The sequence below is a fragment of the Filomicrobium sp. genome (assembly GCF_025698805.1).
Taxonomy (GTDB): Bacteria; Pseudomonadota; Alphaproteobacteria; order Rhizobiales; family Hyphomicrobiaceae; genus Filomicrobium; species Filomicrobium insigne.
On sequence record NZ_JAILWT010000003.1, the window covers coordinates 342,995 to 399,373 of the forward strand.

General features: G+C 58.8%; 56 protein-coding genes and 2 riboswitches (2 of these 58 only partly in view). Of the genes, 19 read left to right on the forward strand and 37 right to left on the reverse strand.

Going from position 1 to position 56,379, the window contains the following annotated elements:
• The 4 genes from K5845_RS08960 to K5845_RS08975 form a co-directional block, all read left to right on the forward strand.
• Positions 1–1,208, forward strand: the 3' portion of a protein-coding gene (locus K5845_RS08960; protein WP_287958827.1) for a two-component system sensor histidine kinase NtrB. 265 nt of this gene lie to the left of the window's left edge; the window shows 1,208 of its 1,473 coding nt (coding positions 266–1,473); its start codon lies off the left edge, out of view; its stop codon occupies positions 1,206–1,208.
• Entirely contained in the window at positions 1,198–1,818 is a 621-nt protein-coding gene (gene fixJ / locus K5845_RS08965) for a response regulator FixJ (protein ID WP_090229057.1), read from the forward strand. The genes K5845_RS08960 and fixJ overlap by 11 nt, the downstream gene beginning before the upstream one ends.
• Positions 1,819–1,933: 115 nt before the next feature.
• The gene (locus tag K5845_RS08970) at positions 1,934–2,305 is read left to right on the forward strand and encodes a response regulator transcription factor (protein WP_046478977.1); all 372 of its coding nucleotides are present in this window, start codon (positions 1,934–1,936) and stop codon (positions 2,303–2,305) included.
• 81 nt (positions 2,306–2,386) lie between these two features.
• Positions 2,387–3,052 (forward strand): helix-turn-helix domain-containing protein, encoded by a 666-nt coding sequence (locus K5845_RS08975; RefSeq protein ID WP_046478978.1) that lies wholly within the window; start codon positions 2,387–2,389, stop codon positions 3,050–3,052.
• A 47-nt stretch (positions 3,053–3,099) separates the two neighbouring features.
• On the opposite strand, the gene ccoS is transcribed toward K5845_RS08975, so the two are convergent.
• From ccoS to K5845_RS09020, 9 genes are all read right to left on the reverse strand, one after another.
• A complete protein-coding gene (ccoS, locus tag K5845_RS08980) occupies positions 3,100–3,288 on the reverse strand; it encodes a cbb3-type cytochrome oxidase assembly protein CcoS (RefSeq protein WP_090229054.1) in 189 nt (62 codons plus the stop codon).
• Positions 3,289–5,562 (reverse strand): cation-translocating P-type ATPase, encoded by a 2,274-nt coding sequence (locus K5845_RS08985; protein WP_046478980.1) that lies wholly within the window; start codon positions 5,560–5,562, stop codon positions 3,289–3,291.
• The gene (locus K5845_RS08990) at positions 5,559–6,056 is read right to left on the reverse strand and encodes a FixH family protein (protein ID WP_046478983.1); all 498 of its coding nucleotides are present in this window, start codon (positions 6,054–6,056) and stop codon (positions 5,559–5,561) included. Before K5845_RS08990 ends, K5845_RS08985 begins: the two co-directional genes overlap by 4 nt.
• The gene (gene ccoG / locus K5845_RS08995; RefSeq protein WP_046478985.1) at positions 6,053–7,615 is read right to left on the reverse strand and encodes a cytochrome c oxidase accessory protein CcoG; all 1,563 of its coding nucleotides are present in this window, start codon (positions 7,613–7,615) and stop codon (positions 6,053–6,055) included. The genes K5845_RS08990 and ccoG overlap by 4 nt, the downstream gene beginning before the upstream one ends.
• A gap of 142 nt (positions 7,616–7,757) precedes the next feature.
• A complete protein-coding gene (gene ccoP, locus K5845_RS09000; protein WP_046478987.1) occupies positions 7,758–8,624 on the reverse strand; it encodes a cytochrome-c oxidase, cbb3-type subunit III in 867 nt (288 codons plus the stop codon).
• Between the two features lies 1 nt (position 8,625).
• Entirely contained in the window at positions 8,626–8,775 is a 150-nt protein-coding gene (locus K5845_RS09005; RefSeq protein ID WP_046478989.1) for a CcoQ/FixQ family Cbb3-type cytochrome c oxidase assembly chaperone, read from the reverse strand.
• An 11-nt stretch (positions 8,776–8,786) separates the two neighbouring features.
• Positions 8,787–9,518: a cytochrome-c oxidase, cbb3-type subunit II gene (gene ccoO / locus K5845_RS09010; RefSeq protein ID WP_287958828.1), complete on the reverse strand. Its 732-nt coding sequence runs from the start codon at positions 9,516–9,518 to the stop codon at positions 8,787–8,789.
• Between the two features lie 3 nt (positions 9,519–9,521).
• Positions 9,522–11,144: a cytochrome-c oxidase, cbb3-type subunit I gene (gene ccoN / locus K5845_RS09015; RefSeq protein WP_046480608.1), complete on the reverse strand. Its 1,623-nt coding sequence runs from the start codon at positions 11,142–11,144 to the stop codon at positions 9,522–9,524.
• A gap of 184 nt (positions 11,145–11,328) precedes the next feature.
• On the reverse strand, positions 11,329–11,568 hold the full coding sequence (locus K5845_RS09020; RefSeq protein WP_287958829.1) for a hypothetical protein: 240 nt from the start codon (positions 11,566–11,568) through the stop codon (positions 11,329–11,331).
• Between the two features lie 72 nt (positions 11,569–11,640).
• Between K5845_RS09020 and K5845_RS09025 the strand changes: the two genes are divergently transcribed.
• From K5845_RS09025 to modC, 4 genes are all read left to right on the forward strand, one after another.
• Entirely contained in the window at positions 11,641–12,135 is a 495-nt protein-coding gene (locus tag K5845_RS09025) for a DUF2165 family protein (RefSeq protein WP_090229033.1), read from the forward strand.
• A gap of 98 nt (positions 12,136–12,233) precedes the next feature.
• Entirely contained in the window at positions 12,234–13,031 is a 798-nt protein-coding gene (modA, locus tag K5845_RS09030; RefSeq protein ID WP_046478998.1) for a molybdate ABC transporter substrate-binding protein, read from the forward strand.
• A complete protein-coding gene (gene modB / locus K5845_RS09035) occupies positions 13,032–13,721 on the forward strand; it encodes a molybdate ABC transporter permease subunit (RefSeq protein ID WP_090229030.1) in 690 nt (229 codons plus the stop codon).
• Entirely contained in the window at positions 13,718–14,839 is a 1,122-nt protein-coding gene (gene modC, locus K5845_RS09040) for a molybdenum ABC transporter ATP-binding protein (RefSeq protein ID WP_287958830.1), read from the forward strand. The genes modB and modC overlap by 4 nt, the downstream gene beginning before the upstream one ends.
• Here modC and K5845_RS09045 read toward each other — a convergent pair.
• The 8 genes from K5845_RS09045 to K5845_RS09080 form a co-directional block, all read right to left on the reverse strand.
• Positions 14,799–15,200 carry a winged helix-turn-helix domain-containing protein gene (locus K5845_RS09045; RefSeq protein WP_046479002.1) on the reverse strand — a complete coding sequence of 134 codons (402 nt, stop codon included), beginning with the start codon at positions 15,198–15,200 and terminating at the stop codon, positions 14,799–14,801. The two genes, modC and K5845_RS09045, sit on opposite strands and share 41 nt — an antisense overlap.
• 120 nt (positions 15,201–15,320) lie before the next feature.
• Positions 15,321–15,545 carry a formate dehydrogenase subunit delta gene (locus K5845_RS09050; protein ID WP_287958831.1) on the reverse strand — a complete coding sequence of 75 codons (225 nt, stop codon included), beginning with the start codon at positions 15,543–15,545 and terminating at the stop codon, positions 15,321–15,323.
• A complete protein-coding gene (gene fdhD / locus K5845_RS09055) occupies positions 15,532–16,383 on the reverse strand; it encodes a formate dehydrogenase accessory sulfurtransferase FdhD (RefSeq protein ID WP_287958832.1) in 852 nt (283 codons plus the stop codon). The genes K5845_RS09050 and fdhD overlap by 14 nt, the downstream gene beginning before the upstream one ends.
• A 5-nt stretch (positions 16,384–16,388) precedes the next feature.
• Positions 16,389–19,265, reverse strand: coding sequence for a formate dehydrogenase subunit alpha (gene fdhF / locus K5845_RS09060; RefSeq protein ID WP_046480609.1), 2,877 nt, complete (start codon positions 19,263–19,265; stop codon positions 16,389–16,391).
• A gap of 5 nt (positions 19,266–19,270) precedes the next feature.
• Positions 19,271–20,842, reverse strand: a complete 1,572-nt coding sequence (locus K5845_RS09065) for a formate dehydrogenase beta subunit (protein ID WP_287958833.1) — start codon at positions 20,840–20,842, stop codon at positions 19,271–19,273.
• Positions 20,839–21,312: a formate dehydrogenase subunit gamma gene (locus K5845_RS09070; RefSeq protein WP_046479006.1), complete on the reverse strand. Its 474-nt coding sequence runs from the start codon at positions 21,310–21,312 to the stop codon at positions 20,839–20,841. The genes K5845_RS09065 and K5845_RS09070 overlap by 4 nt, the downstream gene beginning before the upstream one ends.
• Before the next feature lie 161 nt (positions 21,313–21,473).
• Positions 21,474–22,379, reverse strand: a complete 906-nt coding sequence (locus K5845_RS09075) for a LysR family transcriptional regulator (protein ID WP_046479007.1) — start codon at positions 22,377–22,379, stop codon at positions 21,474–21,476.
• Positions 22,380–22,691: 312 nt separating this feature from the next.
• Complete coding sequence (locus tag K5845_RS09080; RefSeq protein WP_052743919.1) at positions 22,692–23,351, reverse strand: nitroreductase family protein; 660 nt, start codon at positions 23,349–23,351, stop codon at positions 22,692–22,694.
• A 179-nt stretch (positions 23,352–23,530) separates the two neighbouring features.
• Here K5845_RS09080 and K5845_RS09085 point away from each other — a divergent pair, with 179 nt between their 5' ends.
• Positions 23,531–24,013, forward strand: coding sequence for a GNAT family N-acetyltransferase (locus K5845_RS09085; protein ID WP_046479008.1), 483 nt, complete (start codon positions 23,531–23,533; stop codon positions 24,011–24,013).
• A 35-nt stretch (positions 24,014–24,048) separates the two neighbouring features.
• Here the strand turns inward: K5845_RS09085 and K5845_RS09090 are convergent, their stop codons facing one another.
• Positions 24,049–24,873, reverse strand: a complete 825-nt coding sequence (locus K5845_RS09090) for an arylamine N-acetyltransferase family protein (RefSeq protein WP_287958834.1) — start codon at positions 24,871–24,873, stop codon at positions 24,049–24,051.
• 78 nt (positions 24,874–24,951) lie between these two features.
• Between K5845_RS09090 and soxR the strand changes: the two genes are divergently transcribed.
• The 5 genes from soxR (at position 24,952) to K5845_RS09115 (ending at position 29,399) form a co-directional block, all read left to right on the forward strand.
• Positions 24,952–25,407, forward strand: coding sequence for a redox-sensitive transcriptional activator SoxR (gene soxR, locus K5845_RS09095; RefSeq protein WP_046480611.1), 456 nt, complete (start codon positions 24,952–24,954; stop codon positions 25,405–25,407).
• A gap of 186 nt (positions 25,408–25,593) precedes the next feature.
• Positions 25,594–26,451, forward strand: coding sequence for a molybdate ABC transporter substrate-binding protein (locus tag K5845_RS09100; protein ID WP_287958835.1), 858 nt, complete (start codon positions 25,594–25,596; stop codon positions 26,449–26,451).
• Positions 26,452–26,524: 73 nt separating this feature from the next.
• Entirely contained in the window at positions 26,525–27,586 is a 1,062-nt protein-coding gene (locus K5845_RS09105; RefSeq protein WP_046479010.1) for an iron ABC transporter substrate-binding protein, read from the forward strand.
• Positions 27,544–28,590: a FecCD family ABC transporter permease gene (locus K5845_RS09110; RefSeq protein ID WP_090229010.1), complete on the forward strand. Its 1,047-nt coding sequence runs from the start codon at positions 27,544–27,546 to the stop codon at positions 28,588–28,590. The genes K5845_RS09105 and K5845_RS09110 overlap by 43 nt, the downstream gene beginning before the upstream one ends.
• Positions 28,587–29,399 (forward strand): ABC transporter ATP-binding protein, encoded by an 813-nt coding sequence (locus K5845_RS09115; RefSeq protein ID WP_090229439.1) that lies wholly within the window; start codon positions 28,587–28,589, stop codon positions 29,397–29,399. The genes K5845_RS09110 and K5845_RS09115 overlap by 4 nt, the downstream gene beginning before the upstream one ends.
• Positions 29,400–29,438: 39 nt before the next feature.
• On the opposite strand, the gene K5845_RS09120 is transcribed toward K5845_RS09115, so the two are convergent.
• From K5845_RS09120 to cbiE, 10 genes are all read right to left on the reverse strand, one after another.
• A complete protein-coding gene (locus K5845_RS09120) occupies positions 29,439–29,651 on the reverse strand; it encodes a TOBE domain-containing protein (RefSeq protein ID WP_046479012.1) in 213 nt (70 codons plus the stop codon).
• Positions 29,652–29,818: 167 nt separating this feature from the next.
• Complete coding sequence (locus K5845_RS09125; RefSeq protein WP_287958836.1) at positions 29,819–31,345, reverse strand: PepSY domain-containing protein; 1,527 nt, start codon at positions 31,343–31,345, stop codon at positions 29,819–29,821.
• A gap of 1 nt (position 31,346) precedes the next feature.
• Positions 31,347–33,611 carry a TonB-dependent receptor gene (locus K5845_RS09130; protein ID WP_287958837.1) on the reverse strand — a complete coding sequence of 755 codons (2,265 nt, stop codon included), beginning with the start codon at positions 33,609–33,611 and terminating at the stop codon, positions 31,347–31,349.
• Positions 33,612–33,852: 241 nt separating this feature from the next.
• Positions 33,853–34,076, reverse strand: a riboswitch (cobalamin riboswitch).
• Positions 34,077–34,156: 80 nt separating this feature from the next.
• Positions 34,157–34,924: a precorrin-6A synthase (deacetylating) gene (gene cobF, locus K5845_RS09135; RefSeq protein WP_046479014.1), complete on the reverse strand. Its 768-nt coding sequence runs from the start codon at positions 34,922–34,924 to the stop codon at positions 34,157–34,159.
• 60 nt (positions 34,925–34,984) lie between these two features.
• Entirely contained in the window at positions 34,985–35,662 is a 678-nt protein-coding gene (locus K5845_RS09140; protein ID WP_287958838.1) for an energy-coupling factor ABC transporter permease, read from the reverse strand.
• 120 nt (positions 35,663–35,782) lie between these two features.
• Entirely contained in the window at positions 35,783–36,541 is a 759-nt protein-coding gene (gene cobA, locus K5845_RS09145; RefSeq protein ID WP_090229004.1) for a uroporphyrinogen-III C-methyltransferase, read from the reverse strand.
• Positions 36,538–37,869: a cobyrinic acid a,c-diamide synthase CobB gene (locus K5845_RS09150; RefSeq protein WP_502814129.1), complete on the reverse strand. Its 1,332-nt coding sequence runs from the start codon at positions 37,867–37,869 to the stop codon at positions 36,538–36,540. The genes cobA and K5845_RS09150 overlap by 4 nt, the downstream gene beginning before the upstream one ends.
• Positions 37,869–38,651 carry a precorrin-4 C(11)-methyltransferase gene (gene cobM / locus K5845_RS09155; protein ID WP_046479018.1) on the reverse strand — a complete coding sequence of 261 codons (783 nt, stop codon included), beginning with the start codon at positions 38,649–38,651 and terminating at the stop codon, positions 37,869–37,871. The genes K5845_RS09150 and cobM overlap by 1 nt, the downstream gene beginning before the upstream one ends.
• Complete coding sequence (locus K5845_RS09160; RefSeq protein ID WP_287958839.1) at positions 38,648–39,025, reverse strand: cobalamin biosynthesis protein; 378 nt, start codon at positions 39,023–39,025, stop codon at positions 38,648–38,650. Before K5845_RS09160 ends, cobM begins: the two co-directional genes overlap by 4 nt.
• Positions 39,022–40,203, reverse strand: coding sequence for a precorrin-6y C5,15-methyltransferase (decarboxylating) subunit CbiE (cbiE, locus tag K5845_RS09165; protein WP_287958840.1), 1,182 nt, complete (start codon positions 40,201–40,203; stop codon positions 39,022–39,024). Before cbiE ends, K5845_RS09160 begins: the two co-directional genes overlap by 4 nt.
• On the opposite strand from cbiE, the gene K5845_RS09170 reads away from it, so the two are divergent.
• Positions 40,202–40,948: a cobalt-precorrin-6A reductase gene (locus tag K5845_RS09170; RefSeq protein WP_287958841.1), complete on the forward strand. Its 747-nt coding sequence runs from the start codon at positions 40,202–40,204 to the stop codon at positions 40,946–40,948. The genes cbiE and K5845_RS09170 overlap by 2 nt on opposite strands.
• Here K5845_RS09170 and cobJ read toward each other — a convergent pair.
• Genes cobJ through K5845_RS09205 form a run of 7 tightly spaced genes read right to left on the reverse strand, consistent with a single transcriptional unit; the run spans position 40,924 to position 48,825 of the window.
• A complete protein-coding gene (cobJ, locus tag K5845_RS09175) occupies positions 40,924–41,673 on the reverse strand; it encodes a precorrin-3B C(17)-methyltransferase (RefSeq protein WP_287958842.1) in 750 nt (249 codons plus the stop codon). The two genes, K5845_RS09170 and cobJ, sit on opposite strands and share 25 nt — an antisense overlap.
• Entirely contained in the window at positions 41,670–42,395 is a 726-nt protein-coding gene (gene cobI / locus K5845_RS09180; protein ID WP_287958843.1) for a precorrin-2 C(20)-methyltransferase, read from the reverse strand. The genes cobJ and cobI overlap by 4 nt, the downstream gene beginning before the upstream one ends.
• A gap of 5 nt (positions 42,396–42,400) precedes the next feature.
• Positions 42,401–43,030: a precorrin-8X methylmutase gene (locus tag K5845_RS09185; protein WP_046479024.1), complete on the reverse strand. Its 630-nt coding sequence runs from the start codon at positions 43,028–43,030 to the stop codon at positions 42,401–42,403.
• Entirely contained in the window at positions 43,030–44,196 is a 1,167-nt protein-coding gene (gene cobG / locus K5845_RS09190; protein WP_287958844.1) for a precorrin-3B synthase, read from the reverse strand. The genes K5845_RS09185 and cobG overlap by 1 nt, the downstream gene beginning before the upstream one ends.
• Positions 44,193–47,426: a cobaltochelatase subunit CobN gene (gene cobN, locus K5845_RS09195; RefSeq protein WP_287958845.1), complete on the reverse strand. Its 3,234-nt coding sequence runs from the start codon at positions 47,424–47,426 to the stop codon at positions 44,193–44,195. The genes cobG and cobN overlap by 4 nt, the downstream gene beginning before the upstream one ends.
• A 5-nt stretch (positions 47,427–47,431) precedes the next feature.
• Positions 47,432–48,466, reverse strand: coding sequence for a cobalamin biosynthesis protein CobW (cobW, locus tag K5845_RS09200; protein WP_046479027.1), 1,035 nt, complete (start codon positions 48,464–48,466; stop codon positions 47,432–47,434).
• The gene (locus K5845_RS09205) at positions 48,466–48,825 is read right to left on the reverse strand and encodes a DUF1636 family protein (protein WP_170832473.1); all 360 of its coding nucleotides are present in this window, start codon (positions 48,823–48,825) and stop codon (positions 48,466–48,468) included. The genes cobW and K5845_RS09205 overlap by 1 nt, the downstream gene beginning before the upstream one ends.
• Positions 48,826–48,921: 96 nt before the next feature.
• Positions 48,922–49,142, reverse strand: a riboswitch (cobalamin riboswitch).
• A gap of 42 nt (positions 49,143–49,184) precedes the next feature.
• On the opposite strand from K5845_RS09205, the gene cobO reads away from it, so the two are divergent.
• Entirely contained in the window at positions 49,185–49,799 is a 615-nt protein-coding gene (gene cobO, locus K5845_RS09210) for a cob(I)yrinic acid a,c-diamide adenosyltransferase (RefSeq protein ID WP_244464934.1), read from the forward strand.
• A 54-nt stretch (positions 49,800–49,853) separates the two neighbouring features.
• Positions 49,854–51,287 (forward strand): cobyric acid synthase, encoded by a 1,434-nt coding sequence (locus tag K5845_RS09215; RefSeq protein ID WP_287958984.1) that lies wholly within the window; start codon positions 49,854–49,856, stop codon positions 51,285–51,287.
• A gap of 16 nt (positions 51,288–51,303) precedes the next feature.
• Here K5845_RS09215 and K5845_RS09220 read toward each other — a convergent pair whose 3' ends face one another.
• Positions 51,304–53,949 carry an arylsulfatase gene (locus K5845_RS09220; RefSeq protein WP_287958846.1) on the reverse strand — a complete coding sequence of 882 codons (2,646 nt, stop codon included), beginning with the start codon at positions 53,947–53,949 and terminating at the stop codon, positions 51,304–51,306.
• A gap of 554 nt (positions 53,950–54,503) precedes the next feature.
• Here K5845_RS09220 and K5845_RS09225 point away from each other — a divergent pair.
• A complete protein-coding gene (locus K5845_RS09225) occupies positions 54,504–55,400 on the forward strand; it encodes a hypothetical protein (RefSeq protein WP_287958847.1) in 897 nt (298 codons plus the stop codon).
• 104 nt (positions 55,401–55,504) lie between these two features.
• Here the strand turns inward: K5845_RS09225 and K5845_RS09230 are convergent, their stop codons facing one another.
• On the reverse strand, positions 55,505–55,744 hold the full coding sequence (locus K5845_RS09230) for a DUF4145 domain-containing protein (protein WP_046479033.1): 240 nt from the start codon (positions 55,742–55,744) through the stop codon (positions 55,505–55,507).
• Between the two features lie 600 nt (positions 55,745–56,344).
• Between K5845_RS09230 and K5845_RS09235 the strand changes: the two genes are divergently transcribed.
• Positions 56,345–56,379 carry the 5' portion of an outer membrane protein gene (locus tag K5845_RS09235; RefSeq protein ID WP_287958848.1) on the forward strand. Its footprint extends 616 nt past the window's final position, so the window shows 35 of its 651 coding nt (coding positions 1–35); its start codon is at positions 56,345–56,347; its stop codon lies off the right edge, out of view.

Consider the following 56,379-nt stretch of genomic DNA (forward strand, 5'->3'; position numbering starts at 1 on the left):
CACTGGGTCTCACTGCAACATTGGCTTATGTCGGTTGTACGCACTGCAGCATACTGCTTGAGACACGCCGTTTGAGCGAGAACCTCAGCGCGCGCGAAGCACACCTTCGCTCCATTCTCGATACGGTCCCCGATGCTATGGTCGTTATTGAACGTGACGGAACCATCGTGGCCTTCAACCGCGCTGGCATACGGCAATTCGGCTACGAAGAAGAAGAAGCGGTGGGCCAAAACGTGCGCATTTTGATGCCCGAACCCTACCGCAGCGAACATGACAGCTACCTTCAACGGTATTTATCGACGGGCGAAAAGCGGATCATCGGAACCGATCGCGTTGTCGTTGGCCGACGCAAGGACGGTTCGACATTTCCGATGATGCTCGCCGTTGGTGAGATGAAGAGCGGTGACAATCTTTTTTTCACAGGCTTTGTACGCGACCTCACCGAGATCGCAGAATCGAAGTCGCGGCTGCGAGAAATACAAAACGAACTCGCGCGGTTAGCCCGGCTCAACGAACTGGGCGAAATGGCCTCAACCCTCGCTCACGAACTTAATCAGCCGTTGTCAGCGATAGCGAACTACGTCCAGGGCTGCATCCGGCTACTGAGGAATATGAAAGGTCCGGAAGCATCGCGCGTGCAGGATGCTCTAGAAGAAACCGTGCGGCAATCGCTTCGTGCCGGCCAGATTATTCGGCATTTGCGCGAGTTCGTGACAAGAGGCGAGACAGAAAAGCAACCTGAGCAAATTCACAAACTGGTTGAAGAAGCCGGTGCGCTAGCCTTGGTCGGATCACGTGAAATGGGGGTCCGTACCGTATTCGAGTTTGACTCAGGATCGAAGCTGGTCATGGCCGACCGGGTCCAGATCCAACAAGTCCTCATCAATCTGATGCGAAACGCAATGGAGGCAATGCGGGAAAGCGAGCGTAGAGAATTGCTGGTTAGGATTTCCTCGGAAGACATCGGGAAAATCATGATCGAGGTTGCCGACACGGGGCCAGGTGTCTCCCCCGAAATTGGTGCCCGCCTCTTCAAACCATTCACGACAAGTAAGCCAGGAGGTATGGGGGTCGGCCTCTCCATTTCCAAGCGCATCGTTGAAGCCCACGGAGGAGAGCTTTCGATGTACCGCAATAGCGAGGGGGGGGCCACGTTCCGTCTCGTGCTACCGGCTATTAAGGACCAGGAGCTGCATGATGGGATCTGACATCGTAGTCCATATCGTGGATGACGAAGAGGACGTGCGCACGTCCGTGGCTTTTCTGCTCACAACGTCTGGGCATACGGTTCGCGTTCACGAATCGGCCATGGAATTTCTGAATGCCGCACTAACAGGCAACCTTCAAAACGATTGCCTCATCACCGACCTGCGCATGCCCGACATAAGTGGCGTCGAATTGTTGAGGCGGTTGCGTGAGGCTGATGCCATGCTACCCGCCATCGTGATCACCGGACACGGCGATGTATCGATGGCTGTAGAGGCTATGAAGACCGGGGCGCTCGACTTCATCGAGAAGCCGTTTGAAGAACAGGTTTTGCTCAACGCAATTAAACACGCAGCTTCAGAACTGAAGAACCGGCCTCGGGATATCGATGACATCGCGTCGATCCGCGCTCGATTGGACTCACTCACGGATCGTGAACGACAAGTGATGGAAGGCGTCGTCGCCGGGCAGCCAAACAAAACGATCGCTTTCGAGCTGAATATCAGCCCTCGGACGGTAGAAGTGCATCGCGCGAACGTTATGGCCAAGATGCAGGTGAAAAGCCTGCCCGAACTTGTCAGACTTGTATTGGCGGCCAACGCGTCTGATTGAACTCGCTTAAATCAGGTCAGCGGCTTGATTTAGCGCAAAGCTAAATTGCCTGGGCTTCCGCTAACCTTCTTCATGCGGCGAAGCGCCGCTTGCGCAATTCATTCCAGGCCCCGCTGTGTCTCTCTCCGCCGCCATACTCGCCATTGCGCCTGATCCAGCATTTGGTGCGTCTCTAGGCTTCGTACTTGAAGCCGAAGGTTGTGAGGTTTTGTTACTCAAGGCTTTGCCCTCGACTCATGACTCTATGAATACTTTTGACTGCGTCATAGTCGATGACAATGCACTGATAAATAAAGAAAAAAACTTAAACCATCTGCGCGCGTTGGCGTCACCGATTATCCTACTTGTTGATCGCAGCGACGAGTTCTCAGTCGGCGAAAGCTTTTGGATAATCGAGAAACCGATACTCGGATTGAAGCTGATTGAAGCCGTCCGCTCTGCTCTTCGAGCAGCATATGAGCTGCGACCACAGATCTACGTTACGTAGTTTCCCTTAGGGATATCCCTAATTCAAACAGAGTAACAGTTGGTCCATTCATGACTCCGACGCGTTTGCCGGAGGCTTGATATGTATTCTCAAATCGCATTTCCGCCGTCTCACTATGCAGATCGCACCGCTCGCACGGACATTTCCAAGTCGTTTCCGCCGTCGATCATCGAAGACACTCAGCTTCATCAGCTCGTCGTGTTCGCACCCAACGCTGAAATTTACGCGCAAGGTGAACCCACGTCATCCCTGTACCAAGTCGAGTTTGGCACAGTGCGCATCTATCGGCTCCTCGCCGATGGCCGCCGCCAGATCACCGCCTTCCATGTTGCTGGGGAATTCTTTGGCTTCGAGGCGGACGATGCTCATCATTTCTTTGCTGAGGCTGTGGACCGTTGCGGCATCCGGATCTGTCAACGCCCGCTTGATAAGGGGCTAGCCTCAGAACTTCTGCCGATAGCTCTGGATGCTCTTGTGCGCGCACAAAAGCATTTGCTCGTCATCGGGCGCCAATGCGCTGGAGAACGGGTTGCGGCGTTTCTGATCGATATGATGGAACGGCAGGGCGACATGCGTCACGTTGAGCTCGCCATGTCTCGAACCGACATTGCAGATTACCTCGGTCTGACGATCGAAACAGTTTCGCGGGCGTTCACGAAGTTTAGAGAACGAGGCTACATCCGGCTGAAGAGCGCTCGCACCATCGACATAGTGGATGTTGATGCCTTACGCATCTTGTGTGCTTGATTATTCCTTTTCTCAAAAGTTGCGCGCGAAAGTAATTTGCGAAGGTTTCATTTTCGCGCGTGGTCCCTGCTCTCTTTATGAGGAGATTGATCATCCGCAGGTTGATCGAAGAGGATGCGCTCCGCCGCGCCATCTAGATCCTCGTACTGTCCGCTTTTCAGCGCCCAAAGAAAGGCCGCTAAACCAAGCCCTCCCAGGAATAAGGCGGCGGGAATGAGCAGGATGAGGTTCGTCATTTAACCCTCCACAAGTGCATTTGCCCGCAGTGGCGCCCGTGACTTGGCCTTTCCGGTATGCTTGGCTTCACGCATTGGGCGGCCTCGCAGTCGCATCGCGTTCCCAATGACGATGAGAGAAGATAACGACATCGCTACGGCAGCGACCAGCGGCGTAACGTAACCGGCGACCGCGATCGGAACCGCGACCGCATTGTAAGCGATCGCAATAGCGAAGTTCTGCCGGATCAACGCTCCGGACTTTTTAGAAACATCTAGTGCGAATGGAACGGCTGTCAGGCTTTCGCGCAAGAACACGAAATCTGCTGCGTTGCGGCCGATGTCTGCAGCCGTTGCGGGGGCCATAGCGACGTGGGCCATAGCCAGAGCCGGAGCATCGTTCAACCCGTCTCCGACCATCAGTGCTTTATGTCCGGCAGCAGTCAGTTCAGCAAGCCGTGTCGCTTTTTCGGATGGCAACGCCTCAGCATCCGCTCGCGCAATAGCCAGCTTATCGCCAACGGATTGGACTGCGTCACGACGATCTCCCGATAGCATTTCAACCGCAAGGCCGGCGTCCTTCAGTTCGGCGACCGCAACTTCAGCATCGCGCCGCAGGACATCCTCGAATTTGAACGTCGCGATTTCCTCACCGTTGCGGGACAGGACCGTACCGACAGAAGATGATATCCCGGCCGTTGCCCAATTTGCTCTGCCCAAGCGATAGACTACGTCCCCCGCTTTCGCTTCTAAGCCGCAGCCCGGAGATTCCTCAACGGATGTGAGAGGAATAGGGCTGAGATGATGCTTTGCCGCGATTTCACGGAGCGCTTGCGAAATGGGATGACGCGAGTGGTCGGCCATTGCAGCCGCAATTGCGAATGCTTTGCGGTTGATCTCTTCTGCGTTGATGAGGCGTGGACGGCCGAGTGTCAGCGTGCCGGTTTTGTCAAAGACAACGGTGTCGATTTCGGCCAAGCGTTCCATCGCCGAACCGTCCTTGACCATGATGCCATTCTCAAACAGACGTCGCGCTGCAACGACCTGAACGATGGGAACCGCAAGCCCCAGCGCACACGGGCATGTAATGATGAGCACGGCGATGGCGATTGTTACAGACTGATGCCAGTCGCCTGACACCGCCATCCAGCCTAAAAAGGTTAGAAACGCGGTGAGATGTACGAGGGGAGCGTAGAGTGCAGACGCCCTGTCGGCGATACGTCGGTATCGCGCGCGGCCACCTTCCGCGGCTTCCATTAGCCGGATCATTTCAGCCAGGAAGGATTGGTTGGCGGCAGCCGACACCTCGATGGTGATGGGCTGGGTGAGGTTAAGCGTGCCGGCGCGGACCATATTTCCGGCGGCTACAGTTTGTGGGTCACTTTCACCCGTCACAAGCGCGCAATCTAGTTCTGTGGTGCCTCGTCTCACGCATCCATCAACCGGGATGCGTTCGCCCGCCGCAACCAGAACTTTCATTCCCGGCCCGATTTCAGCCAGGGGCAGGTATTCGTGTCCGCCATCCTCTCGTACAACCATGGCGCCGAGAGGGGCCATACGTGCGAGCCCCATCACAGCCGTCCGAGCCCGTTCGCGCATCACATGATCAAGCGTTCGGCCGATCAGCAAGAAGAAGAGGAGCGAGACCGATGCATCGAAGTAAGCATGGGCCCCATGATTGATCGTCTCGTAGAGGCTCAGGGCATAGGCTAACGAAACGCCGATGACGATCGGGACATCCATATTTGTCCGGCCGTGCCGCAATGCGCTCCAGGCCGACCGGAAGAAAATGCGCCCGGAAAAAGCTAGCGCCGGCAGCGCGATCAAGGCGGAAACCCAATGGAAAAGGTCTCTGGTTGCCGCGTCCGCCCCGGACCATACCGATACGGACAACAGCATGATGTTCATGGCGGCGAAGCCAGCAATCGCCATACCGCGGATGAGTTCTGACAGCGTATCATCGTGCGCCTTCGCCGCAGCTTCAAAGAGGTGGGCCTCGTAGCCTAACCTCTCAAGGGTGGCGATGATCGGTGGCGGCGTTCTGCCATGCCAACGCACGCTCACGCGCTTCGTCGACAGGTTTACGCGTGCGCGTTCTACGTTATCGAGCCGCATCAAGGCCGTCTCGATGGCCTGGATGCACCCTCCACAGTGAATTCCGGGAACGGAAAGATCCGTCTGGTAAGTGCCGTCAGCAATTCTATGGCTTGCGAGCTGTAATTCTTCCATAGATGGCCCGGTTGCATTCGGACCAAGCTCGCTGGCTGTTGCGATGCCAACGGCACAGCATGTCATTGCAGCACCCCGTTGCGGATCATTATGCGTCGGACATACCGATAGGCGGCCGGCTTACCGACGTCGGCATGAGCTTCGACAATCCAAACACCATCTGCAATCGCGGCTTCCGCGGCGAATTGATGGCTCGCGCCATCGCGTGTCAGAACAACCGTCTTGTCTTCGGTGACCGTTGCCGGCCGCCGGAAAGTGACCGTCACGCTCTGCATATCGATAGGAAAGCCTTCGCGGTTTCTCAGCAGATAGTAGATGCGCCCCGCGTTGTAGCTAAACCGGCTGGTCCAGCCCAGCGCCGCTTGCGCTCGGCCTTCCGCTGCTTTGTCGTTGAATTGCTGGCTTGCTACGTAGGAATTCGCAACGACGAAACCCGTCCAGGTTCGGTTTGCCGCGATTGCCATTGTCAGATTCGCTACAATGATTGCCGCAAAGAAACAGACCATAACAATCAGCATGTGACGGCCAGTGAACTCCTTCGGCCCAGAACCGTAGCTCATTTATGTTCTCCGGGTGCGTTAAAGGTCGCTGTGTACGCGCTAGTCTCTTGGTTCACCTTATCCTCGACGACAAACCTAAACGTCTGTCGTTCGGGGTGAGCCTGATCCGCTGGTTGCCTGACAAAGACCTTGAGAGCCCGTAGCCGATCCGGCTCAACGGGCACGTTGACAGATCGTTCCTCTGGGCCCGTGTGAAGCCCGCTCACGCTCATCGACGCACCGGGTAACCCTTCGAGGCGCAAAGTGATGGTACGTGGTTGAGGGATCATGTTGAGAAGTTTGACGGTGTAGCCATTGCGTACGGACCCATCCGACAGAATGACATACTGCGGATTACGATCCCTCAAAACGTTCACCTCCAAACGGTCCCGCGTCAGCAACGCATAGAGCATGATCAAACCAATCAGCGTCCAGATCGTTACATAGATTAAGGTGCGAAGTCTCAATACGCTGCGCCAATTGAAGTCAGCTATTCCTGGCACAAACCGACCGTCGCTTCCGCGTACCCGAGCCGGATCAATCGGCGTGGTGCCCCCGACTGTGGCCAGCGCCATGTTGGCATCGTAATCGCGAAACGTAGCGTAGGAGATAAGCCCGCGCTCTTTGTGCAGCTTGTCCATCACGCCGTCGCAGGCGTCGATGCAGAGGGCACAGGTTATGCAAGCCAGCTGCTGACCGTCGCGGATATCAATGCCCATCGGGCACACAGCGACACAGGCGTTGCAGTCAACACAGTCGCCATTGCGTTCCCCCGCGGCGACGGCCTTCTTAGTGTGCCGCGAACGGGGCTCACCGCGCCAATCATTGTACGTGACGGTCAGCGAATTTTCGTCGAGCATCGCCGCCTGGATGCGTGGCCAGGGGCACATATAGATGCAGACCTGTTCACGCATGAGACCGCCAAAGGTGTAAGTTGTAGCGGTCAGAATGGCGACGGTGATGTAGGCCACAGGTGCTGCCTGGCCGGTGAAGAAGTCACGGAAAAGCGTGGGGGCATCGGCGAAATAGAAGATCCATGCACCGCCGGTTGCTACAGCGATCAATAGCCAAGACATATGCTTGGTCAGCCGTAATCCCAACTTGCGAAAACTCATGGGGGCTTGGTCAAGCTTAATGCGGGCGTTGCGGTCGCCTTCAATCGCGCGTTCTACGACAAGAAAGAGATCGACCCATACCGTTTGCGGACAGGTATAGCCACACCATGCGCGGCCGATGGTGGACGTTAGCAAAAAGAGTCCAATCCCGGCCATGACCAACAGGCCGGCGACATAGAATAATTCCTGCGGCCATATCTCGATAAAAAAGAAATAGAAGCGGCCGTGCGCAAGATCGACGAGTACAGCCTGATCCGGGGCATGCGGACCACGATCCCAGCGCAGCCACGGCGTCAAGTAGTAGATGCCCAGCGTGATCGCCATGACAATCCATTTGAGCTGCCGGAAATTTCCCGACGCGCGCTTGGGATGGATCTTACGGCGCGCAACATAAAGTGGCTGTCGGTTCGAAGCGGAATTCACCGCTTCGACATCCAGCTTTTCGATCTCTGCGGGATTAAGCATCGTAAAGCCCTTGCCAGCCCATATTCATATCTGATGTTGGACCGGACGTTTTAGGACGTTGATCCAGGTCAAGATGTGGGAACGTGCCGCAGTAAGGTTCCGGCACGTGGCGGCCGCCCCCCGGCCATTCCCACACGCTTCGCTACTCTTCGCCTCCTCCTAGCGAATGGACGTAGACTGCGAGTTCCTTGACAGTCGTTTCGCCAAGGCGCTCCAACCAAGCGGGCATCGCTCCATGCTTGGGTGCGCGTACCTGAGCGGCTATTTCAGCTTCGCTGGCGCCATAAAACCAGATTGCGTCCACGAGATTAGGTGCGCCCATATCACGGCCACCTTGACCACCATCGCCGTGACAGGCCGCACAGTTTTCCTCGTAAACGACCTTTCCGGGCTCGACCAATGCCGGATCAGAAGACGTGTTCGAGAGCGACGCAACATAAGCCGCGACCTCTTTAATTTGCTTGTCTTCGAGGACGCCTGCGAATGCCGGCATTTCGGATATGCGCGTATCAGGGTCGCCGTTGAATCGAATGCCGTGCGCGATACTCTGGTAGATGCTTTTGATGTCACCGCCCCAGAGCCAATCGTCATCATTGAGGTTGGGATAGCCCGGTGACCCCTGAGCACCGGAGCCATGACACTGCGAGCAGTTGACTTTAAATGCCGCGGAGCCGGCCGATATTGCAAAGCGCCGCAGCTCGTCATCCGCAAGAATTTCGTTCAGCGACTTCTCTTTTATTGCCGTGCGTCGGCTGGCCTGGGTGGCCGTGGCCTCGTCGAGCTCTGCTCTCAGCTCGGCGCGACTCGAATAACCAAGAACGCCCTTTGTTGCCGACTCGATCATCGGCCACGCAGGCATGGCGATTGTGTATGCGATACCCCAGATGATCGTGGCGTAAAACGTACGGACCCACCAGCGCGGCATCGGGTTGTTGAGTTCCTTGATGCCGTCCCACTCGTGTCCCGTCGTGGAAACGCCCGTTACCTCGTCAATCTCTTCCTTGCTCATCTCAATCGTCCTTAAGAGGAATGCGGGCGGCTTCATCGGCGGCCTTCTTGCTGCCGGGACGGAAGGCGAAAACAACGACGCCAAGGAAGAAAACGGTCAGGAACAACAGGCCCCAGCTGTCCGCGAATTCGCGTAATGAATGGTAATCCATGCGGTCCCTCCTCAGCGGTAACCAGCGGCTTCGTCGTAGGTCGAGAAGTCGACAAGCGTGCCCAGCATCTGCAGGTAAGCGACAAGCGCATCCATTTCGGTCAGCGCTTCCGGATTGCCGTCGAAATCGCCGATCGGAGCTTTAGGATAACGCGCAAGGAGGCCAGAGCTGTCCGCATTGAGGTCTGCTTGTGCCCTCAGATCAGCTTCCGCGTTTTCAATCATTTCGTCCGAGTACGGCACGCCAACACGTTGATTGGCGACCAGTTCAGCCGAGAAGTTTCCCACCTCGAGGGGCGTGTTCATAAGGAAGGAATAACTCGGCATTACAGATTCCGGCACAACCGAACGCGGATCGATCATGTGCTGGACGTGCCACTCGTTGGAGTAGCGCCCGCCCACGCGAGCTAAGTCCGGCCCCGTCCGCTTCGAGCCCCACTGGAAGGGGTGGTCGTACATCGACTCAGCCGCCAAGCTATAGTGGCCGAAGCGCTCGACCTCATCACGAAACGGGCGGATCATCTGCGAGTGACACGTGTAGCAGCCCTCCCGCACATAAATGTTGCGGCCAGCCAGTTCGAGCGGCGAATAGGGCCTCATGCCTTCTACCTTCTCGATGGTGTTCTGGAGGTAGAAGAGCGGCACGATCTCGACGATACCGCCCACCGTGACCACCAAGAACGAGAAGATGAACAACAGGGTCGCGTTGCGTTCGATAATTTTGTGCTTGTCCAACAAGGCCATGGTTCAGGCTCCCTGCTCGGCTGGGCGAAGGGCGGTCGTGCGGCCACCGATCGGCTCCTCTTGTCGTTGATGCCCGCGGATCGTCATGACAATATTGAAGGCCATGATCAGTGCGCCGACGAGGTAGAGCCCACCGCCAATCGTGCGTAGGACGTAGTAGGGATGCATGGCCGCGACCGTCTCGGCGAACGAGTAGACGAGGAAGCCCTGCTCATCATAGGCACGCCACATCAAACCCTGCTGAATGCCTGAAACCCACATCACGGCCGCGTAGATGACGATTCCGATGGTCGCGAGCCAGAAGTGCCACGTGACAAGCTGGAGCGAGTAGAGTCGCTCACGACCCCACAACCTCGGAACCAGGAAGTAGATCGCACCGAAGGAAATCATCCCGACCCAGCCCAGGGCGCCGGAATGCACGTGTCCAATGGTCCAGTCGGTGTAGTGAGACAACGAGTTGACCGACTTGATGGACATTACCGGGCCTTCGAACGTCGACATGCCGTAGAAGGCTAGGGCAAGCACCATGATGCGAATAATCGGGTCGGTGCGGAGTTTGTCCCAGGCGCCGGACAGCGTCATGAGGCCGTTGATCATTCCACCCCATGACGGCATCCACAGAATGACCGAGAAGACCATGCCAAGCGTCTGCGCCCAGTCGGGCAGCGCTGTGTAGTGAAGGTGGTGCGGCCCCGCCCAGATGTAGAGGAAGATCAATGCCCAGAAGTGGATGATCGACAGGCGATACGAATAAATCGGCCGTTCTGCCTGCTTCGGCACGAAATAGTACATCATGCCTAGGAAGCCGGCGGTGAGCAGGAACCCAACCGCGTTGTGACCGTACCACCATTGCGTCAGAGCATCTTGGACGCCTGAGAATAGCGAATAGCTCTTGGAACCGAGGAAGGAGACCGGCACCGCAAGGTTGTTCACCACATGCAACATCGCGATGGTCACGATGAACGAGAGGTAGAACCAGTTCGCGACGTAGATGTGTGGCTCTTTGCGCCGGGTGATCGTGCCAAGGAACACGGCAAGATAAGCGACCCAAACAACGGTCAGCCACAGATCAACGTACCATTCCGGCTCAGCGTACTCGCGGCTCTGGGTGATACCCAGCAGGTATCCGGTCGCTGCCATGACTATGAAGAGTTGGTAGCCCCAGAATACAAACCACGCGAGGTTTCCCCCGAAAAGGCGCGCACGGCATGTTCTTTGGACGACATAAAAGGACGTCGCCATCAGTGCATTGCCACCGAATGCAAAGACCACTGCCGAGGTATGCAGCGGACGTAAGCGGCCGAAGGTAAGCCAGGGCTCGACGTTGAGGTCGGGATAGGCGAGTTGCAGCGCTGCCACGACACCAACAATGAGGCCGACTACGGCCCAGAACATCGTGGCGATAACACCGTACCTCACGGGGCCATCGAGATAGTCCGCATCCGTCGCGACGTGCGCATTGCCAGATGAATCGGAATTGCGAATGAGCAGTATTACGAAGACGAGCAATACGTAGAAAAGGACCCACATGTGGGTCGCAAAGGCGGCATCGTGCGCGAAGACGGCGGCTAAAAGCGCTAGGAACGTCGCGAGACTTACGAACGCAATCTCGGTGCCATATTTCATGGAAGGAGAGCCCCGCTGGTCAGACATCATGGCGGCCGGGCCTCGTGCTTCGGCCGCGACTTCGTTCTCACAAGATTGCGATGAAACAGACTTTGATTTGAATCAAAGGGGAAGATCGGCCGCACCGGCGGAATGACGCATGCCGATGGTTTTGCCGCCAAAGTGCTCTGCGTGGCGATTTAATTCATGGACGCACGCGCACGGGGTAGTCCAGTTCGATGACGAAGACCTGCTGTTCATCGACACGTATTTGTAGCCGTCGCGTATGCACGACAAAGGCAATGATCCCTTCCGCCGATGCAATCTCTACGATGTCTCCTGGCAACAGGTCGGCTTGGGGTACGGTATTGTGCAGTATCGTCAAAATCCCGCAGGTCTCGGCATGTTGGCGCGCGGTGGCTGTCAGTTCAATGCGTGTTTGCATGGATACGTCCGCCTGTCACTGCCACCCGATGTCTGCCTGTATTTCCGCGCCCTATGCGATCGAGGTTCTACTATGACGCTGCGCTACGCGAAAATTTCAATGGTGCTGGCTCTGGCCACGTTCGCCTTCCTGGTGACCTTCAATAATATCACCGACTATGGGTCGAATTTCGTCTTTGTGCAGCATGTCCTCAGCATGGACACGACATTTCCGAACAATTCGTCGATGTACAGATCCATAAGCACTCCGGCCCTCTGGCACGCCGCCTATTGGCTCATCATCGCCGGCGAAGGGATAACGTTCATTCTCCTTCTGCTGGGTGGTATCGCGATGTTTCAAGCACGTGAAGGTAGCGCCGCAGAATTCAACTCTTCGAAGAAATGGGCCATCGCCGGGTGCGCCGCTGGATTCTTCGTTTGGTTTTTCTTCTTCATGGTGATCGGCGGCGAATGGTTCTTGATGTGGCAATCGTCAACCTGGAACGGGCAGGACGCTGCGTTCAGGTTCTACATGACCATTCTGGGCGTTCTGATCTTCGTCAATCAGCCCGAACGTGAGCTCGGCTGAGACAGAGCGATCATCGCGTACCTCTCCGTCAGCATCGTAGACATATTGCCTGCGCACGTGCTAACGATCCTGTATATATGAGTATATAGGATGGGGGCATGCAGGGCTTGAAGAAGCTTGTTCTCGGCCTGATTGTTGGCGCCGTGTGCGTTGCGCCGATACCGGTCATGAGCGAAGCACCGAAAGTGGTGACGGTATTTGCCGCTGCCAGTCTCACCAATGCGCTCCAGGCGGCCGCTGACGCCTTTACGGAAAAGACCGGGATACGGACGAAGCTTTCCTTTGCGTCCTCGTCGACCCTGGCAAAGCAGATCGAGGCGGGTGCCGGGGCTCAGCTTTTCCTTTCCGCCGATGAAGGCTGGATGGATTACGTCCAAAAGCGCGACTTGCTTGCTCCGGACACGCGCCGGTCGCTGTTGGGAAATGGGCTTGTCTTGGTCGTTCCTTCGGACAAGCCGTTGGAAATCAGGATCACCGCTGATCAATCGTGGCTGAAGCAGCTGACGAAGGGGCGCATCGCAGTCGGCGATCCCGCCCATGTCCCTGCGGGCAAATACGCAAAGCAAGCGTTAACGCACCTGGGCGTGTGGGAGGCGGCCGCGCGCCGGCTTGCACGCGCGGATAACGTTCGGAATGCGCTCGTTCTCGTCGAGCGAGGAGAGGCTGTTGCCGGCATCGTTTACAGCACGGATGCTGCGATCTCCAAGGGCGTGACGATCGCCGCTCGTTTTCCCGAGACTACGCACAAGCCAATTACCTATCCGATCGCCCTGATGCGCGGCCACGAAACAGGGGCATCCCGGGCGTTCTACGACTTCCTCCAAACTGATGCCGCGCGCTCAATTTTCCTCGGCTATGGTTTTCACTTTGCCGAGCGATCCTATGAGCGGTCTTGAGTGCTAAGCGCGGTTGAAATCGAGGCGTTTTCACTCAGCCTCAGGGTCGCATTGCTTGCGTCGGCTTCGTGTTTGTTGCCTGCTCTCGTCGTAGCATGGGTGCTGTCACGCACGCGCCTCCCCGGCAAATCCGTGCTGAACGTCATTGCTCATGCGCCGCTTGTCCTGCCGCCGGTCGTTATCGGCTATCTCCTGCTCCTCACCTTCGGTGTCAGAGGTCCCGTTGGCGCGTGGCTCAACGACACGTTCGGCATCCGGTTGGTTTTCAGTTCCACGGGCGCTGTGCTGGCGGCCGCTGTCATGGCGTTTCCGTTGATGGTGCGCGCAATCCGTCTGTCGCTTGATGCCGTTGATCAGGGCCTAGAATTCGCGGCGCGATCACTTGGCGCTTCGCCGCTTGACGCGTTCTTGACGATAACTCTGCCGCTGATACTGCCCGGTATTCTTTCCGGCTTGATCATGGCGTTCGCTGCCAGCCTCGGCGAGTTTGGTGCGACGATCACCTTCGCTTCGAATGTCGAAGGGGAGACCCGTACGCTCCCACTCGCTATCTACACGGCCACACAAGTTCCGGATGGAGAGGCAGCCGCTCTCCGGCTCGTCGTGATTGCCATTATCCTTTCGCTGCTGGCCCTTGGTCTTTCCGAAGCAGCCGAGCGTTGGGCGCGGCGGACGGTTTACGGTTCATGATCGACATTCGCCTGCGCAAACGGCTTTCGGACCTGCAGCTCGATGTGACGTTCGCGGCGAAGTCGCGTGGTGTGACGGCAATTTTCGGACGCAGCGGCTCGGGCAAAACCTCCATCGTACAGGCTATCGCCGGCGGCCTCGTCCCCGATGAAGGACGCATCGCTGTCGATGACCGCGTCTTTTTCGATAGCGCAACGCGTATCAACATGCCGATCCATGAACGCCGGGTTGGGTATGTGTTTCAAGACAGCCGGCTGTTCCCGCACCTGTCCGTCCGAAAAAACCTGGACTACGGATTGCGCCGCGCGCGTGGCGCGTCTCGCATTGACTTCGACACGGCGGTCGAACTGCTCGGCATCACGCACCTTCTCTCTCGGCGGCCGCACAACCTATCCGGCGGGGAACGGCAGCGCGTCGCAATCGGACGGGCGCTTCTTGCACAGCCTTCGCTCCTGCTGATGGATGAACCGCTGTCCTCGCTCGATCCTCCGCGGAAATCAGAGCTGCTGCCCTATATCGAAGGGCTCCGCGACGAACTTGGACTGCCCATCCTTTATATTAGCCACGCATTCAACGAAGTCGTCCGGCTGGCCGACAACATCGTGCTGATCGACGGTGGCCGGGTACTTCGCTCCGGTCCGTTGCTCGATGTCGCCTCCGATCCCGAGCTTTCACCGCTGATCGGCCGGTTTGAAGCTGGTTCGGTTATCGAATGTGTCGTCGCACAGCACGATGAGGACCTTGCGCTTTCGACGCTTAGCTTTTCCGGCGGCATGCTGCGCGTGCCCCGCGTCGACCTCGATATCGGCGCACCCGTGCGTGTCCGCATCAGAGCACGCGATGTCGCACTCGCGCTCACGCCTCCGGTTGATATTTCCATCTCGAACAGGTTGCCTGGAAAGTTGATGAGCCTCACCGAAGGTGGCGGCCCTTACGTTGAGGCCTCCGTTGACCTCGGTGGCGCGACGCTGCGCGCATTGATCACGCGCGAGTCGGCAACGCGCCTTAAGCTCACGCCCGGACAAGAGCTGTGGGCTCTCGTCAAAACTGTCGCTTTGGATAGCCGTTCGGTCGGCTTCATGCGTCGCGCGCGCTCGTTTTCTTTCCCGTCCGCGTAGCGCCATCGCGCTCGTAAGCGACGTCAGTCGCTGCGACGATCTCTTCAATGGATCCTGCGGCCGCCTTCTTACACCGGCGCTCAGCCGTCCGATATATCGCGATCAGCCGTTCTCCGAATGGGGTCAGTTCAGCGCCCGAGCCCTGGGAGCGCCCGGGGAATGTCGCCACCGCCGGTTCACTAAAGGCCCGATTTACGTCATCGATCAAAAGCCACGCGCGCCGATACGACATATCAAGATCGCGCGCGGCAGCCGAAATCGAACGCCGGCGTTGTACCGCTTCGAGAAGCGCAATCTTACCCGGTCCCAAACGTGAGCCGTTTGGGAGATCAATACGCAGAGAAAGACGCGGGGTAGTCATCGCGGATGAGAGGCTCACTACAACGGTGGATTCGCTGCATCGTAGCATCTCAGGCTGTCGGCGGCACTAAGTGCGCCAGAAAGGGCGAGACGGATCACGCGCTCCGGCTCGCATTCTGCGTCAGGGATATGAGACGGGAGGAAGTTGTTCGATTGCCCTGCGTGCCGTCGGGTTAAGCCCTTCGCCCCCAGCAGCCAAGTGCGCATGAATGCCAGCCCGCATCCGCGGGTCCCAAAACATCCGGATATGGGTGGCCGTTCCGGCTACCGCCTTTTCCTCCCCTTGCACGGCCAGATTTCGCGCGATCTGGTTGGCCATCATGACAAGCTTTTCAGCAGGCTTCATGAAATGCGTTCTCCTTAAGCGTTGAATTCTTTTGTTCCGGACTGTGCCGGAGCCGTTCGCGATGGGTGAAAACCTCGAAACTGTCGTCACGCGCGATCGCGATGAGGGTAATTCCGGCGGCCTCAGCCGTGCGCAGGGCCAGCGCGGTGGGTGCTGATACCGCGACCACAACGGGAGCGCCGAGCTTTGCCGCCTTCTGAATCATTTCCACTGAAACTCGGCTGGTCAGAACGATGACGCCGTTTGAGGCCTCGACGCCGTTGCGAACGCACGCGCCTGCCAGCTTATCGAGAGCGTTATGCCGCCCGACGTCTTCGCGTAGTGCAACCAAGCCTTCGCCCTTCCGCCATAGCCCAGCGGCATGCATCGCTTTGACCTGAGCGTTCAGCACCTGGGCAGGCATCACGGAGTCGATGGCCGCCAGCACGTCTTCCACATTTAGGGCCAAGTCGGACTCGACCTGCTGCACGACGGGCAAAGCGGCGTCGAGACTTTCGACACCACACAAGCCACATCCTGTAGGCCCGAGTAGCGATCTGCGGCGTTCCGCATTGGCGACGCCCGCACGGGGTGCCAGCCAAACGCGCGCTTCTATGCCGTTTTCACGTGGCACGATATCGACTTCAACGACATCGTCGAGGCACGAGATCTTGCCTTCCGTGAAACTAAAGCCAATCGCGAAGTCGTCGATGTCAACGGGGCTCGCCAGCATAACGGCATGGGTGACGCCATCGTAAACCAATGCGATGGGCGTCTCCTCAGGGATCATGCGGCCGATCCGTTCGCACTTCGCCGATGAGACTTTCAACGGCGAAGTGCGTTCGAGAGCCTCGGACATGTCCGCTACTCCGCGGCTTCCACGGCCATGACGCGGCGGCTGCGTTCGGAGAACTCGCGATACTCCTCCTGCGATTGCGTCGGTCCATTGGAGAGCGAGACTTGCACCGCGGTCACCTTGTATTCAGGACAGTTGGTTGCCCAATCCGAATAGTCGGTGGTCACGATGTTGGCCTGTGTGAGGGGATGGTGGAACGTCGTATAGACGACCCCCGGTGCCACGCGATCGGTAATGAGCGCACGCAGCGCCGTTTCACCAGAGCGGCTTCTCACGGTGATCCAATCACCCTCCTTCACGCCGCGCTGTTCAGCATCGTGCGGATGGATTTCCAGGCGATCTTCCTCATGCCACATCACGTTGTCGGTGCGCCGCGTTTGAGCACCCACGTTGTACTGCGACAAGATACGGCCCGTCGTCAGAATGAGCGGGAAGCGTGATCCCGTCTTCTCATCGGTCGGGACGTACTGGGTGAGCATGAACCGGCCCTGTCCGCGGGTGAACGTCTCGGTATGCATGACCGGGAAGCCGCTGGGATGCTCGTCATTGCAGGGCCATTGGATCGAACCGAGTTCTTCGAGCTTCTTGTAGCTCACGCCATTAAAGGTCGGCGTGAGCAGCGCGATCTCGTCCATGATCTGGCTCGGATGCTGGTAATCCCAGTTCAGCCCCATGGCCTTCGCAATAAGCTGTGTGACCTCCCAATCCGCATAGCCGTTCTTGGGCGCCATTACGCGGCGTACAGGCTGAATGCGGCGTTCCGCGTTTGTGAACGTTCCGTCCTTTTCCAGGAAGGTAGACCCAGGCAGGAAGACGTGTGCGTAGTTCGCGGTCTCGTTCAGGAAGAGATCCTGAATGACGACGCATTCCATGGCCCCAAGCCCCGCAGCTACGTGCTGCATGTCGGGGTCGGACTGCAGAATATCTTCGCCCTGGATGTAAATTCCCTTGAAGGTACCTTCCACCGCCGCGTCGAGCATATTGGGAATGCGTAGACCGGGTTCGGGATTGAGCTTTACGCCCCATGTTTTCTCGAACAACGAACGTGTCACTTCGTCCGAGAGGTGGCGATAACCGGGAAGCTCGTGCGGGAAGGAGCCCATATCGCACGAACCCTGCACGTTGTTCTGGCCACGCAGCGGGTTCACGCCGACACCTGGACGGCCGATGTTTCCAGTCGCCATCGCTAGGTTGGCAATCGCCATAACGGTGGTCGATCCCTGGCTGTGTTCGGTCACGCCGAGACCGTAGTAAATCGCGCCGTTGCCGCCGGTGGCGTACAGGCGTGCGGCTGCCCGAACTGCTTCTGGATCAACACCGGTGTACTGTTGCATCCGCTCCGGTGAATTGGCTTCGGCAGAGACGAAATCGGCCCATTCCGTGAATTCGTTCCAGTCGCAGCGCGCACGCACGAACTCTTCGTTCACGAGGTTCTCGGTCACAATCACATGTGCGAGCGACGTCAGCATTGCGACGTTTGTGCCCGGCTTCAACGCCAGGTGTTGCTCCGCTGAAATGTGCGGGCTGCGAACGAGATCGATGCGCCGCGGGTCAACGACAATCAGCTTAGCGCCTTCGCGGAGCCGCTTTTTCAGACGGCTACCGAACACGGGGTGGCCATCGGTCGGGTTCGCACCGATGACCATGACCACGTCAGCATGTTCAACGGAATCGAAGTCCTGCGTACCGGCGGATTCACCGAACGTCGTCTTGAGGCCGTAGCCCGTAGGCGAGTGGCAAACACGCGCGCAGGTGTCGACGTTGTTCACGCCGAAGCCCTGCCGAATGAGCTTCTGAACAAGAAAGACGTCTTCGTTGGTGCAGCGCGAGGACGTGATGCCCCCGACAGCGCCTTTTCCGTACTTTTCCTGAATGCGCTTGAATTCGGAAGCCACGCGTCCGATCGCTTCTTCCCAGGTCGTCTCGCGCCAGGGCTGGTCGATGCTGTCACGGACCATGGGATTGAGAATGCGATCGCGGTGCGTCGTGTAACCGTAAGCGAAGCGGCCCTTAACGCAGGAATGGCCACGGTTCGCTTTGCCGTCCTTGTAGGGGACCATGCGAACGACTTCCTCGCCGCGCATCTCAGCCTTAAACGAGCAGCCTACCCCGCAATAGGCGCATGTCGTCACCGCAGAGTGTTCCGGTTGGCCGATCTCAATAAGGCTCTTTTCCGAGAGCGTTGCCGTCGGACACGCCTGGACGCAGGCGCCGCAGGATACGCATTCGGATGACAGGAAGTCTTCGTCCATGCCCGGCGACACGCGGCTATCAAAGCCCCGGCCGGAGATCGTTAGAGCGAACGTGCCCTGCACTTCCTCACATGCGCGTACGCAACGGTTGCAGACGATGCATTTGGAGGGGTCATACGCGAAATACGGGTTCGATACGTCCTTATCCATGAACAGATCGTTCTTGGAACCACACTGGCTTTCAAAGACATGGTTCGCACCATCGTAGCCATAGCGCACGTCGCGCAGGCCGACGGCGCCGGCCATATCCTGAAGCTCACAGTCGCCATTCGCGGCGCAGGTCAGGCAGTCCAAGGGGTGGTCGGAGATGTAAAGCTCCATCACACCGTTGCGAATCTCTTTGAGCCGCTGTGTCTGTGTCCGCACGACCATGTCGGGAGCGACAGGTGTGGTGCACGATGCAGGCGTGCCATTACGGCCTTCAACCTCAACGAGGCATAGACGGCAAGATCCGAAGCTTTCCAGCATGTCGGTGGCGCACAGTTTGGGGATGGCGGTTCCCATCTCCATAGCGGCGCGCATGATGGACGTTCCCTCCGGAACGGTAACCGACGTTCCATCGATCGTCAGCGTCACCGTTTTTTCAGATTTCGACTCAGGCGTCCCATAGTCGATTTCTTTGATGATCGTCATTGTCATTACTCCGCTGCGGCCGGCAATTTGCGGGCACGGCCAAAATCGTCTGGAAAATGGGTCAGGGCGCTCATAACGGGATATGGCGTGAAGCCGCCGAGCGCGCACAGCGAACCGAATTTCATCGTGTTGCAGAGGTCCGCGACCAGATCGAGGTTCTTATCGCGATCCTGCCCGCCCATGATCTTGTCCATGGTCTCCCGGCCGCGGATCGCGCCGATCCGACACGGTGTGCATTTTCCGCAGCTCTCGATTGCGCAGAAGTCAAAGGCGAACCGGGCCTGCCGCGCCATGTCGACGGTGTCGTCGAACACCACGATGCCGCCATGGCCGATGAGGCCGTCCCGCGCCGTGAAAGCTTCATAATCAAACGGCGTATCAAACAGGTCCTGAGGGAAGTACGCGCCCAGCGGCCCACCGACCTGAACGGCCTTGATGGGACGGCCCGAAGCGGTGCCACCGCCGACGTCTTCGACGAGCTCGCCCAGCGTGATACCGAACGCAACCTCGAACAATCCGCCCTGCTTGATGTTTCCGGCAAGCTGGATGGGCATCGTTCCGCGCGAACGCCCCATCCCGAAGTCCGCATAGGCCTGCGCACCCTCGGCAAGAATGAAAGGTACGGCCGCTAAGGATAGTACGTTGTTGATGATGGTCGGCTTGCCAAACAAGCCTTCGTGCGCCGGAAGCGGGGGCTTGGCACGCACAAGACCACGCTTGCCCTCTAAGCTTTCCAGAAGGGAGGTTTCCTCACCGCACACGTAGGCGCCCGCGCCGAGGCGTACTTCGAGCTCGAAAGCGTGGGACGAGCCACAAACAGTCTGGCCGAGGTAACCCGCTGCCTTTGCCGTGTCGATCGCTTCGTTCAGCGCTGTCGCTGCGTGGGGGTACTCAGAGCGCAGATAGATATAGCCGCGGGTCGCCCCAACGGCGATACCGGCGATCGTCATGCCTTCGATGAGGACGAAGGGATCGCCTTCCATGATCATGCGATCCGCAAAGGTTCCGCTATCGCCCTCGTCAGCATTGCAGACGATGTACTTCTGATCAGCCCTGGCATCGTGGACCGTTTGCCACTTGATGCCCGTTGGGAACCCCGCGCCGCCGCGCCCTCGCAAGCCTGATTTCTTGACCTCGTCGATAATGCCTGAGGGCTCCAACGCAAGCGCCTTTGCGAGTCCTTCATATCCGCCATGTGCTTTATAGTCTGCGAGCGAGACAGGATCCGTGATCCCGCAGCGCGCAAACGTCAGCCGTGTCTGACGCTTAAAGAAGGGAATCTCCTCCGTAAGACCCAGCGCTTTCGACGTCTTGATGCCTGCGGCTGCCGCGCCCTGGCTGAGTTCTGCGACAAGGCCATCAACGTCGGCCGGTGCGATTGGACCAAACGCGTAACGCTTGCCCTGATCTTCTATCTCGACGAGCGGCTCCAACCACAACATGCCGCGCGAACCATTGCGCACAATCTCGACGTCTATTTTCGCCTGCTCAGCCAGCAATGCGAAACGCTTCGCAACGTCATCAGCTCCACAGGCGACGGCCGCGGCATCGCGCGGAATAAAAATCCGTTTTGTCATGCGCCGGCCTCGCCGAGAATTGCTTCGAGTTTTTCGACATCGAGACGGCCAATCAAACGGCCATCGAACATGGCGGACGGCGCCGTTGCGCAAAGCCCCAGACAATAGACGGCTTCCAGCGTGACGCGGCCATCGGGGGTGGTCTCACCGCACGCAACGCCGATGCGGTCTTCCGCCTTTTTCACGAGCGATTCGCAGCCCATCGCTTGACAGGCCTCAGCCCGGCACACCTTGAGAACGTAGTGACCCGCCGGCGCATCGCGGAAATCATGATAAAATGTGACACATCCGTGCACTTCAGCGCGCGATAGGTTCAGCGCTTGGGCTATGACCGGAACAGCAGCCTCGGGCACACAACCGAAGGTCTCTTGGACTTCGTGCAGGATTGGGAGAAGTGGGCCTTCTCGGTGCGCGTGACGGGAGACGATTGCGAGCGTCTCGCTTTCGTTCCAGGCATCGTGACGGGGCATTCTTTTATCTCCAGAATTTGCGTTGTCCGACCTTGTTTGGGATGGTTCTAAGTTTCAATAGAGCTGTTCCGTTGTGCGATTGCACATGCTTATCGTTCCATTTTTCCATGCTTATACTGTGCGTTACGATTTCTCATGCTGCGCCGCAGCAATCCACAGCGTCAAGCCGGATGCAGCTCGTCCGCACGCGCGAAGACACGCTCGGCGACCCTAAGAAACTTGCTGACGTTGGGGGTGTGGGTCTCGCGGTTCGGCAGAATCAAGCCGATCGAGTGTGTGATCGTCGGTTCAACGATCGGGATTGCCCGCAAGCGGCCCGGACGGGCCATTTCTTCAGCAAAACATACAGGAATGATGCTGGCCCATTCCCCCGTCCTCACGTGGGCGTACAAGATTAGCATCGAATTGGATTCGAGCGTGCACGTGGGATTCGCACCGGCATCGCGGAGATGGCGTTCAATCAAGCGGCGATTCTGCATGTCGGAAGACAACTGGCAGAGCGGCAGGCTGCCAGCCTCAAGCCAACCTACCGAGTCGCGATCTGCGAAAGGACCGTCAGGAGCAGTGAGCAGCGCATAGCGCTCCTCGTAAAGGTGCATTCCTTTGAAACGCCCCAGGGGCTCGGAATCCAAATATGAAATGCCCACATCAATTTCGAGATTATCGAGCGTCGCCAAAATCTCAACGGACGCCATCGAGGTAATTCTCAGGCGGACGTCACGGCAGCGCTCGCGAAATGGCAGCGTCAACCTCGTCATGATCGGCAAGGCTGTCGGGATGACCCCAACGCGCAGCTCGCCGGACAAGTTGCGCCGCAGCGCTTCGATCTCCTGGCGCATCGCCCGAGCGTCGCCGGACAATTGACGCGCCCAGGTTAGAATTCGCTGCCCCTCCGGCGTGAAGCCCTGAAAGCGTGATCCGCGCTCGACGAGGAGCACTCCAAACTGATCTTCAAGACTTTTGACGGCGGACGAGAGCGTCGGCTGAGTCACGCCGGCGGACTGCGCAGCCCTACCAAAATGCCGCTCGCGGGCGAGATGCAGCAATAATTCGAGTTTTTCGATCATGCGACCTAGAGGGGGCGGCCGTAGCTGCCCTGGCATCCGTGTGGTGCTGAGCCGTTATCCGGGTTCCGTTGAACCGATCTGCAGCGGCGGCTTCAGCCTATGGAGCAACCATAGCTCAACCTCAACGGTCGTGCAAAATTTACTCTGTCTATGTGTGAATTACATTTTTATGAGTCTGTTTTGAAATTTATGCATACGATATTTCGGCCGCCAGCTGGCCCTGACATGGCGAATTCTCATGCTTTCTCGCACCTTATGGTTGTGCCTTTGATTTGAGGTCGTCTTCGGATCGCCCCCTGGTGGGGCGCCGTGTCAGCCGGTCCAGTCCTCGAAGTGATCTTCGCGCGTGACGGGCACTCGTGTCTTCGGCGGGCGCATTGCTGTTCCAATTGAGAGGAAGCCGATTAGCCGTTCTGAGGGCTTTTTGCAGAAGGCCTGCTGAAGTGTCGGCGTATCGATTTTGCGCCCGCTGGTCATCATGGCGCCGTAACCCATCGCGTGACAGGCGAGAAGCATATTGGCTGCCGCAGCTCCCAAAGAGATGTACTGCTCATGGACCGGCACCTTGGGATGGTTCTCTGTAATGTCGACCAAAAGTGCGATGAGTGTAGGCGCGTTAAAGGCGCGCGCGCGTTCTGCTTCAACCTCGGCCTCTGTGGCCTCGGGCTGATAGAGTCGCTTTTCTTCCGCAAAAAGATTCGCAAGATGCGCACGCCGCTCGTCGGGCACTCGCAGAAAACGCCACGGACGGAGTGGGCCATGGTCGGGAGCAGTCAAGCCTGCCGCGATGATGAGTTCGAGTTCGTCTTGCGACGGTCCGGGTGCACCCAGCCGTTTCGGCGCTACTGATCGACGAGAAAAAAGAGTCTCGAAGAACGCCTCACGCGCTGTCCCCGTCAACGGCTCACCGTTGATCAACGCACTTAGTTCGGCATTGTCGTCATTGACGGGCTTTTGCGCTTTGGCTGCCATGTGTTCTCAGTTGTTATCAGCCCGGACAGAGCTATCTCTGCCAAAAAGCGAAAATCAGCTCTCGCTTCCCGCCCGGATGATAACGGCTGTCATCCGACTGACAAGAATGTTCTCCGAGGCTCAGCTCAGTCATACTTTCTCTCTTGCCGACTTCCTCCGAGTTCTTTAGCAGCCAGCCGATGATTATCCGTCCTTACACGCATGCTGACAGCGACGCCGTATGGTGCATCATTGAACCTGTGTTGCGCGCTGGTGAGACTTACGCCTTGCCCGCCGACTGGACCCAAGATGAAGCCCTGGCCTATTGGCTCCAGCCCGGACACGACGTGTTTATTGCGGAGGACGAAGACCAGATTCTTGGGACTTACTATCTCCACGCGAACCAAATGGGTGGGGGTGCGCACGTCGCCAACTGTGCGTTCATGGTCGATAGTCATACTACCGGACGCGGTGTCGCTGGAGCCATGTGCGCGCATGCGTTGCGACACGCTGAGGCTCTCGGCTTTCGGGCCATGCAGTTTAACTTTGTGGTGAGCACCAATACGCGTGCGGTCGCTCTGTGGCTGCGTCACGGCTTCGAGATCGTCGGAACTCTTCCCGCCGCCTTCCACCACCCGACGCTTGGCTTTGTCGACACCTACGTCATGTATCAAACGTTGTAGAGATCAAGGTTGGTCCAGAGACCGGTCCCTTCCTGTCAGGGGTAACTGTCGAGAACGCCTGCAAGCGCCTCATCCAGTTCCCGATACCTCGGCAAAGCGAGAAGAAAAATGGTCTCCAACGCGTGCCGCATCTCGCTCACTGTTTCCAAGAAATGCCGCTCCGGCTCTTGACCGAACCGGTGCAGGGTCAGGCGGTTATTGGCGAGAGCATAGCGCACGCCACGAATCGGCCGAGATGCGATCAAACGGCGTCTGAACGGAGACGCTGGATGCGTTGAGACATAGTAGTTGGAGACCTCGTAGTCGGGCGGATAGTGTCCCTGAAGATCAAACCGATAGATTGATCTCCACTCTCGACCGTCCCATAGCTCCAGAATCCAGTCACCTTCAGCTTCCGTCAGTCGGAACGGTTCGTTTGGAGTGGATTGCTCGATATCGGCCTCAAGCCGCAACGGCGCTGTCGGTGTATTGCCGCCGAAACCGACGTCGACAATGTACGGCGTCTCTTGGACTTCGACGAACAGCAACATGTGGCTTCTTTCGACGACAGTGCCAGGCGGCTGGTTCCATAGGACCCGCGCCGCGAGCCCGCGGACCTTGTATCCCAATGATTTGAGCACACTTGCAAGGAGCGTATTCTGCTCGAAGCAGTATCCGCCGCGTCTTCCATGAACGAGTTTGGATTGGAGCGCGCTGATATTCAGGAAGACCTGACGGCCGAGAAATGAATCGAGATTCTCGAACGCGATAGCTGCAGTGTGTTTGGCCTGCAGTGTTCTCAGCGTCTCGAGGGAGGGCGTGTCCGGCCCGGAATAATTGATGCGCTTAAAGTACGCGCCGAGATCCAAATTCGCTTCCATTACATGCGTGCTCCCGATCTATTGAACAATCCGGAGCCCCTCTATAAAACCTCAAGCATACTTGAGGTAAAGCAAAAAATGGCAAGCAAAACAAACTCTGGTCTCGCCAAAGATCTCTCCGTGGGAGAGGTCGCCGACCGTAGCGGTCTCGCGGTGTCTACTCTCCACTTTTATGAGTCGAAGGGGCTGATCACGAGCTGGCGTACGACGGGCAATCAGCGCCGCTATTCTCGCGATGTCCTACGCCGCGTCGCCATCATCAAGGTGGCGCAACGCACCGGCGTCCCGTTGGCTGCCATTTCCGAGGCGTTAAAAGTCCTGCCTGCGGACCGATCGCCTACAGCTCAAGACTGGCGGAAGTTATCCGCGCGGTGGAAAGAGGAGCTTGATGACCGCATTTCAAAACTGACCCAGCTCCGTGACGACTTGAACGGCTGCATCGGTTGCGGCTGCCTGTCATTAAAGCAGTGCCCGTTACGTAATCCCGACGACGAAGCCCATCTCCACGGTCCCGGCGCACGGGCCTTCGATTGAACGGTGACGACCTCACGCGTTCCCGGGGGTGACGGTTGTGTCGCGCGCACGCTCATTCGTTGAGCGGAAATCCCGGGTGAACAGCGCCCCGATGCTGCATAATTTGCATCTTTATCTATGATTTATTGCATTGCGTCGTCCAAACCGTAGAATACTTAAAAATGCAGCATGCAAGGGGATACGGCGGTGGCTGAACGAGGGTATGGGAAATGCGGATGCGCATTCAAGGTTGCGGTGCTGAGTGCCGTCTTCGCGGGATGGACCACGGCCGTGACTTCCGCTGAAGATATCAATCTCTACGCGGCGGGGAGCCTGAAGGCCGCGCTGACGGATGTCGCGAAAGCTTTCGAGCAAAAGTCCGGCGGACAGCAGAGCGTTAAAACGACGTTCGGCCCTTCCGGTTTGCTGCGGGGGCGCATCGAAAAGGGCGAGCCCGCGCACGTCTTTGCATCGGCGAATATGGCTCATCCCAAAAAGCTCGCCGAAGCCGGAAAGATATCCGGCTCTGTGAAGATGTTCGCCCGCAACCAGCTTTGTGCTCTCGTGAAGCCCGGTCTCGCAGTCACCTCGGAGACCCTTCTGGACACGATGCTTGACGAAAAGGTTCGTGTCGGGACTTCCACACCGAAAGCGGACCCGTCAGGGGACTATGCTTTTGCGCTGTTTGCCAAGGCCGAGCCTCTTAAGGCAGGTGCTCAGGCCAAGCTTGAAAGCAAGGCCTTGAAGCTGACCGGTGGACCCGACTCCGCCAAACCACCAGAAGGTCGGCACCTCTATGCGTGGGTTATGTCTGAAGACAGAGCCGACTTGTTTCTGACCTACTGCACGAATGCAGTGCTGGCTAAGAAAGACACGCCATCGCTCGTCATTGTCGATATCCCGAACGCGTTGGCTGTCGGTGCTGATTATGGTCTTGCTGTAATGGCTTCAGCGCCAGCGGAGGCTGATGCTCTTGCCAACTTCATTCTCGGCCCGGACGCGCAAGCGATCCTCGCAGAGTATGGATTTGGCAAGGGAGATGATGTGCTTCCAGCCGGCAAGTAGCGCCGCGCGTGCGGTTTGCTTTAACGCACGGCGCGGCTACTCTCCCCCGTGCATTCCAACTAGCAGGTCGCTCGTGTCGATATACCGCCAGCTCAAGGTTTGTTTTCTCGCTCTGGCTTGGCTGTCAGGCTCAAGCGCTTTGGCGCGCGAGCTTGTCGATTCCGGTGGGCGCCCCATCAATGTGCCGGAGCAGATCACCAAGGTCTTCGCGGCGGGGCCCCCGGCTTCGATTTTACTCTATGTCCTAGCTCCGGAGAAAATGACCGGCTGGCCAAACCCGTTGCGTCCGGCCGAGGCTCCTTATGTTGCAGAGCCTTTTCGCGACCTTCCCGCACTCGGGCGCCTTACGGGCAGAGGCGGCACGGCCAATCTCGAAGTCGTTTTGCGCGTAAAGCCCGATCTCATTCTTGATTTCGGCTCGGTGCGGGACACCTACATCTCGCTTGCCAACGCAGTGCAGTCGCAGACGGGCATCCCGTATGCCCTGATCGATGGACGGTTTGCTGCGACTCCCGCATCCTTGCGGTTGCTCGGCAAAATCCTCGCCGTTGAGGAGCGCGCCGAAACACTCGCCAGTTATGTTGAGAAAACTTTCAACGAGATTGATTCTGTAATCGCATCCATACTCGAGAGCGATCGTCCCCGCGTCTATCTAGCCCGTGGCCCGGATGGACTTGAGACGGGCGTCAAAGGATCAATCAATACTGAAATCATCGAACGGGCGGGCGGGCGGAACGTTGCCGACGCGCCCGGTCAGCGCGGCATCGTGCGCGCGTCCATCGAACAGGTAATCGTCGCCAACCCCGACACCATCATCACCTGGGACCCGATCTTTTACGAGAATGTCTACAAAGATCCGTTGTGGTCGGGGATAGAAGCCGTCGAGCGTCGGCGAGTCTACCTCAGTCCCGTGGCGCCGTTCGGGTGGATTGACCGGCCACCGTCAATCAATCGGGTCATCGGCCTGAAATGGCTTGCGGGTCTTTTCTATCCTGACAAACTCGGCGGCGATCTCAACGCCATGACGCGTGAGTTTTATAAGCTATTCTACCACGTGGATCTGAGCGATGCCGAATTGGAGACGCTGATCGAATGGTCGAAGGGACAAGCACCCTCGAACGCCGGCGCACGCTGAGCGAGCATCCCACCGCCATCTTGTTCGGATTGACGGGCTTGCTCGTCGTCCTGATAGCCGTGGCGGCATCCACAGGTGCTTATCCCATCAGCTTTGGTGAGATGCTCGCCGCCATATGGCGTTGGCTCACCGGACAAGATCCTATCGGAACCACGGACACCGTTCTATTTGAAATCCGGCTGCCGCGGGTCTTTGCGGGTGTTCTCGCGGGTGCGGCTCTCGCCGCGGCCGGTGCTGCCTATCAAGGTCTCTTTCGGAATCCGCTCGTTTCGCCGGACATCCTCGGCGTCTCATCGGGCGCCGGGCTCGGTGCCGTCATCGGTATTTTCTTCTCGTTGCCGATATGGGCCATTCAATTTTCGGCGTTTGCAATGGGGCTGGCCACTGTTGGCGTGGTCTATCTCATTGCCAGCATGGTGCGGGGGCGTGAGCCGATCCTGGTGCTCGTGCTGGCCGGGGTTGTTGTGGGTTCCCTTACGGGTGCGGCGATCTCGCTTTTAAAGATCCTCGCCGATCCCTACGATCAGTTGCCGGCCATTGTCTTCTGGCTGCTCGGCAGCTTGTCCAGCATCCGCAATGCCGACGTTATCAACGCCGCGCCGCTCGTTCTCATCGCGCTCATTCCTCTCATCCTGCTGCGCTGGCGCATCAACGTCCTTTCGCTCGGAGATGAAGAGGCCAAGGCCCTCGGCGTTGATTCAAGCAAACTCAGGCTCGTTGTGATTTTTGCCGCGACGCTCATGACCGCGAGTGTCGTTGCCATCTCTGGCGTTATCGGTTGGGTCGGTCTCGTCATTCCACATCTCGCCCGCATGCTCGTGGGCCCGAACTTCGAACGCCTGTTGCCTGCTTCCATGCTGATGGGCGGCGGTTATTTGCTCTTGGTCGATACGGTGGCGCGGTCCCTCACGGTTACGGAGATCCCGCTCGGCATTCTGACGGCGATTATTGGTGCGCCGTTCTTCCTTTGGTTGCTTGCGCGCGGCCGGGACGGATGGTCATGAACCAAGCAGCTCCCCTTCGCACACCCATCATCGTCACGCGCGAGCTCGGCACTGGATATCCGGGCTACGCTGTCGGCCGAGACATCTCTTTGGGCATTGCTCCCGGTGAGGTCCTTTGCCTGCTAGGCCCTAACGGCTGTGGCAAGACAACATTGTTCAAGACAATGCTGGGATTGCTACCGGCACAAGCCGGCGAGGTGCTGATCGACGGGCAACCAATCATCTCTCTCGCTCGTGCCGACATCGCACGTCGGGTTGCCTACGTACCGCAGGCGCATGCCGCTCAATTCCCTTATCGGGTCATCGATATGGTGGTGATGGGGCGCACGGCCCACCTCGGTCTCTTCGCCGCGCCGTCTCCCGCAGATCGCAGCAAGGCCCATGAAGCTTTGGGCGCGCTTGGCATCGATGAACTTTCCGAAGTGGAATACACACGCATCAGCGGTGGGCAGCGGCAGCTCGCTTTAATCGCGCGGGCCCTGGCGCAAGATGCTCCGGCGATCGTCATGGATGAACCGACGGCGAGCTTGGATTTCGGCAATCAGGTTACCGTGCTGTCGGAAATCAAACGTCTCAAAGGCCTTGGCCTTGCCATCGTGCTTTCCACCCATGATCCCGATCATGCCTTCAGCGTCGCGGACACCGTCGCGTTGATGCATAACGGACGCCTCATGTCACAAGGACCGCCTGCGGCAGTGCTTACACCGCAGGCATTGCAAACCGTCTACGGGGTCAACGTGTCCCTTGTCGACCTGGATGGCGGACGCACCCTTTGTGCGCCCGATTACGAAACGGGCCGCCTGCGCTAACACGCTTTGCCAGGGCTTCTTATCGGAAAGCCGAGCACTCTAGCTATCGATACCGAGGATCACCTCGCTGGCTTTGATGACGGCTTTAACCGGCTTGCCCGGTGCCAGTCCGAGGTCTTCGACAGCATCAACCGTGACCGTCGAGGTAATGGTGTTGCCACCACCGACATCGATTTTGACCTGTGCGGCCACGGCACCCTTCTTGATCTCGGTGACTGTGCCGGAAAGCACGTTGCGTGCGCTCAACTTCATGGGGTGGTCTCCTGCGGTTAGAGGCTTTCGAACGTTCCGAACCGGAGCGGAGCCAAAGCGCCGACCGGTTTTGCGACGATAGCGCCAGTACGCGCCGTTAGACAATCCGTCGGCGCAACTACGGGAAACTAGGGCTAACCCGCGTTCTTCCCCTCTCAGCCACCTGGTCAAGAGCGCTTTGCGCTGCGTCTAAGCGTTCGCCATCCGATCACAATGCCCGACACCGAAATGACGAGTCCGGCGAGGGACAACACCCAAATGATGATGTCTCGTGCGGGCTGGTTGCGCAGCAAGATCGGCAGGTCGTAGTCATGAAAGAAGTTGAACAACCAGCGGTATATCCTGCCGCTACTGTCGCTTAGGCCCGCGATCGCTCCCGTCGCCGGATCGAGGAACAACCATGTCGCCGCAGGATCGTCGAACATCGCCCTGATGACCGGGAGCGGTCGTTGTCGGTGATGCGAATACCAATAGACGTCTTCCTGGGTGAGGACTTCCGTTTCGACGATTTGGTTTCTGGGCCGCACGTGGCGCGCCGCCTCTAATAAGACGTCATTTTCTATCTGCGTTGTGACGCCGGTTTTCGCCTCTGCGAGTGCTGTCGTGCTGTGATTGCGCGCGATTATGAAGGGCTGTCCGCCGATCCAGGAAAACGAAATGTCCGTGGGCTGCTGCCGGCCAACAGCGTTGAGGGCTTCGGGTGTTACACCTGAGGTGCTCGCCGGCGTCCAACCAGCGTAGCCCGTCCGCTGTTCCTGCGTGACTTGCGTGCGTGTGAACATTTGGAATGGATTGACGGAGAGCCATCCACTGAAGATCCAGGTTGTCAGGAAAATCCCGCCCACCAGTCCTCCGATGTGATGCCATTTCATCCAGCCGCGATAGGGCGTGACGCGGCCGCCCTTGTACGGTTTACGTACGCGTAGTCTCAGAATGCCGATCCAGAGCCCTGTGATCGCACCTATGACGAGGGGGCCCGAGAGCCACATGACGGATTGACGCCATAGCTGCTGATCCCGGCGAATTGGCGTGAAGTAGATCCAATGCGGGATCGCCCCGAGCCAATTCCAGAAGCGTTCGGTCCGCGTCGCGTTCTGCACGATCTCGCCGGTTTGGGAGGACACATAGACGATTGTCCCCCGGCCATCATCAATGGCGAAGCGATAGAGCGGGCGGTGCGCGTCGTAGCGGCGTGTCACCGTCCACTGGTCATGGTCCAGCGTCTCCATCAGGCGGTGGGAGACGCCAGGAAAGACCTTGAACAGATGCTGCGCGGCGTCCTCTGCACTGACGCTCCCGATCTCGTCTCCCGTCTCTGCGGAAATCACGACGTGTTTGCCACCTGCCACGATGCGGTAAACCGGCGTCTCTCCGAGCATTTCAAGCCGGAAGGCGGTCGGGTAGATGTTCGTTCCCGCCTTGGCCAACGCGACGTCCGGCGTGACATTCACACGCGTCGTATCGACAGTTGGAAGTGCCGCGATGCGTTCCTGATCACTCCAATTCGGAAAGGGCACGTAGAGCATCACGAGGCCCGACAAGAACCACATGACGCAGAGCACGCAGGTCGCCACACCTAGCCAACGATGAAAGAGGTACAGCCAGCGCTTGGCGGTCTTCACCGTCCGCCGCGCGACACCATTGGGCGCGCGCGACGGAGTGGTGAAGGCGCGGGGTCCTTCAAGCCGGATCATGTCAGTACTTGATCCGGTAGCTCAATTCAGCCGAGCGCGGGGGTGCAAGTTGCCACTCGGTTGTGCTCCCGCCCGTCGTATAGACCTCGTCGAAGACGTTGAAGACGCGCAGGGAAACTGCGCTCTTTTCGGTCACGTGATAGTCGAGCCCCAGGTTAACGACCGTGAAGTCGGGGCGCTCCACGAGGTTGGCATCGTCACTGTAGATGGAGCCAACCCACTGTGCGCCGATGCGGGCTTCCCAATCGGGAAGAAATGCCCAAGTCAGCCAGCTATTGATGACCTGCTCCGGCACGTTCCTCGGGCGCTTGCCGGCGTAGTTGATTCCGCCTGAGCCGATGTACTCATCATAGCGCGCCTCGAGCAATGCGACGTTGCCCTCATATCGGAGCGTGTCGGTGAGCTGCAGGGCAAGCGAAGCCTCAACGCCACGCGAAGATTGCCGACCAACCTGCTGGACGATGTCCGGATTGTCAGGGTCGCGCGAGAGAAGGTTCTTCTTCTCGATGTCGTAGCCTGCCAGGGTCCATTCGCCTCGTCCGTTCCAGAACGATTGTTTTACGCCGATTTCAATCTGACGCCCCGTTGCAAGATCGTACTCAGCGTTTGATTTGCTGAGCGTGATCAGTCCTCCAATGGGATCGACGCCCGTCGCATACTGCCCGTAAAACGCAAGCCCCGGCAGCGGGCTGTAAACCGCGCCCGCCCGCCATGTGACGTTTGAAAACTCCTTCGTGAAGCGTTCTCCGGTTATGAGATCGTGCCGCTCCATCGTCGGCCGGTCGAGGCGGATGCCAGCCACGAGCGAAAGTTGGTTGGACAGCTTCAGCCGATCCTCGGCGAAGAGCGCATACTGCGAGGTCTCGGTATCGAACTTCGGACGTGTACCGTCCGTGTTTATGAACCAGCCCGGATGCGGGTTGAACGGATCGACATCGGATGCGCCGCTGTATGGAGAATTGTTCGTGTGGCGGAAGTCGATGCGGTTGACGTCAAAGCCGACCACCATCTCGTTCTTGACGCCGCCCGGAAGAGCAGTGCGGACCGTGGCATCCAACCGATTTCCGATCTGCTCCTGATCATGAAAGATCTCGATATAGGAGGACCGATCTATACGGCCCGCGTTGTACGCATAGGACTCGACGTTGCGCCAGTGACGGTTGCTGGTCAGACGGTAGGCGGTGTTGCTCAGTTCAATCCAATCTGCCGGTTTCCACTCCGTCTTGAACTGGGTCCAGTTATCCCGGTAGTGAACGTCGCTGTCGCGGGCGTTGTAACTCTTGAAGCGAATGCTGTCCGGCACCGTGCCGTTGATGAGCGGCGTGCCCCAATAGCGCAGAGGGGACTGATCGCCGTAGTCGTGTGAAACGGTGAAGGACAAGTCGCTCGTCGGGCGCCACCGCAGAGCTCCAGATACCGCGATTGAGCTGAAGTCTCCCTCGTCATCGAGCCAGCCGTCAGACTTGATGCCGCTGGCATCGAAGCGATAGGCGAGACTGTCACTGATCGGGCCGCCAGAACCAATGCCGAAGCGTTTCGTGGCATCGGTGCCGATCGCGATCTCGGCTTCATGCGTAAAATAGTCGGTCGGCTTTTTCGGCACGACGTTGACGACGCCGCCGATTGCGCCTTCTCCATAAAGAACGGAGGCCGGACCACGGAGCACTTCAATGCGTTCGGCCGACCACGTGTCGAAGGGAAACGAAACGGTGCCCGAGCCCACATAAAGACGCGTGCCATCGTAAAGCTGCATCACCGAACCATGGCCGACGAAACCACGAGCCGTGAGACTGCTGCCGCCGTTGCCGGGAGCTGCGGCAGATGTAAAGCCGGTGGCGTTCTGGGTGACTGCTTCTGTGACAGACTGCTGTCCACGCTCGCGAATGGATTGCGCGGGAATGATCTCCACGCTCGCTGGCGTCTCCAGCGGCGTCAGCCCAAGCCGACTGCCTGTTGCAGCGGGTGCATCGAGGTTCAAGCCAGGTTTCGTTTCTCCCTGCCCCGTGCTGGCGGATGCCGTTTCGGCGAGAGTTGTCGGGATCGGTTGCGACACCGCTGTTGCCCCGGCCTGAGGCTTTTTCGGCTTTGGTTTCGCCGAAGAGGTTTGCTGCGTCGTCACTTCGATGGTGGGGAGTTCCACCGCCTCATTGGCTGCTGGCGCAGTTTGCGACATGGCTTTGCCAGCGAAGGCGGGGGCGACGACGGCAAGTGCTAATAGGCTCAAACGCGAAGCGTGTAGTGAAGGTATTCCAAGGACATTCGACATGATGATCCCGTCACAGACTATGGACGGGAGAAACGGCGGACACTTCCTAGCCCACGCAGAGCAGCCACGCTGGCCGCGGCAACAGGTTGCAACGACACAGGCGCGCGCGTGTTGAACTGCGCGGTTCTTTTAAGTCTGTCAGTGAGTTTTCAAGACCCTAGGCATGCCTGACGCTGCTCCCAATCGGTTGCACATCAGTCGCCACTCGGGTGGTCCGTTCATCCGCGCGGCCCGCACGGTGAAAGGGCGACTCGCAACGGCAGGTCTCCTGGCTCGCGGCTCGAACATCTCTCTCCGACCTTCCCGGGCTTCAACGCGAAGCGCCAGTGGCATGTTTGGAGGAGACTTGCCGCTTACAGTTGCGGGCGCAGCCACGGCGTTGATACGCTAAGGTACCTCACCGTGTTCCCTCTTCGTCATCTACATGCTCGCGCACGTAGCGAAACCGTTACGCCTCTTAAAACGCGTTAGATTGAAACGGATGTCAACGCTAAATCTGCGGTACACAGAGGCTATGAACAGAGGGGGACAGGAATGCAACGCTCCTACGCGCTTTCCCCATCACCTTCAGGCTCACGGCTCAGCAGATAGATGTCCATGATCCAGCCATGATGCGCCCGTGCGGCAGCACGCGTCTCAACGATTTCATCCATCATCTCGCGTAAGGCGCCGCTCAAGAGAATTTCTTCCCGCATGCCAACGTATGCGCCCCACCAGATCATCACCCCATCTGACGGGATATGCTGAAAGCTGCACTCCCCATCCAGCATGACCAGCAAACGATCCGCGCCATCCGGCCAGCCCTCTTCGCGCAAGCGCCGTCCCGTTGTGATCAGGACGGGCGTGCCAATGGTGTTGAGTGGAATTTTATGTGCGGCTGTCAGACCCTGCATCGAGGTGATGCCTGGAATAACGGATATCTCCGGCGCAGGTTTGAGGCGCGCGGCTATGCGCATCGTACTATCGTAAAGTGAAGGATCACCCCAGACGAGCAACGCGACACGCGCCTGATCCGGCAGGCCATCCATTGCTTCTGCCCATACCGATGCAATCGCATCATGCCAGTCGTCCACGCCTTGGCGATAATTGGGATTATCGGCGTCACGTTTCGGGAGTTCGAATTCCACGATCTGGGTTGCGGGGTTGCTGATGACCTCTTCGCATATCGTGCGTCTCAACTCCGCCAAGTCGGCTTTGTTCTTTCCCTTTCGTGGGATCAAAATCAGATCGGCGCTATTGAGCGCGCGCACAGCCTGCAACGTCAGATGTTCCGGATTTCCGGTTCCAATCCCAACGAGAAGCAATTCGGTCATAGTTTGCCTTTGGGGCCGCACGTAACGATGCCCGTGCGGCCCATATAAAGGTTTTCAATCTCAGGCCGCATGATGAAGGCGCGGCGCGACAAGGCCGGAATCCCTGAAGCCATGCAATGTCTTGGCGATGGCAAGAACGGCCAGGTCCGCCAACGGCTCAACCACGATGACCAGAAGATAAGCACCGCCAAACATCGCGATCGCGTTGAGATTGTCGGCAGCAAATCCATGTCCGTAGAGCGCCCAGAAGCCAACCCAAAGCACAACACCGCTCTGGTAGGCCGTTGAGAGCGCGAGTGTCTGACGGTATGTGAGATCAACATAGGGAGTCTTTGCTGGAATGATGCGTTCGGCCAATGCTGCTACGGCAAAGAGAGGAACCAGAAGCGTGGTCACGTTCATCCCGTACTGTGGCAAATCGAACGGTGCGAAAAGCAGTCCCTGGATCAACAGGCCAAGTGCCAATCCAATGGCAGCGGGCGCGGCTCCGAATATCAGAAAGAGCGTCGAGCCGAGAATGAAATGAACCTCGGAAACCCCAACCGGGTAATGTGGAAACACTTCAAAAAACGAGAAAACCAGCGCGGTAGCCGCGGCACTGCGCACGGCAAGCGAGGCCAATCCTTTGGTGCGCAGCGTATCGACCGCCAATTTTAGGGTGTAGGCGCCCGCGCCTGCGGCGGTGGCGTAGCTGAGCGCGATTTTCGCGCCGGTTACGATACCAGGTTCGATGTGCATGTCAGGTCTCCTAGCCGTCCTGGACGGCGATCGGTCGATCAAGGTCAAGTTGGATGCATTTCGCGTCAGCCGGCAGAGGCCTTCTGACCGTGTTGCGTGGCGTGGAAAAGATTTGCGTTGTCAGTCTGTGGCTATCTCCTCCGCTTTGGCTGTGGATAGTTCGGGGGCAAGAGCGCCGAACAGGATCAAGGCCGGCGCTGATGACTGATCTTCAGAGGAAAGCTCTTGGGCTAACTCCACGACGGTGCTGCGGTAGAGCCGCTGGTCAGGACTAGAGATTGCTTCGGCGAGAAGGGCAGGCGTGCTTGCGGGCAGACCTGCTGCAATCAACCGCTCGGCCAGAATTTTGAATGTCCGCCGTCCCATGTAGACCACTGTCGTGGCTTCTGCGTCGGCCAGCGCTGCCATGTTCAAATCCTCAGGCAACGCGCCGGTGACATCGTGCCCCGTCACGAATTGCACGCGGCGCGCGACCAATCTCCGCGTGAGCGGAATACCTGCGGAGGCAGCTGCGGCCGAAGCTGCCGTCACGCCTGGGATCACTTCGTATTCGATCCCTTCGGCGGCGAGCGCTGTTATCTCTTCTTCGAGGCGGCCGAAGATGCCCGCATCTCCGGACTTAAGCCGCACGACCCGTACACCCGTCCGTGCATAGTCGACTAACAAACGACTGACGTGATGCTGCTTGGGCGACGTGCGCCCCGCGCGTTTTCCGACACCAACCAGATCGGCGCCATCGCGAACATGCGTCAGGATCGGACCCGAACAGAAGTCGTCGAAAAGCACGGCGTCAGCACGCCGCAGCCGATCGACCGCTTTTAGCGTCAGCAGCTCAGGATCGCCTGGGCCCGCGGATACGAAAGAGACGAAACCGCTCATGCCGCTGCCTCCGCGATAAGATGAAAGAAGCTCCCGGTTACATGCCCGCGGCGGGAGCCCGTCTCGGGAACACGCGTGCCTTCTGCGTCGACGACGTCGGCAAGCGGCTCATCGGGTTGTGTGAGAATGGTGGAATAGTGGAACTCGTGCCCACGAAGCCGCGCCCCGGGCTGCCGTCCGGGAATGGGTGCCGTCAAAGTCGCGAGCCGGTATCCGAGGTGCATGCGGCGTTTTTCGTAGGAGGTGACAAGGCCAAGTAAGCCAGTCATCTCGTGCCGTTGCCCGTCGGCGTCGATGAGAGCCTCGCCCAACGCCATGTAGCCTCCGCACTCGCCGTGAACCGGACGCGTTGCGGCGAAGTTTTTCAAAGCGTCACGGAATTTGCTTGCCTGCGCGATGCACCCGGCATGAAGTTCCGGGTATCCGCCGGGGAGCCAGCAACAGTCGGCGTCGGGATCGGGTGTCTCATCCGCCAGAGGGGAAAACGGAATGATTTCCGCTCCGGCCTTCCGCCAGGCTTCGAGGAGGTGCGGATAGACAAAGGAAAACGCGGCGTCACGCGCTAGCGCAATACGTTGGCCGGGAGGAGAGGTACCGTTGGTGGTTTGACCGCTCTGAGGCGTGGTCACGCCCGCGGTTGCAACTAGTGCGTCGATATCCAGATGCTTCTCAATGAAGTCGGCCATTTCCGCCAAGATGGATGGAAGCGTGCTTTGTTCTTCGGCTTGCACAAGGCCCAGGTGCCGCTCGGGAACCGCGATTTCTTTCTGGCGCGGCAATGCACCAAGTACCGTGATGCCAACGTCCTTCATCCCTGCTCGGACCAAAGCCTCGTGGCGTGCGCTCGCCACACGATTCAGCACGACACCTGCGAGCTTTACATTGGCGCGCATGGTCGCGAAGCCGAGCGCCACTGCGGCTGCCGATTGCGCGTGCCCGGAGACATCGAGGACCAGAACCACTGGCCAGTCCATCATGGCCGCGAGGTCAGCACTTGCACCAGTGCCGGATGCGCCTGTGCGCGCGACACCATCGAAGAGGCCCATCGAGCCTTCCGCGAGGATAAGATCTGCTCCTGCAGCCGTGGCTACGTGATGAGATATCTCAGCTGCGCCCATAGCCCAGGTATCGAGATTGGTCGAACGCCTCGCCGCTTCGATGGCTGCTGTGTGAAAACCTGTATCGATATAATCCGGACCGCTCTTGAACGGCTGGACGTCGCGACCCCGACGGCGGAGTACGCCCAAGAGGCCTAACATCAAGGTCGTCTTTCCGCTTCCCGAACGGGGTGCGGAGATCATCAATCCAGGTGGCAACTGGCCAGCCATCACGCGCCCTCCGGGAATCTTGGGTTCGTGCCGACGGGCCGATAGCGGCGGTCATAGTCGCCTGCATAGAGGCGGCTTTCGTCGAAGCGTTCCGCCCCGATCGTGCGGCCTACAAAAATGAGAGCTGTGCGTTCGAGTTCCTCACCGATTGCACTGTCGAGCGTGGCGAGGGTCGCCCGTTCAATCCGCTGATCGGGCCAGCTTGCGCGCCATACGATGGCGACGGGACAATCCGACCCGTAATGAGGGATCAACTCCGCGACGACACGATCCAACATATGGATCGATAAATGCAGGGCGAGGGTCGCGCCGGTCGCCGCAAATGCCGCGAGCGTTTCCCCCTCAGGCATAGCCGTTGCGCGCCCCGACGTTCGCGTGAGGATCACCGACTGAGCAACGCCGGGCAAAGTCAGTTCCTGACCCAGCGCGGCTGCAGCCGCGGAAAACGCAGGTACGCCCGGTGTGACGTCGTAGGCGATGCCAAGCTCACGCAGGCGTCGCAGCTGTTCTCCCATTGCGGACCAAACAGACAGGTCGCCGGAATGCAATCGCGCGACATCCAAATCAGCCTCATCCGCACTGACGATTTCGGCAATGATCTCGTCGAGTGATAGGGGGGCCGTGTTGACGATCCGCGCGCCCGGCGGGCAGTGGCTCAACAACGCTTCAGGAACCAGTGATCCCGCATAGAGGCAAACTGGGCAAGCTGCGATGAGATCTCGTCCCCGCAACGTGATAAGGTCAGCTGCACCGGGGCCAGCTCCGATGAAATGTACCGTCATGGTCCAGCTCCTTCCGCGATTGCGGCAACCGCCATGCCGTCAGATGAAATCACCCTGGGACACACCAGCCGTGCACCCGCTCCGGCAGCAGCGAGCGCTGCCGCTTCAGCAAGGCTTCCAGTTCCAAAAAGCGCAGTGACGCGCTCGGACTGCGTTTTCGTCTGCACACTGGAAAGGGCTCGCTCATCCAGCGACAGAACCGGCAGCGCGAACTTTGACGCAAGCGCCTGGATCGCGGGATGCCCGCTCTTGCTGACGTGCGTCGCCAACGCCGCAATGGGGACCTCGCCTGCAAACGCGCGCGCCTTCTCCAGCGCGTCGGCCAATGCCATCTGCGTCGCGCCTTTTCGGAACCCGAAACCTGCCACTCTCATCGCGTTACGCTCCACTGAGTTACGGGCCGCGCGGAAACCCATCCGCGCTTCTGCCCGAGCGGCTGCACTTCCGCAGTTTCGATGCGCATGAGGGAGCCACCGCAGCGCCCGTGCCAGCCGGCGATCAGGCTTTCGCTTTCAAGCGTGACTGCATTGGCGACGAGGCGCGTTCCCGGGGACAGGACGCTCCAGAGCTTCTCCAGCAGCGCATCTGATACGCCGCCGCCGATGAACACCGCGTCGGCATGCGCCAGGTCCTTTAGCGCCTCGGGGGCACTGCCTTCGACAACTTTGACCGCTTCCGTGACACCGAATTGGGCAGCGTTCATGCGAATAATTTCCCCGCGCTCAGCTTTCGGCTCGATGGTCGTCGCGGTGCCGCCCGCTAATGCCCATTCGATTGAAACCGAACCGGAACCACCGCCGATGTCCCACAAGTGCTCACCATGCCGTGGCGCAAGACTTGAGAGGGTGACGGCGCGAATCGCGCGTTTTGTGATCTGCCCGTCGTGCGCGAATGCATCGTCCGACAGACCGGAACTCCGCTGCCACCCTGCGCCTCCGGCGACCTCTATCGCGAGAGCTACTGGCGCACACGTATCGTTGAAAGCGAGATCGGCCGCGTGAACAGACCGAATGCGCTCATTGGGGCCGCCGAGCGCCTCCATGACCCAGAGCATCGACTTGCCAAAGCCTCTTTGATCAAGCCACTGGCCCAGTGCCGTAACGGCCGCCGCATCACGCATCAGGCAAATCAGGCGTCGCCCGCGACCTATGTGTGGAAGCAGTCGTTCAAAGGGGGCGGCGTGAAGACCAACACAGTGGGTCTCTTCCAACCGCCACCCTAGCCGGGCCGCTGCTATTGCAAATGTCGAAGGTGTGGGAAACGCGCGCCACTCGCTGGCTCCGAGACACTCTGCAAGTGTGCTCCCGGCGCCGTACCAGAAGGGATTGCCAGATGCCAGTACGGCAACGTTGCGACCGCGTAAATCAAGTACTGGTTTTACAGAGAAAGGTACCGGCCAAGGACGCCCCCGCCCACCGATTTCCGCAAGCTCCAGGTGGCGTGGTCCTCCGAAGACGACTTCAGCGCCTTCCAATGCACTGCGACTTGCATCAGACAGGCCCTTCACGCCATCTTCGCCGATGCCGATTATCGAAAGCCACGGATCAGTCATGACACGCGTCCTCCTTCTGGGCGGCACAACGGAAGCCAGTCGTTTGGCCCGAGTCTTTGCAGAGGCTGGGGTGGACGCTGTGTTCTCTTATGCCGGACGCACCAGCCTGCCGAAGGCGCAACCCCTTCCGACGCGGGTCGGTGGCTTTGGTGGTGCTGAGGGGCTGGCCCGCTATTTGCGCGAGGCTGCGATCACGCAGGTCGTCGATGCGACGCATCCATTCGCGGCGCAGATGAGCCGGAACGCGATCACCGCATGCCAAATCACGGGGGTTCCGCTTCTCGCTTTCGAGCGCGCACCCTGGGCTCCCGAAGTTGAAGATCAGTGGCAGCGCGTGCCGGATATCGAAGCGGCCGTCGCGGCTCTTCCACAAGCGCCGTCGCGAATTTTTCTCGCCATCGGGAAGCAAAACCTTTCGACGTTCGCGTCCGCCCCGCATCATCACTATCTGCTGCGGTTGGTGGACACGCCCGGCGCTCTTCCGCTGCCAGACGCCTTCGCCATTATCGCGCGCGGCCCCTTCAGCATTGCGGAAGATGAGGCGCTGCTTACCACGCATCGCATCACGCATGTTGTTGCGAAGAATTCGGGCGGCGAAGGTGCCGAAGCGAAGCTTGTTGCCGCGCGCCGTCTGCGGTTGCCGGTGATCATGATTGACCGCCCCGTGCTTCCGAACCGGAATGTGACCGACAGCGTTGAGACCGTGATGGCTTGGATACATCATGGCGCGGACCTCGGTGTGTAGACGTATCGTCCAACCCGCCGGGTCGCGGAATTGCCGACGATGACAACCGTACGCATGTCGGCCATGTCCGCTTTCGCCTCGGAGAGGGGCACGGTCACGATCCGTTCGGCAGGCGTCGTGACTGCGCGCGCGAACGTAATCAACCGATCCGGCCCACATCCTGCGCGTAAAATTTCTAGGGCGCGGGCGAACTGCTGAGGCCTGCTTGCTGAACGTGGGTTGTAGAGAGCCACAGCGAAGTCGCCTTCGATCGCCAATTGCAGTCGGCGCTCTACGAGCTCCCACGGTTTGAGGTTGTCCGACAGGTTTATGGCGCAGAAGTCGTGACCAAGGGGCGCACCTGCGCGTGCGGCCGCGGCGAGCATCGCCGTGATCCCGGGCAGCACGCTGATCTCGACGTCAAGGTATTCGGGGGCGCTTTCCAACGCTTCGAACACCGCGGATGCCATCGCAAAAACGCCTGGATCGCCTGACGATACGACCACCACGTGGCCGCCATCCGAGGCGAGTTGCAATGCATGGCGTGCGCGATCAAGCTCTACTCTGTTATCGGAAGCGTGGAGCCGTAAGCCCTCGCGCGGCGGAATTCGCGCGACGTAGGAATTGTACCCAACGACATCACTAGCCTGTGCGATCGCCGCGCTGACCTCCGGCGTCATCATGGCCGTATCGCCCGGCCCCAGACCGGCGATGGTGAGCGATCCATTTAAGAATACATCGCTCATTCCCGCACCTCCGGCCGACGGCCTTTGCCGTGCAAAAGCACGATGGAGAAGTAGGGACATTCAGCGTGTTTTGCTTCCGCGAGTCGGACCTTCTTTTGTCCATCCATCGTGCCGCGTTCGACGAGCCAAGCGTCGTCCAGCCTGTCGGCTGCAGCAAAAGCGCGTCGTATCTTTTCTAGGTTGCGTCCGGTTTTCATTATGACCAGCGCATCCGCGGTTTTGATGTGCCGGGTCAGTTCGTCTTCGGGCAGCGTGCCCATCAGAACGGTCAGAACATCATCACCCCATGTGATGGGTTCGCCTGTGGCGGTCCAACAGCCGGACATGCCCGAAATGCCCGGCACGATCTCGACCTCCGTGCGCCCTTTCAAGCGGGTGTGCAGATGCATGAAGGAGCCATAGAAGAATGGGTCTCCCTCACACAGCACAATGACTTCGCCTTCGAGGGCCGCAAGCCGAGCGGCCCAGTCGTCGTAGAATGCAGCAAGTTGTGCGACATATTCCGGACTATCGAACGCGATTTCGGTCGTGACCGGATATTCCATCGCGTGTTCGATGACGTTCTCTGGCAAGAGCCCGTTCACGATCTGGCGCGCTACGCCGGGCCGACCCTTCTTACGGAAAAAGGCGATCTGACGCGCGGACTGTATCAGGCGATATGATCTGACGCTCATCAATTCGGGATCTCCGGGCCCCAGCCCTGTGCAGATGATCCTGGCCATCGCCGCTACTCCTCCGCACTTGCAAGCGCATTGACCGCAGCCACCGTGATGGCTGAGCCCCCAAGACGCCCGTCGACGATGAGGGCGGGTGCAGGCGTGGCTGCCATCAAGGCAGCCTTGGATTCAGCTGCCCCAACGAATCCTACGGGACAGCCGATAATCGCCGCAGGTCTCGGGCACTTCGGATCTTCAAGCATGTTGAGCAAGTGGAAGAGTGCGGTCGGCGCGTTCCCTATCGCGACGATGGCGCCCTTCAGATGCGGACGCCATAATTCCAGAGCCGCCGCCGAGCGCGTGTTGCTCATCGCCTTTGCGAGCTCAGGCACCTGCGGATCTTGCAGCGTGCAGATCACTGCGTTGTCCATTGGGAGACGGCGACGCGTAATCCCCTCCGAAACCATGCGTGCATCACAAAGGATCGGCGCTCCTGCCTGAAGCGCCTTACGCGCTACCGTCGCCATGCCTGGCGTGAAGCGGACATGCTCTTCTAGTCCAACCAATCCGGCCGCATGGATCATGCGCACGACAACCGGCTCTTCGTCAGAGGAGAATGGCGCAAGGTCGGCTTCGGCGCGGATCGTCGCGAACGATTGCCGGTAGATCGCCTGACCGTCAGTTTCATATAGATGCGCCATCAGACGGCCTCGTTGATACGTGTGGGGTTCGCAATCAGCGCTTCCGCTGACACAGGGGCACCGATCGGATCATCGCCAGCGCGGCCATGACGAATGAGAGAGAATCCAGTCGGACCGGCCACGAGTGTTCGCGGCGTGGGGGTAGGCTGTGCACATCCCTTCGCGCAGCCGGACACATGAAGCTGACTGCCGTTCGGCACGTGGGCGGACAGCATGCGCGCCAGCGATCGCGTCGGTTGATGGGCTTGCGGACAACTCGGTGCGCCAACGCAGGCGACAACCCGGTTGAGGGGATCATCGGCGTCAGTGATCACGTCCTGAAGTTCAGGGCGTTGATGAAGGCCAACGATGAGCACCATTCGCCAAGGGGTCAGTTGCAGCGGCCCCAGTTGGGCGAGCGCGGCAAGCGTTTGCGCACTCATCTGACCGAAGGCCAAACCGACGAGCCAACCCTTTTCTGTCTGGCCGGGCGTTGGCTTGAAAGCCGCCTCCGGCTTGCGCGGTACGGCGGTAAAACGTTCCGGTAGAGGCGTGCCCCGGGCGATGTGCGCCGCCATACGGCCGCGTCCGTCCACCATGCCGCCAGTATCCAGGAACCATCGGCTGAGAGCGACCGCCGCCTCCACCGCTGTGTCTGGCGCAATGATCGCGCCCGTACCCGCACCATCCGCGACGCATACGAGTGATCCATCGCTAGCGCGCTCGAAACGAATGTCGGCAGGAGCGGACCGCAGGACCGGTGCTTCCTCGATATCGATCGCGAAACCAAATTTCCCAGGTAGGCGCGGGGCGTTGGGCTTGGCCAGTGCGTGGGACAGATCTTCAGCGAGGGTATGGGCCAAATCGTCCGTGACAGCGAATGGCGTGACGATGATATTTCGGTTTGCCTCTGCATCGGCATTCGCGTCGATAAGGTCGAGTTCCATCAAACCGGAGAGCAATCCGTCATAGCTTTGCTCACGCACCCCGCGCACCTGCAGATTTGCACGGTTTGAGATATCTATGACTCCATTCCCGTAGCGTGATGCGAGCTTCGCAATCTCAGAGGCCTCACGCGCGCTCAAGCGTCCGCCCGGGGGTTTGATCCGGACGATTAGTCCGTCGCCAGACGCCATGGGACGCAGCGCATTTGGACACCTGCCTTTGACGAGGAAGTTCGTGCTCATGGCTCGACCTCCAAGCTCGCTGCGATGGAGTTGCTCCGTGTTTGCCAGAGCCCTGCGTCGCGGAGCGCGCGGAACTGATCCTGCATCGCACGGAACGCGTCGGGATTTTCACGCGCAATGAAGTCGGCAACCTCACCACGGCCCAGCGTCGCGTCATGATATAAATCGAACAGGTGCGCCGGTACGTTGCGCGCGAGATGCGCGAAGGCTGCGAGGTGATCGAGTGTTGCGGCGAGTTCCGCAGCGCCGCGAAAACCGTGACGCATCATCCCCGCCGCCCACTCAGGATTTGCGGCACGGGCCCGGACAACACGCGCTATCTCTTCGCTCAATGTGCGTGCACGTGGTGTTTCCGGTCGGGTGGTATCCAGATGGTAGAGCGCGACCGAAGACCGCCCCAGCGCGGACATCGCTGCGGCAAAGCCTCCTTCGTGGCCAGCATAATCGGCCGCGAGAAGGACGTCGGTTTCGGGTAAATCCTGTGCGTGCGCAAACGCGTCGGCACTTCTGAGACGGCTCTCCAGGGCTTTTCTCGCCAGGTGGCTTTCGCCACTGACATCGATCGACCATTCCGAAGCTCTGATCCATGCTTCGCCAGCGGTGCGACGCCCCTCATCAGAATAATCTTGAACGGCTGCCCCCAAGTCCAAGCCGTACAACCCTGGCTTGGGTCCGAACACGCGGGGAACCCGGTTCACATAAGGATTTTCTTCGACGGGTTCGTCGCGATCAGCAAGCGCCGCTGCCGCGGCTTCAAACATCTGTGCGAGGCCGGGAAAGACATCGCGGAAAAGCCCGGAAACTCTTAGCGTCACATCAATCCTGGGCCTGTTCAGCAGCGCCGGGGGCACGATCTCGAACCCTGTCACGCGCCCGGAGGCACCGTCCCAACGTGGCGTCAGTCCTGCCAAGTGAAGCGCCATAGCGAACTCTTCGCCCGCAGTCCGCATCGTCGCCGATCCCCACAGGTCGATTACCAGACCGCGCGGCCAATCGCCATGATCTTGTAGGTGACGACGCACCAATTCTTCCGCGTTCTTCACGCCCTGCGCGAACGCAACGCGGGTCGGCACCGCGCGCGGATCAACACTGAAGAGATTGCGTCCCGTGGGGAGGACATCGGTGTGTCCGCGATAGGGAGACCCTGAGGGTCCGGGCGGCACCCGGCGGCCGGCCAGTGCTGAGTGTAGTCCCTCTCTCTCCCCTTCGCGCGCGCCGTAGATGTGGAGACCATCGCCAAATCCGCTGTCTTTGATGTCGCAAACGAAGCGGTCAATTCTCACAATGGCTTCGGCCGCGCTTATATTTTCGTTGATGCCCAGGTCTGCTTCCACTCCTTTGGCCTGCGCCTCCGCGCGGATCATTGCGATGAGCCGGTCGCGCCGCGCGGGATCAAGCCCGTCTGCGGTGGAATACTCATCCAAGAGCCTTTCGAGTTGAGACAAACCTTCCGGCACGGCGCTGTCGCGCATCGGCGGCGGCATATGTCCCAAAGTGACGGCACCGAGCCGTCGCTTGGCTTGTGCTGCCTCCCCCGGATCGTTGACGATGAACGGATAAAGAACCGGCAGGTCACCCAACAACGCCTGCGGCCAGCACGTGTCCGACAAGGCGACGGATTTTCCCGGCAGCCATTCCAAGGTGCCGTGCGCCCCTATGTGGATCAGCGCCGAGAAGCCCTGCGCACGTAACCAAAGGTAAAAGGCCACGTATGCGTGGCGGGGGACGCGTGCGAGATCATGATAGTCGTCATCACGGCTCTCCCTCAGTCCACGTTCCGGCTGGAGAGCAATCACCGCTTCTCCGCTCCTGATGGCGGCGAAGTGGAATCCTCCATCGACGACTGCGGGATCGTTATCGGGGTCTCCCCAAGCGCGTTGCAAATCAACGCGCAGGCCTTCGGGGAGTTGGTCCAAGGCATTCCGGTACGCGCTGAGCGACCACGTCAGATACGATTTACTCAGTGTGCGCCCAAGGTCTGTCACCGGCTCGACGGCATAGCCTTCGCGTGCAAGGTCGAGAAGAATTGCTTCGCACGACGCCAGCGCGTCCAAACCCACCGCATGCGCCAGCTGATATTCCTTGCCCGGATAGGTGGACAATATCAGCGCCGGCTTTTGAGCCTCCGCCTTCGCCGTAGCAAGGCTGTGCCAGCGGGCGACGCGATCGGCGACCGCGCGCACGCGCGTCTCATCAGGCTGGTGAATCTTGCGAGAAAACTGCAGATCCGGATCGTGCTGCGTCCCACATTTAAAGCTCACGGCGCCCGCGAAAATGCGTCCATCGACTTCGGGAAGCACCACATGCATGGCAAGATCAGAGGGGGATAACCCTCGCTCCGAAGCCAGCCACAACGCGCGTTCGGCGGTCGAAAGCGCAACCTGAAACACCGGGCATCCCGGTCCATCGAGTGGCGAGCGCCCATCGTCGCCACGCGCTGAGAAGGCCGTCGCGTTCACGATCGCGACCGGAGCCATTTGCTCTAAGGCAACCTCGACCCATATGCGCGCGCCTGCAGCTTTTAGTGACGGTGCGAACATGCCGACCGCCTGAAAACCTCGTGCCCGCAGTTCGTGTATCAGTGCATCTATCGGCGCTGTGTCGGCCGCTGCCAGATAGGCACGATAGAATATGACAGGCACAATCGCTTTGCCATCGGGCGGCGACATTTGAACGCCGCGCGCGGGCTCGTAGAAGCCGCAGTCAGGCAACCGTTTATCGCCTGGAACAGGCGCCGCGTAGAGTCCAGCGGCCAACGCGAGCTGTGCCAGGGCTGCTTGAGCAGCAACCGCGCCACCTGCATCGCAAAGCGCCGACAATCTTCGCAACGTTGAAACAGGCAACGTGGAGAGTTCATCGAGCCTGTCGTCGTCGCGACCGTCACCCGGCAAAACAGCCAAAGCAATTCCGCGCTTGCGCGCGAGTGCGTTGAGTTCCGCTAGTCCGTATGACCAGTAGCTTTCTCCGCCGATCAGCCGAACGAGTATTCCCTTCGCCCCACTCAGCGTTTGATCCACGTACGTGTCAACCGAGATGGGATGCCGCAATGCCGCTAGATTGGCCAAGCGCAGACCGGGCAGATTTGCCCGACCGCGTTGCCATCCCGCCGCGAAGGCCCCCAAGTCACTGTCGGAGTAAGACAGCACCACCAGATCCGCAGGACCTTGGCCAAGGTCTTGCGGGGTCGCAGTCTCTTCCAGATCGTGACTTTCTCGGAAGACGACATGCATGGTGATCAGGCCTCGAAAACTGCCTGGATTGCCGCCGGATCAATCGCATCATGCTCAGCGATCACAACGAGCTGGGAACGGCGCGGCTGGTCGCCCCATGGACGATCGTATTGCATGCGCACGCGCTCACCCACGGCCTGCACCAGCATGCGCATCGGCTTGTCCCGGATCGCGAGATATCCTTTCACGCGGAGAATGTCGCGCTCTCGCGCAAGGCGGCGGATCGCCTCTGCGACACTCTCAGGATCGGCCAAGATGGGCAGATCGATAATCGCGGAGTCGAAATCATCATGCTCGTGATCGTCGGCGCCGTCATGGTGAGAGGGCCGCACGTCGAGGTTATCTTCGGCCGCGGCGTTGAGCCCAAGAATGACACGCGGGTCGATCACACCATCTGTCAGCGAGAGGATCGGGAGCCTGCGCGGAGCTTCGGCTTCGATCAAAGCACGTGCCGCCGAAATCCCTTCGTCTCCCGCAAGGTCCGCCTTGCTCAACAACACGATGTCGGCGCAGGCAATCTGATCCTCGAAGACCTCGGATAGAGGGGTTTCGTGATCAATGCTCTCATCGCCAGCACGTTGTGCGGCGATTGCTTCCTCGTCCGGTGCAAACCTGCCGGCTGCAACCGCCTCAGCATCCGCGACAGCAATAACGCCATCGACAGTGATGCGCGAACGGATGGCAGGCCAGTCGAACGCCTTCAGCAGCGGCTTTGGCAGCGCCAGACCGGACGTCTCGATGAGGATATGGTCGGGCTGCTGCGGCAGCGCCATCAAAGCCTCGATCGTCGGAATGAAATCGTCCGCGACCGTGCAGCAAATGCAGCCGTTCGCGAGTTCGACGATATTTTCCTCGGGGCAATTCTCGTCCGCGCAAGATCGCAAGATTTCGCCATCCACACCGACTGTACCGAATTCGTTGACGAGCACCGCAAGACGCTTGCCCTGCGGATTGCGCATCAAATGGCGGATCAACGTAGTTTTGCCCGCGCCGAGAAAACCGGTGATAACGCTGACGGGAATTTTTGACAGGTCGGTCATTAGTCCTCCATCGGGGGAATGCGCGCGAGCGAGTTTTTGCGGAAAATTTCCGGACGTTCGCGCCACGGCACGATGCCGTCTTCGCTGGCCGCGTATTTGGATGCGCCATCGAGAATGTCCGGGACGTGTTCGGCGGGATCGAGCCGGCCGTAGACGTAAGTCCACTTACCTGGGCCGCTGAGCGCAACCGCGCACCCTTGCGAACAAGCGGAGAGGCACTGCACGGGACGCAGACGCATCCCTTTGGGTATCCCTGCGGCTTCAAGCGCGGATAGCATCAACTGCCCGGGACAAGCGTCGTCGGGTTCAATCGTCGCGCCGCGACGGCAGGTCGTGCAGACAAGGATCGTAGCCATCAGGCCCCTTCAGCAGGGACGAGAGGTGCTAAAGCCAGAAGGGGAAGACGCCCGGTATCAGGCGATTCACCTGCCGGTCGCGAAACACCCCGTTCGCCCGTTTCAGTCACGCTGTTGGCAGGTCTCCCGGCTTGCGGATGTAGGGTTTTTAATCCTGCGGACGTTCGGCCTTCCCAGCTTTTGCCAGTGGCGTTGAACGTCCTCTCCGGTCACGGTCGCGGGGGCGGCTGCGTTGTAAGCTTTTGAGCAATTCCGGCTCAAGTGCTTGTCGCATTCCCTCTTCGCCTGTCATAGACAGGACCAACAATGCCTCAACTGAAGCCGAACGCCGTCAGTTGTCAAGATGAAGGAAAAGTATGGCGATGGATGAGACAGACTTAGCCGCGCGTCACGCAACCAAAATGGCCAAGATCAAAGCTGCGCGCGATCGCATGATGGCAACGAAGGAAGGCGAGAAGGGACTGATTATTGTTCACACCGGTGCGGGTAAAGGGAAATCCTCTTCCGGCTTCGGCATGATCATGCGCTGCATTGCGCACGGTTTTCCCTCTGCTGTGGTGCAGTTCATCAAAGGCGCTTGGGACACCGGCGAACGCCGGTTGATCGAAACCCACTTTCCTCACCTCTGTCAATTTCACGCGATGGGGGAGGGCTTTACCTGGGAAACACAGGACCGCGAACGCGACATCGCCGCAGCCCGTGCCGGCTGGGAAAAAGCAAAGGCGATGATCCTCAATCCAGAACTCCGGATGGTCTTGCTCGACGAGATCAACATCGCGCTGCGCTACGATTATTTGGACATTGCTGAGGTTGTCGCCTTTCTTCGCGATGAAAAGCCGCCGCTCACGCATGTCGTCCTGACTGGCCGGAACGCCAAGGACGAATTGATCGAGATTGCCGATCTCGTGACGGAGATGTCGTTGATCAAACATCCGTTCCGCGCCGGCATCAAAGCCCAGCCGGGCGTGGAGTTTTGAGGGTTTTACCCTTGGAACTCTAGCCTACAAGGATAACCTTAAGTGAAATCCCTTATGATTCAGGGAGCGGGTTCGAACGTCGGCAAGTCACTGCTTGTTGCCGGCCTCTGCCGCGCCGCACTCCGACGCGGGCTTCGCGTCGCGCCGTTCAAGCCGCAAAACATGTCGAATAACGCCGCCGTCACAGCGGACGGTGGTGAAATCGGTCGGGCGCAGGCCTTGCAGGCGCTTGCCTCGGGCCGCGAAGCCGTTACCGACATGAATCCTATTTTGCTCAAACCTGAATCGGAGACGGGGTCACAGGTCATCGTCCAAGGCCAACGGCTCACCACTGTAAAGGCCCGCGCTTATTCAAGCCTGAAACCACAGCTTTTGAGCGCGGTACTCGCGAGCTTCAATCGGTTGAAAGGCGATGCCGACCTCGTGATTGTAGAGGGAGCCGGGAGTCCCGCTGAAGTAAATCTTCGACGCGGTGACATCGCCAACATGGGGTTCGCGCAGGCGGCGAACGTTCCCGTCGTTCTGGCGGGAGACATCGAGCGTGGCGGCGTCATTGCCCAGATCGTTGGAACACAAGCCGTCATCGATCCCGATGACGCCGCGTTGATCTCGGGATTTGTGATCAACAAGTTTCGCGGCGATCCGCGCCTCTTCGATGACGGATATCGCTTCATCTCGGAACGCACAGGATGGCGGGGCTTTGGGGTCCTGCCCTATTTTCCGGATGCCAGGAAACTGCCCGCTGAAGATGTCCTCGACTTGCGCGAGAGCAATCAGGGCGAGGGGCTTCATATCGCCGTTCCTATTCTCTCCCGCATCGCGAATTTCGATGACCTCGATCCGCTCGCTCAAGAGCCGGGAGTTCGGCTCAGCATGATCCCTGCGGGTCGTCCTTTACCGGGCGATTGCGCTCTGATCATCCTGCCCGGATCGAAATCCACATCGACCGATCTCGCTTATCTCCGCGCGCAAGGCTGGGATATCGATCTCCGGGCGCATGTGCGTCGTGGCGGTGCTGTCCTTGGGATTTGCGGCGGCTACCAGATGCTGGGCCGCGCAATCCACGACCCGGACGGTATCGAGGGTACGCCGGGCAGCGTCGAGGGCTTGGGTCTTCTCGACCTAGAAACCGTGATGTTCCCGGACAAGGAAGTTTCGCGGACACAAGCCCGGCATGCGGCCTCCGGCACCGTGATTGACGCTTACGAAATTCACATGGGTCGCACGGACGGACCGGATCGCAAGCGCCCCTTCGCCTTTGTGAACGATCGGGCGGAAGGGGGCACTTCCCCGGACGGGCGCATTGTGGGCAGCTATATGCACGGCATGTTCGTTAACGATGACTTCCGCCGCAGCTTTTTGTCAGCGCTCGGGGCACGGACCGCTTCGTTTGCTTACGGTGCTTCCGTTGACGCTACCCTCGACGCTCTGGCGGAACACATGGAGACACACCTAGACGTCGATGCTTTGTTCGCCTTGGCGAGGTGAATACGCCATAGACGAGCTAATCTTTCTGTAAGCAATCCCGGACAAATCGAAGCCGCTCAATTGGACCGAGGTTCTGCGCATCGGCCTGCTTGCGGCAGTCCTCTCTTTTGTCAAACCGTTCTTCCAACCGTTGGACGATAGTGAGATTTTGAGAGACCGGTCCGTCTGCAGCAGCTTTCATCGCGCCTTGCAGCTTCTTTATGTCTTCGGCGGTCAAATGCGGCCGATCGATCTTGATGGTGAGTTTGTTGAGTTTGCCGGTGAACGGGAACGGCGGCTTGTAGTCAGCGTCGTTGACGCCGGTCAGCGTATCGGATCCAACGTCGAAGCTTTCATCCCACTGCAGGATCATGGGTAGCGTCTTCTGCATCTGTTTGGTGTCAACGGCTTTGCCGTCCACCTTGAGCACACCGGTACCGGGCCGGCCGACGCCGCTAAAGTTATTGAAAGAGAGCGTGCCAGGGCCCAAACCGTCATATGTGAATTCAAACTCGACTTTGTGCGCGCCCGGCGTGAGCGTGTCTTCGCCCTCCCACTTTACACGCTCCATATTGAGGAGGTTCCAGACCCACACGGGTTTGCCTTTAAGCAGATAGAAGCCGTAGCCGGCGAACCGCCCGCCCGACGTCAACATCATGCCCTCGGCACCCTGGTCGGGGATATCAATGTCCGCCGTGACGACAAACGATGTATTGAGCAAAAATGGAGAGTCGCCCTGCGGGAGCCCGACCATCGGTCGGGTATAGACGAACTCCGTGCGACCGGCCGTAATATTGGGCCTTGGCGCAACGATGCGTGCCGCGACGGATGCGTCCATCGGAAAGATCTGATATTTGCGGGCCTCGTCAATAAACTCCTGCTTCATCTCCTCGACTTTGTCCGGGTTCTTCGCGGCGATATCGTTGGTCTGGGTGAAGTCCTCGTTCAAGTTGTAGAGTTGCAAAACCTGATTGTTCAGCGGATCGGGATTGGCCGGACCAAAGGCCTCCCAAGGCGCACGATTGACCTTGGTGCTCAGGAACCAGCCATCCTTATAGAGTGCCCACTGTCCCATCATTTCGAAGTACTGAGTTGTGTGCCGGGTCGGTGTCTTGGCGTTTTCAGCGTCGAAAGTGTAGGCAAAGCTGGTGCCTTCAACGGGCATCTGCTTGATGCCATCAACCATCTCGGGCGCATGGATGCCGGCAACCTCGAGAAGGGTCGGAACGACGTCGATCACATGGACGAACTGCTCGCGCAAGGCCCCCTTGTCCTTGATGCGTTTGGGCCAGGACACCACCATGTTCTGGTTGGTGCCGCCAAGCCTTGACGCATTCTGCTTGAACCAATCGAACGGCGTGTCGAAGGCCCACGACCAGCCTGCCGACATGTGGTTGTATGTCTGTTCGGTGCCCCAAACATCATACCACTTCATCTGCTCGTCGACCGGGACCGTGACGCCGTTAAAGAAGGCAACCTCATTCGGTGTGCCCAGAGGTCCACCTTCGGCGCTCGTGCCGTTGTCGCCGTTGATGTAGATAATCAGCGTGTTGTCGAGCTTGCCGAGGTCCTCAAAGGTCTGGATCACGCGACCGATTTCATGGTCGTTGTAGGCCGCATAGGCGGCAAAGACGTCAACTTGCCGGATGAAGAGTTTCTTTTCCTCGTCGGAGAGTTGGTCCCACGGCTTCAGTGTCCCATTCGGCCAGGGTGCCAATTCGGAATTCGCCGGAATAATGCCGAGCCTCTTCTGATTTTCGAAGATGCGCTCACGCACCTTGTTGTATCCGTCGTCGAACAGATGCATCGCGCTGATCTTATCTACCCATTCCTTGGTGGGGTGATGCGGGGCATGCGTGGCGCCGGGCGCATACTTGATGAACAGCGGCTTAGATGGGTCGGTCTGGTGCATCCGTGTCATCCAGTCGATAGCGTCATCAGCCATCGCGGTCACAAGGTTCCAACTACCGGGCGGTTTGTCCTTGAAGGGATAAATCTGAGTGGTGTTGCGAAAGAGGTTGGGCTCCCACTGATTAGCGTCGCCTCCGACGAAACCGTAGAAATACTCAAAGCCCATTCCTGTCGGCCACTGGTCGAATGGACCAGCCTGGCTGGCAGCGAATGCGGGCGTATTGTGGTCCTTGCCGAACCATGAAGTCGCGTAGCCATTGTCCAAAAGAATCCGACCGATCGTGGCTTTGTCCCTTGGAATGATGCTGTTGTAGCCCGGGAAACCGGTGGACTGCTCGGAGATCACGCCAAAGCCGACCGAGTGATGGTTGCGCCCAGTAATTAGCGCGGCCCGCGTCGGTGAACAAAGCGCGGTGGAGAATACGCGATTGTAGCGGAGACCCGCGTTCGCGACACGGTCCATCGTCGGCGTTGGGATGACGCCTCCGAAGGTACTGGGAACGCCGAAACCCGCATCGTCCGTGATGATCAGCAGCACGTTGGGCGCGCCTTCCGGCGGCGCGATCCGCGGTGGCCACCAAGGCTTCGATTTCAGAGCATCCTGCTTGATGATTCCGCCGAACTTTGGATCGGGCGGTGGAAGCTGTACTCCCTGAACGCTCGTCGTCGCACTGGGAGAACCAAGGGCGCCGGTGACTTCCTGTGCTGTTGCCGGGGCACCTCCCAGAAGAAGAGAAGCAAGCGAGACAAACAAAAGTTCTCTAGTCGTCATGACCTCGTCCTTTGTTCCGAGCGAACATTCAAGTTGCCACAGTGTTTTTCAATTCAAATGCAGGAGAGGACGCGCTCATGGCGTTCTGGCCGAGCGCTAAGAAAGCGCCACATAAATAGGCATCGCTAGCTCGTCGCACTTTGTTTGCGCAAACTGCCAAAGCAATTCTTAGTTTTGATCTGACCCTGCGGAAATAGGTCCGGACTCGTGCGGCTAACCGGCGCCTGTTTCGGCCGCCGACGCAGAAGCAATAGAACATGCAATTCTCACAACGAAATGCCAGTGCTTGCCCGTCGCGCCTAGAATAATGAGGCTGCACCTCAACATATATGCTGTCAATTAAATTCCATTCTCAATTTTTTTACACCAATGAATTGGATTAGCGCATTTGAATTAGACTTAATTCCTCCAGAGTTTATGGGGGAATTTTTGCGAAAAATATCGTTTCGAGCGCGCAGTAATGACCAAACAACAATTTCCGCCATCGAATCTGTTATCTGTTTGAGGTTATGACGCTAGAGATATTTGTGATGGTCTGGCCCGAGGAGGGCATCATGAAGAGTCAATGTCTGTCTGCCTCGGGTGGCGCTATTGCTCTCCTGCTCGCCTCGACTGCGCTTCCTTTAGTAGCGCGGTCCGGCGATCTCGCGACGGTGACAGAGCCGCCCGCCTCCAACAGCCGCTGGCAACTCAGCGCCACGCCCTATGGATGGTTCACCTGGTTGAAAGGCGACCAAACTGTAAAGGGTCGAACGGTCGACGTTGACGTCAATCCAATTGAACTCCTGGAGCACTTGGATGGGGTACCTTTCATGGGCTACATGGAAGCGCGCAAGGGTAGGCTCGCCTTTTACGGTGATATCGTCTACGCGCCCCTCAACCTTGGCACCGATGGCGTGCGGTCTCGCAGCATCAACCCCGCCATCAGCGGCACGCTCAGCGCTTCCGTCGGCTTGAGCATCGATCAAACCATTGTCGAGGCCGGTGGCACTTACGAAGTGGCAAAATGGCAATCCAGTGCCGGCACCACAGCAATCGATATCCTAGCCGGCGCCCGCTACTGGCATCAGGAAGCCGACCTCAGGCTGTCTTTGAACGGAAGTTTGGATATTGCCGACCTCTCCCTTGTCCGAGGTGCAGCCCTTGCACGCAGCGGCGGCGTCGACTGGGTCGATCCGGTCGTCGGCACAGTCATGCGGCACAATTTGGGGCCAGGGCAGGATCTGGTCTTGCGCGGGGATATCGGCGGTTTTGGCGCAGGCAGCAAGTTCTCGTGGAATGTGCTCGCCGCTTACAGCTTCGAGATTTGCTCCGAAGGAGGCGTCACCTATTCCGGCGTCCTCGGCTATCGATTGCTCGACGTCGACTATGAGAAAGGGTCAGGGCGCACGAAATACGAATACGACGTCCTGCAGCATGGACCTATCTCAGGGCTCTCGGTGGCTTTTTGAAACATTCCCGCCGAATATCTTAGTCGCGCCAGACGACCTAGCTCGCACGACTTCTGCTCAAGCGCTACTGATGTAACCCGGCATATGAGCCCCGTAGTCCTTGGCTAGGGGGCGACGTTGGCAGCGTTCTTTCGTGATTGCCGCCGCGCGAACTTTGCAGGCATCGTAAATACGTACTGAAGAAACGCGTCGACAAACTCAGCAATTTCGTCGACGTCTTCTTTTGCGAGTTCCGCGGCGTCATGCGCCGCGTCGTTACCGACTATTCTAATTTCGTCCGCCCATTTCGCGACATCGGCCGGGATATGGCTAGACGTCGTCAAGGCCGCTATGCGCTGTTGCAATGATGGGAAGGAGCCTCACGTTTTGTCGGATCCGGATAGATGGCGTAGATGTGCCAACCGGACGTCGTGACGACGTCCACATCCCCCCTTAACCAATTGGAGTTACCGGAGCTTTCCCGTTCATGTTCAGAATGACGCAAGTGGGCTCATTGCAGGGAGGCAGATCGTGAAAACGATCACTCGCTGGTTCGTGCCACGCCGTTCAGACAGTGCTCTGGCCCGAAGCGGAACGGGGTCAGCGAGACAATGCGGACATTGGGTTGTCAGAACCGACATTGACGCAATCCTGTTGGGATACAAATAGGCTCACTCAAAATCCGCCACCATAATACTTGTTCAAAATCAATGCTCTGCAAGAAATAAATGGCGTGCCGAGAACGATGAAACGGAGAACTACGTGTACGCTATTTCCCTCCAGAACCCTCCAAAATAGCGGTGACAACACACGGGGTGGGCGGAATATAGCTGCGGGCATCGACGAAGGTATCCCTACTGGCGCGGCGGCCTCACCGTCAGAGTTTCTTAACTCTCTTTACGGATGGTTCTCCGAACGTGTTTGCGTCCACATTCGTTCATTCTGAACATCTTGAGGGGCCCAACATGCTAAGAGCGCTCGCCATCGGTTTTGTCTTGGC

What these genes read in the sequence shown, in the direction of transcription:
- K5845_RS08990 (WP_046478983.1), bottom strand. Translation starts at nt 6,056, where the DNA reads ATGAGCTACGGTTCTGGGCCGAAGGAGTTCACTGGCCGTCACATGCTG.
- ccoO (WP_287958828.1), bottom strand. Translation starts at nt 9,518, where the DNA reads ATGGCCTTGTTGGACAAGCACAAAATTATCGAACGCAACGCGACCCTG.
- cobA (WP_090229004.1), bottom strand. Translation starts at nt 36,541, where the DNA reads ATGAGCGGTTTCGTCTCTTTCGTATCCGCGGGCCCAGGCGATCCTGAG.
- K5845_RS09070 (WP_046479006.1), bottom strand. Translation starts at nt 21,312, where the DNA reads ATGCCCCGTCACGATGCCTGGAACGAAAGCGAGACGCTCGCAATCGTC.
- ccoG (WP_046478985.1), bottom strand. Translation starts at nt 7,615, where the DNA reads ATGCTTAATCCCGCAGAGATCGAAAAGCTGGATGTCGAAGCGGTGAAT.
- K5845_RS09120 (WP_046479012.1), bottom strand. Translation starts at nt 29,651, where the DNA reads ATGAAGTTGAGCGCACGCAACGTGCTTTCCGGCACAGTCACCGAGATC.
- cobF (WP_046479014.1), bottom strand. Translation starts at nt 34,924, where the DNA reads ATGACCGAATTGCTTCTCGTTGGGATTGGAACCGGAAATCCGGAACAT.
- K5845_RS09045 (WP_046479002.1), bottom strand. Translation starts at nt 15,200, where the DNA reads ATGACTACCCCGCGTCTTTCTCTGCGTATTGATCTCCCAAACGGCTCA.
- K5845_RS09115 (WP_090229439.1), top strand. Translation starts at nt 28,587, where the DNA reads ATGAACCAAGCAGCTCCCCTTCGCACACCCATCATCGTCACGCGCGAG.
- K5845_RS09215 (WP_287958984.1), top strand. Translation starts at nt 49,854, where the DNA reads ATGATTCAGGGAGCGGGTTCGAACGTCGGCAAGTCACTGCTTGTTGCC.
- ccoP (WP_046478987.1), bottom strand. Translation starts at nt 8,624, where the DNA reads ATGAGCAAGGAAGAGATTGACGAGGTAACGGGCGTTTCCACGACGGGA.
- K5845_RS09130 (WP_287958837.1), bottom strand. Translation starts at nt 33,611, where the DNA reads ATGTCGAATGTCCTTGGAATACCTTCACTACACGCTTCGCGTTTGAGC.
- K5845_RS08985 (WP_046478980.1), bottom strand. Translation starts at nt 5,562, where the DNA reads ATGACATGCTGTGCCGTTGGCATCGCAACAGCCAGCGAGCTTGGTCCG.
- cobN (WP_287958845.1), bottom strand. Translation starts at nt 47,426, where the DNA reads ATGCATGTCGTCTTCCGAGAAAGTCACGATCTGGAAGAGACTGCGACC.
- K5845_RS09125 (WP_287958836.1), bottom strand. Translation starts at nt 31,345, where the DNA reads ATGATCCGGCTTGAAGGACCCCGCGCCTTCACCACTCCGTCGCGCGCG.
- K5845_RS09025 (WP_090229033.1), top strand. Translation starts at nt 11,641, where the DNA reads ATGACGCTGCGCTACGCGAAAATTTCAATGGTGCTGGCTCTGGCCACG.
- cbiE (WP_287958840.1), bottom strand. Translation starts at nt 40,203, where the DNA reads ATGACTGATCCGTGGCTTTCGATAATCGGCATCGGCGAAGATGGCGTG.
- K5845_RS09160 (WP_287958839.1), bottom strand. Translation starts at nt 39,025, where the DNA reads ATGAGAGTGGCAGGTTTCGGGTTCCGAAAAGGCGCGACGCAGATGGCA.
- cobI (WP_287958843.1), bottom strand. Translation starts at nt 42,395, where the DNA reads ATGGCCAGGATCATCTGCACAGGGCTGGGGCCCGGAGATCCCGAATTG.
- K5845_RS09050 (WP_287958831.1), bottom strand. Translation starts at nt 15,545, where the DNA reads ATGAAGCCTGCTGAAAAGCTTGTCATGATGGCCAACCAGATCGCGCGA.
- K5845_RS09185 (WP_046479024.1), bottom strand. Translation starts at nt 43,030, where the DNA reads ATGGCGCATCTATATGAAACTGACGGTCAGGCGATCTACCGGCAATCG.
- K5845_RS09090 (WP_287958834.1), bottom strand. Translation starts at nt 24,873, where the DNA reads ATGGAAGCGAATTTGGATCTCGGCGCGTACTTTAAGCGCATCAATTAT.
- K5845_RS08975 (WP_046478978.1), top strand. Translation starts at nt 2,387, where the DNA reads ATGTATTCTCAAATCGCATTTCCGCCGTCTCACTATGCAGATCGCACC.
- K5845_RS09020 (WP_287958829.1), bottom strand. Translation starts at nt 11,568, where the DNA reads ATGCAAACACGCATTGAACTGACAGCCACCGCGCGCCAACATGCCGAG.
- K5845_RS09005 (WP_046478989.1), bottom strand. Translation starts at nt 8,775, where the DNA reads ATGGATTACCATTCATTACGCGAATTCGCGGACAGCTGGGGCCTGTTG.
- K5845_RS09220 (WP_287958846.1), bottom strand. Translation starts at nt 53,949, where the DNA reads ATGACGACTAGAGAACTTTTGTTTGTCTCGCTTGCTTCTCTTCTTCTG.
- K5845_RS09150 (WP_502814129.1), bottom strand. Translation starts at nt 37,869, where the DNA reads ATGGCTGGCCAGTTGCCACCTGGATTGATGATCTCCGCACCCCGTTCG.
- fdhF (WP_046480609.1), bottom strand. Translation starts at nt 19,265, where the DNA reads ATGACGATCATCAAAGAAATCGACTATGGGACGCCTGAGTCGAAATCT.
- cobW (WP_046479027.1), bottom strand. Translation starts at nt 48,466, where the DNA reads ATGACCGACCTGTCAAAAATTCCCGTCAGCGTTATCACCGGTTTTCTC.
- modA (WP_046478998.1), top strand. Translation starts at nt 12,234, where the DNA reads ATGCAGGGCTTGAAGAAGCTTGTTCTCGGCCTGATTGTTGGCGCCGTG.
- ccoS (WP_090229054.1), bottom strand. Translation starts at nt 3,288, where the DNA reads ATGACGAACCTCATCCTGCTCATTCCCGCCGCCTTATTCCTGGGAGGG.
- K5845_RS09075 (WP_046479007.1), bottom strand. Translation starts at nt 22,379, where the DNA reads ATGATCGAAAAACTCGAATTATTGCTGCATCTCGCCCGCGAGCGGCAT.
- K5845_RS09140 (WP_287958838.1), bottom strand. Translation starts at nt 35,662, where the DNA reads ATGCACATCGAACCTGGTATCGTAACCGGCGCGAAAATCGCGCTCAGC.
- ccoN (WP_046480608.1), bottom strand. Translation starts at nt 11,144, where the DNA reads ATGAAATATGGCACCGAGATTGCGTTCGTAAGTCTCGCGACGTTCCTA.
- soxR (WP_046480611.1), top strand. Translation starts at nt 24,952, where the DNA reads ATGGCAAGCAAAACAAACTCTGGTCTCGCCAAAGATCTCTCCGTGGGA.
- cobM (WP_046479018.1), bottom strand. Translation starts at nt 38,651, where the DNA reads ATGACGGTACATTTCATCGGAGCTGGCCCCGGTGCAGCTGACCTTATC.
- K5845_RS09170 (WP_287958841.1), top strand. Translation starts at nt 40,202, where the DNA reads ATGACACGCGTCCTCCTTCTGGGCGGCACAACGGAAGCCAGTCGTTTG.
- modC (WP_287958830.1), top strand. Translation starts at nt 13,718, where the DNA reads ATGATCGACATTCGCCTGCGCAAACGGCTTTCGGACCTGCAGCTCGAT.
- cobJ (WP_287958842.1), bottom strand. Translation starts at nt 41,673, where the DNA reads ATGAGCGATGTATTCTTAAATGGATCGCTCACCATCGCCGGTCTGGGG.
- cobO (WP_244464934.1), top strand. Translation starts at nt 49,185, where the DNA reads ATGGATGAGACAGACTTAGCCGCGCGTCACGCAACCAAAATGGCCAAG.
- fixJ (WP_090229057.1), top strand. Translation starts at nt 1,198, where the DNA reads ATGGGATCTGACATCGTAGTCCATATCGTGGATGACGAAGAGGACGTG.
- K5845_RS09110 (WP_090229010.1), top strand. Translation starts at nt 27,544, where the DNA reads ATGGTCGAAGGGACAAGCACCCTCGAACGCCGGCGCACGCTGAGCGAG.
- cobG (WP_287958844.1), bottom strand. Translation starts at nt 44,196, where the DNA reads ATGAGCACGAACTTCCTCGTCAAAGGCAGGTGTCCAAATGCGCTGCGT.
- K5845_RS09225 (WP_287958847.1), top strand. Translation starts at nt 54,504, where the DNA reads ATGAAGAGTCAATGTCTGTCTGCCTCGGGTGGCGCTATTGCTCTCCTG.
- K5845_RS09085 (WP_046479008.1), top strand. Translation starts at nt 23,531, where the DNA reads ATGATTATCCGTCCTTACACGCATGCTGACAGCGACGCCGTATGGTGC.
- K5845_RS09080 (WP_052743919.1), bottom strand. Translation starts at nt 23,351, where the DNA reads ATGGCAGCCAAAGCGCAAAAGCCCGTCAATGACGACAATGCCGAACTA.
- fdhD (WP_287958832.1), bottom strand. Translation starts at nt 16,383, where the DNA reads ATGTCCGAGGCTCTCGAACGCACTTCGCCGTTGAAAGTCTCATCGGCG.
- K5845_RS09065 (WP_287958833.1), bottom strand. Translation starts at nt 20,842, where the DNA reads ATGACAAAACGGATTTTTATTCCGCGCGATGCCGCGGCCGTCGCCTGT.